49 protein-coding genes and 1 pseudogene are annotated in these 57,671 nt (G+C 42.5%); 19 read left to right on the forward strand and 31 right to left on the reverse strand.

Features of this window, described 5'->3' with window-relative positions:
* Nucleotides 1-618: 618 nt before the first annotated feature.
* The 9 genes from B5D06_RS05690 to B5D06_RS05730 form a co-directional block, all read right to left on the reverse strand.
* Nucleotides 619-1,878 (reverse strand): exo-beta-N-acetylmuramidase NamZ family protein, encoded by a 1,260-nt coding sequence (locus B5D06_RS05690; protein WP_078737048.1) that lies wholly within the window; start codon nt 1,876-1,878, stop codon nt 619-621.
* A 116-nt stretch (nt 1,879-1,994) separates the two neighbouring features.
* Nucleotides 1,995-2,171 carry a hypothetical protein gene (locus B5D06_RS08990; protein WP_184227924.1) on the reverse strand — a complete coding sequence of 59 codons (177 nt, stop codon included), beginning with the start codon at nt 2,169-2,171 and terminating at the stop codon, nt 1,995-1,997.
* A gap of 117 nt (nt 2,172-2,288) precedes the next feature.
* The gene (gene asnS, locus B5D06_RS05695) at nt 2,289-3,686 is read right to left on the reverse strand and encodes an asparagine--tRNA ligase (protein WP_078737049.1); all 1,398 of its coding nucleotides are present in this window, start codon (nt 3,684-3,686) and stop codon (nt 2,289-2,291) included.
* A gap of 25 nt (nt 3,687-3,711) precedes the next feature.
* Nucleotides 3,712-4,998, reverse strand: a complete 1,287-nt coding sequence (locus tag B5D06_RS05700) for a pseudouridine synthase (RefSeq protein WP_078737050.1) — start codon at nt 4,996-4,998, stop codon at nt 3,712-3,714.
* Nucleotides 4,999-5,133: 135 nt separating this feature from the next.
* Complete coding sequence (purB, locus tag B5D06_RS05705) at nt 5,134-6,474, reverse strand: adenylosuccinate lyase (protein ID WP_078737051.1); 1,341 nt, start codon at nt 6,472-6,474, stop codon at nt 5,134-5,136.
* Between the two features lie 65 nt (nt 6,475-6,539).
* On the reverse strand, nt 6,540-7,034 hold the full coding sequence (gene ispF / locus B5D06_RS05710) for a 2-C-methyl-D-erythritol 2,4-cyclodiphosphate synthase (protein ID WP_078737052.1): 495 nt from the start codon (nt 7,032-7,034) through the stop codon (nt 6,540-6,542).
* A gap of 6 nt (nt 7,035-7,040) precedes the next feature.
* Complete coding sequence (porV, locus tag B5D06_RS05715) at nt 7,041-8,219, reverse strand: type IX secretion system outer membrane channel protein PorV (RefSeq protein ID WP_078737053.1); 1,179 nt, start codon at nt 8,217-8,219, stop codon at nt 7,041-7,043.
* 101 nt (nt 8,220-8,320) lie between these two features.
* Nucleotides 8,321-11,809, reverse strand: coding sequence for a type IX secretion system sortase PorU (porU, locus tag B5D06_RS05720; RefSeq protein ID WP_159442697.1), 3,489 nt, complete (start codon nt 11,807-11,809; stop codon nt 8,321-8,323).
* Between the two features lie 1,009 nt (nt 11,810-12,818).
* Nucleotides 12,819-13,670, reverse strand: a complete 852-nt coding sequence (locus B5D06_RS05730) for a GIN domain-containing protein (RefSeq protein WP_078737056.1) — start codon at nt 13,668-13,670, stop codon at nt 12,819-12,821.
* A 468-nt stretch (nt 13,671-14,138) separates the two neighbouring features.
* Between B5D06_RS05730 and B5D06_RS05735 the strand changes: the two genes are divergently transcribed.
* The 15 genes from B5D06_RS05735 (at nt 14,139) to B5D06_RS05805 (ending at nt 30,562) form a co-directional block, all read left to right on the forward strand.
* Nucleotides 14,139-15,194, forward strand: coding sequence for an agmatine deiminase family protein (locus B5D06_RS05735; protein ID WP_078737057.1), 1,056 nt, complete (start codon nt 14,139-14,141; stop codon nt 15,192-15,194).
* A 5-nt stretch (nt 15,195-15,199) separates the two neighbouring features.
* A complete protein-coding gene (locus tag B5D06_RS05740) occupies nt 15,200-16,090 on the forward strand; it encodes a carbon-nitrogen hydrolase (RefSeq protein WP_078737058.1) in 891 nt (296 codons plus the stop codon).
* Between the two features lie 17 nt (nt 16,091-16,107).
* Complete coding sequence (gene zupT / locus B5D06_RS05745) at nt 16,108-16,935, forward strand: zinc transporter ZupT (protein ID WP_078737112.1); 828 nt, start codon at nt 16,108-16,110, stop codon at nt 16,933-16,935.
* A 183-nt stretch (nt 16,936-17,118) separates the two neighbouring features.
* Complete coding sequence (locus B5D06_RS05750) at nt 17,119-17,658, forward strand: phosphoribosyltransferase (RefSeq protein WP_078737059.1); 540 nt, start codon at nt 17,119-17,121, stop codon at nt 17,656-17,658.
* Complete coding sequence (locus B5D06_RS05755) at nt 17,655-18,224, forward strand: adenylate kinase (RefSeq protein ID WP_078737060.1); 570 nt, start codon at nt 17,655-17,657, stop codon at nt 18,222-18,224. Before B5D06_RS05750 ends, B5D06_RS05755 begins: the two co-directional genes overlap by 4 nt.
* Nucleotides 18,225-18,244: 20 nt before the next feature.
* A complete protein-coding gene (gene obgE / locus B5D06_RS05760) occupies nt 18,245-19,399 on the forward strand; it encodes a GTPase ObgE (protein ID WP_078737061.1) in 1,155 nt (384 codons plus the stop codon).
* A 5-nt stretch (nt 19,400-19,404) separates the two neighbouring features.
* Complete coding sequence (locus B5D06_RS05765; RefSeq protein ID WP_078737062.1) at nt 19,405-20,088, forward strand: B3/B4 domain-containing protein; 684 nt, start codon at nt 19,405-19,407, stop codon at nt 20,086-20,088.
* Nucleotides 20,089-20,127: 39 nt separating this feature from the next.
* The gene (locus B5D06_RS05770) at nt 20,128-20,991 is read left to right on the forward strand and encodes a glycosyltransferase family 2 protein (RefSeq protein WP_078737063.1); all 864 of its coding nucleotides are present in this window, start codon (nt 20,128-20,130) and stop codon (nt 20,989-20,991) included.
* A gap of 12 nt (nt 20,992-21,003) precedes the next feature.
* Nucleotides 21,004-22,053: a glycosyltransferase family 4 protein gene (locus B5D06_RS05775; protein WP_078737064.1), complete on the forward strand. Its 1,050-nt coding sequence runs from the start codon at nt 21,004-21,006 to the stop codon at nt 22,051-22,053.
* Nucleotides 22,020-23,027, forward strand: coding sequence for a glycosyltransferase family 2 protein (locus B5D06_RS05780; protein WP_078737065.1), 1,008 nt, complete (start codon nt 22,020-22,022; stop codon nt 23,025-23,027). The genes B5D06_RS05775 and B5D06_RS05780 overlap by 34 nt, the downstream gene beginning before the upstream one ends.
* A 5-nt stretch (nt 23,028-23,032) precedes the next feature.
* Nucleotides 23,033-24,001: a glycosyltransferase family 2 protein gene (locus tag B5D06_RS05785; RefSeq protein WP_078737066.1), complete on the forward strand. Its 969-nt coding sequence runs from the start codon at nt 23,033-23,035 to the stop codon at nt 23,999-24,001.
* Nucleotides 24,002-24,205: 204 nt separating this feature from the next.
* Entirely contained in the window at nt 24,206-25,528 is a 1,323-nt protein-coding gene (gene rseP, locus B5D06_RS05790; RefSeq protein ID WP_078737067.1) for an RIP metalloprotease RseP, read from the forward strand.
* Between the two features lie 14 nt (nt 25,529-25,542).
* Nucleotides 25,543-28,086, forward strand: a complete 2,544-nt coding sequence (locus tag B5D06_RS05795; RefSeq protein ID WP_078737068.1) for an endonuclease MutS2 — start codon at nt 25,543-25,545, stop codon at nt 28,084-28,086.
* 80 nt (nt 28,087-28,166) lie between these two features.
* Complete coding sequence (gene tyrS, locus B5D06_RS05800; RefSeq protein ID WP_078737113.1) at nt 28,167-29,462, forward strand: tyrosine--tRNA ligase; 1,296 nt, start codon at nt 28,167-28,169, stop codon at nt 29,460-29,462.
* Between the two features lie 26 nt (nt 29,463-29,488).
* A complete protein-coding gene (locus B5D06_RS05805) occupies nt 29,489-30,562 on the forward strand; it encodes a glycosyltransferase family 2 protein (protein ID WP_078737069.1) in 1,074 nt (357 codons plus the stop codon).
* A gap of 793 nt (nt 30,563-31,355) precedes the next feature.
* On the opposite strand, the gene B5D06_RS05810 is transcribed toward B5D06_RS05805, so the two are convergent.
* From B5D06_RS05810 to B5D06_RS05820, 3 genes are all read right to left on the reverse strand, one after another.
* Nucleotides 31,356-32,009, reverse strand: coding sequence for an O-methyltransferase (locus B5D06_RS05810; RefSeq protein ID WP_078737070.1), 654 nt, complete (start codon nt 32,007-32,009; stop codon nt 31,356-31,358).
* Between the two features lie 72 nt (nt 32,010-32,081).
* Complete coding sequence (gene pyk, locus B5D06_RS05815) at nt 32,082-33,506, reverse strand: pyruvate kinase (RefSeq protein WP_078737071.1); 1,425 nt, start codon at nt 33,504-33,506, stop codon at nt 32,082-32,084.
* Nucleotides 33,487-33,957 carry a type II 3-dehydroquinate dehydratase gene (locus B5D06_RS05820; RefSeq protein WP_078737072.1) on the reverse strand — a complete coding sequence of 157 codons (471 nt, stop codon included), beginning with the start codon at nt 33,955-33,957 and terminating at the stop codon, nt 33,487-33,489. The genes pyk and B5D06_RS05820 overlap by 20 nt, the downstream gene beginning before the upstream one ends.
* A gap of 60 nt (nt 33,958-34,017) precedes the next feature.
* Here B5D06_RS05820 and xerA point away from each other — a divergent pair, with 60 nt between their 5' ends.
* The gene (gene xerA, locus B5D06_RS05825) at nt 34,018-34,944 is read left to right on the forward strand and encodes a site-specific tyrosine recombinase/integron integrase (protein WP_078737073.1); all 927 of its coding nucleotides are present in this window, start codon (nt 34,018-34,020) and stop codon (nt 34,942-34,944) included.
* Nucleotides 34,945-35,061: 117 nt separating this feature from the next.
* Here xerA and B5D06_RS05830 read toward each other — a convergent pair whose 3' ends face one another.
* Both B5D06_RS05830 and B5D06_RS05835 read right to left on the reverse strand, forming a co-directional pair.
* Nucleotides 35,062-36,081, reverse strand: a complete 1,020-nt coding sequence (locus B5D06_RS05830) for an NAD-dependent epimerase/dehydratase family protein (protein ID WP_078737074.1) — start codon at nt 36,079-36,081, stop codon at nt 35,062-35,064.
* A gap of 211 nt (nt 36,082-36,292) precedes the next feature.
* Nucleotides 36,293-38,113 (reverse strand): DUF349 domain-containing protein, encoded by a 1,821-nt coding sequence (locus B5D06_RS05835; RefSeq protein ID WP_078737075.1) that lies wholly within the window; start codon nt 38,111-38,113, stop codon nt 36,293-36,295.
* A 385-nt stretch (nt 38,114-38,498) separates the two neighbouring features.
* On the opposite strand from B5D06_RS05835, the gene greA reads away from it, so the two are divergent.
* Nucleotides 38,499-38,969, forward strand: coding sequence for a transcription elongation factor GreA (gene greA, locus B5D06_RS05840; protein ID WP_078737076.1), 471 nt, complete (start codon nt 38,499-38,501; stop codon nt 38,967-38,969).
* A 27-nt stretch (nt 38,970-38,996) separates the two neighbouring features.
* Nucleotides 38,997-39,404, forward strand: a complete 408-nt coding sequence (locus B5D06_RS05845; protein WP_078737077.1) for an HIT family protein — start codon at nt 38,997-38,999, stop codon at nt 39,402-39,404.
* 117 nt (nt 39,405-39,521) lie between these two features.
* Here B5D06_RS05845 and B5D06_RS05850 read toward each other — a convergent pair whose 3' ends face one another.
* The 3 genes from B5D06_RS05850 to B5D06_RS05860 form a co-directional block, all read right to left on the reverse strand.
* Nucleotides 39,522-42,980 (reverse strand): T9SS type A sorting domain-containing protein, encoded by a 3,459-nt coding sequence (locus B5D06_RS05850; protein ID WP_078737078.1) that lies wholly within the window; start codon nt 42,978-42,980, stop codon nt 39,522-39,524.
* Nucleotides 42,981-43,068: 88 nt separating this feature from the next.
* Nucleotides 43,069-43,344: a hypothetical protein gene (locus B5D06_RS05855; RefSeq protein WP_078737079.1), complete on the reverse strand. Its 276-nt coding sequence runs from the start codon at nt 43,342-43,344 to the stop codon at nt 43,069-43,071.
* A 5-nt stretch (nt 43,345-43,349) separates the two neighbouring features.
* Nucleotides 43,350-44,351 (reverse strand): hypothetical protein, encoded by a 1,002-nt coding sequence (locus tag B5D06_RS05860; RefSeq protein ID WP_078737080.1) that lies wholly within the window; start codon nt 44,349-44,351, stop codon nt 43,350-43,352.
* 724 nt (nt 44,352-45,075) lie between these two features.
* On the opposite strand from B5D06_RS05860, the pseudogene B5D06_RS05870 reads away from it, so the two are divergent.
* Nucleotides 45,076-45,463, forward strand: a pseudogene (locus B5D06_RS05870) (transposase); the annotation flags it as partial.
* 129 nt (nt 45,464-45,592) lie between these two features.
* Here the strand turns inward: B5D06_RS05870 and rsxA are convergent.
* The 14 genes from rsxA to porX form a co-directional block, all read right to left on the reverse strand.
* Nucleotides 45,593-46,165 (reverse strand): electron transport complex subunit RsxA, encoded by a 573-nt coding sequence (gene rsxA, locus B5D06_RS05875; protein WP_078737082.1) that lies wholly within the window; start codon nt 46,163-46,165, stop codon nt 45,593-45,595.
* A gap of 27 nt (nt 46,166-46,192) precedes the next feature.
* Nucleotides 46,193-46,783, reverse strand: coding sequence for an RnfABCDGE type electron transport complex subunit E (locus tag B5D06_RS05880; RefSeq protein ID WP_078737083.1), 591 nt, complete (start codon nt 46,781-46,783; stop codon nt 46,193-46,195).
* A complete protein-coding gene (locus tag B5D06_RS05885) occupies nt 46,780-47,463 on the reverse strand; it encodes an RnfABCDGE type electron transport complex subunit G (RefSeq protein WP_078737084.1) in 684 nt (227 codons plus the stop codon). The genes B5D06_RS05880 and B5D06_RS05885 overlap by 4 nt, the downstream gene beginning before the upstream one ends.
* Nucleotides 47,460-48,464 carry an RnfABCDGE type electron transport complex subunit D gene (locus tag B5D06_RS05890; RefSeq protein ID WP_078737085.1) on the reverse strand — a complete coding sequence of 335 codons (1,005 nt, stop codon included), beginning with the start codon at nt 48,462-48,464 and terminating at the stop codon, nt 47,460-47,462. The genes B5D06_RS05885 and B5D06_RS05890 overlap by 4 nt, the downstream gene beginning before the upstream one ends.
* Nucleotides 48,465-48,491: 27 nt before the next feature.
* Entirely contained in the window at nt 48,492-49,823 is a 1,332-nt protein-coding gene (gene rsxC / locus B5D06_RS05895) for an electron transport complex subunit RsxC (RefSeq protein ID WP_078737086.1), read from the reverse strand.
* A 43-nt stretch (nt 49,824-49,866) separates the two neighbouring features.
* Entirely contained in the window at nt 49,867-50,778 is a 912-nt protein-coding gene (locus B5D06_RS05900) for a Fe-S cluster domain-containing protein (RefSeq protein WP_078737087.1), read from the reverse strand.
* The gene (locus B5D06_RS05905; protein WP_078737088.1) at nt 50,775-51,212 is read right to left on the reverse strand and encodes a SoxR reducing system RseC family protein; all 438 of its coding nucleotides are present in this window, start codon (nt 51,210-51,212) and stop codon (nt 50,775-50,777) included. The genes B5D06_RS05900 and B5D06_RS05905 overlap by 4 nt, the downstream gene beginning before the upstream one ends.
* 211 nt (nt 51,213-51,423) lie before the next feature.
* Nucleotides 51,424-52,350 carry a dTDP-4-dehydrorhamnose reductase gene (rfbD, locus tag B5D06_RS05910; RefSeq protein WP_078737089.1) on the reverse strand — a complete coding sequence of 309 codons (927 nt, stop codon included), beginning with the start codon at nt 52,348-52,350 and terminating at the stop codon, nt 51,424-51,426.
* Nucleotides 52,351-52,364: 14 nt separating this feature from the next.
* Nucleotides 52,365-52,916 (reverse strand): DUF4924 family protein, encoded by a 552-nt coding sequence (locus tag B5D06_RS05915; protein WP_078737090.1) that lies wholly within the window; start codon nt 52,914-52,916, stop codon nt 52,365-52,367.
* Between the two features lie 12 nt (nt 52,917-52,928).
* Entirely contained in the window at nt 52,929-54,131 is a 1,203-nt protein-coding gene (locus B5D06_RS05920; protein WP_078737091.1) for an ABC transporter permease, read from the reverse strand.
* Nucleotides 54,132-54,191: 60 nt separating this feature from the next.
* On the reverse strand, nt 54,192-54,527 hold the full coding sequence (locus B5D06_RS05925) for a ribosome-binding factor A (RefSeq protein WP_078737092.1): 336 nt from the start codon (nt 54,525-54,527) through the stop codon (nt 54,192-54,194).
* 4 nt (nt 54,528-54,531) lie between these two features.
* Nucleotides 54,532-55,155 (reverse strand): thymidine kinase, encoded by a 624-nt coding sequence (locus B5D06_RS05930; RefSeq protein WP_394364850.1) that lies wholly within the window; start codon nt 55,153-55,155, stop codon nt 54,532-54,534.
* Entirely contained in the window at nt 55,139-55,600 is a 462-nt protein-coding gene (gene tsaE / locus B5D06_RS05935; RefSeq protein ID WP_078737094.1) for a tRNA (adenosine(37)-N6)-threonylcarbamoyltransferase complex ATPase subunit type 1 TsaE, read from the reverse strand. Before tsaE ends, B5D06_RS05930 begins: the two co-directional genes overlap by 17 nt.
* Nucleotides 55,597-57,144, reverse strand: coding sequence for a T9SS response regulator signal transducer PorX (gene porX / locus B5D06_RS05940; protein ID WP_078737095.1), 1,548 nt, complete (start codon nt 57,142-57,144; stop codon nt 55,597-55,599). The genes tsaE and porX overlap by 4 nt, the downstream gene beginning before the upstream one ends.
* Nucleotides 57,145-57,671 lie beyond the last annotated feature (527 nt).

The following is a 57,671-nucleotide window of genomic DNA, read 5'->3' on the forward strand; positions in this document are numbered from 1 at the left end:
AATCGACTAATGATTTGGTAACGGAACTTCTGCATAAATCCACATCTTCTGCATTTTACTCCTCTGTGTAAAACATAGAAAAATACAGCAAATCCCTCTCACTCTCATTCACTTACCCTCCATCTTCCTCCCAATGCCCTTTCCTCGAATAGTTGTATATGGGAATTATGACTAAACCCTCCTAAAAATCGACTTTTACACACATAAAAACCTCACTGTATGATAGAATACAGTGAGGTTTATACGGTTTACGAGGGAGCTACGCTCGAAAAGCCTCTCAGCTTAGAGGATAGTAGAACATTCTCCGAGCCCTCCTCTTTTCGTTAGAGCGAAAATAGAGCATCCGTAGAGCATTATCCCATTCCTTCGGAGCGTTGTTCCGAGCAAATACTGCAAACATTACGAACACAAAAGGAAATAATACGGCTGCCATATCAATAATATTTTAATGCTATTTTTGCTTTTTGTTCGCGAAGGTAACACTTTTCTTGATGGGCGTTGCTCTTACTACTGGAAAATACATTTATACGAGTTTTCGGAGGGTCTTTATAGCATAGATCTATTAAGATTGTTGCAGGAAGACTTCATCGACAACGACCGAAACAGCAACGCCTGTCTTTATAGCATAGATCTATTAAGATTGTTGCAGGGCGGAGGACCGTATTTCCCATCGTAAATAAGGTACTGAGCGTGCAGAGTGCGATACTTTGCCAAATCTTTTTCCCAAGAAGCTCTTATTTGTTTTTCGCTCCAGCCTTTATCGAGTTGTTCTCTAAGGGAAGCAGTACCAGCAAGTAAATCAAAAGTTCTTTTGCGATTGATCAGAGTATATCCTAAACTTCTCGCCTTTTTGTAATACTTCAAAAGGGGGTAGAGGTTCAATCCCTCAATTTCGGAGTGGGTACTAAAATCCTCTCCATAGCAACGCTTTCCTTCATGTTTGGGGGTAGTGGCTCCCACTTGGCTACGGGGGGTAAAGGAGTAGTCTCCCATTTTCTTTTCGGGATATCCTATGCAGGTAAAGGGATTGTCTGTACCTCTTCCAACACTCATGATAGTAGCCTCAAAAAAGCAGAGAGAGGGGTACAAACGTAGGGCATCGTCACTTTTTAGATTGGGGCTCGGGGCTACGGGAAGAGAGTAGGAGTCTCCATGTTTCCATCCTTTCATTGGTATGATAGTTAAATCACATTGTAATCCTTTAGGAGAGAGCCACTGCTCCCCATTTATCATTAAGGCCAATTCTCCTACTGTTAAACCATGCAATAAGGGGATGGGGTGCATGCCTATAAAAGAGCGACAAGAGGAAGAGAGTAGGGGACCGTCTATAAAGTCATTGGGGTTAGGGCGATCCAGTACAACTACGGGGATTTTTTGCTCCGCAGCAGCTTCCATTACGTAGTGAAGTGTGCTGATATACGTGTAGAAACGAGTGCCCACGTCTTGGAGGTCAAAAAGCAGTATCTCAATGCCTTTCAGTTGTTCCTTATTGGGCTTCTTTTTATCGCCGTAAAGGGATACAACGGGAAGTCCCGTTCTATTGTCCAACATGCTTTTCACTTTAGCTCCTGCATCTGCAGTGCCACGAAATCCATGCTCTGGGGAAAATAAGCGTACGACCTTCTGACCAAGAGTTAAAAGCGTATCGGGAAGAAGAGTGCCCTCTTTTCCTACTCTCCCCGTATGATTGCTTACTATCCCAATAGATTTTTTTTCTATAATAGGAAGTAAGAGGTCCAATCGTTCTGCTCCTACCACGACTTCATCGACTTCTCTCGTAACAGAGTCTTGGGAAGAACAAGGTGCAGCTTGAAGCGATTGTGAAAGAGAGAACGAGAGAAGTAGTAGTGGAATAAATGGAAAAATAACTTTGAGCATAAATAAAGAATCTCCTTTTTGATTGATGTAATGCCATTACAGTCTCAAAAAGGAGAGTATAAATCTATGGTTAAAATCAGACGGATGTTTTTATAGATCTTTCTTGGTAAGGTAATTTAGTCCTCTCCCACGTGTCTATTAAAAACAATATGTCCGATAAATCCTAAAATGACAAGGAATAGTCCCACGCTTAAAGTAACATTGGTCGTTACCTTGAGAAATGCAGGTATAGCTATAACCAAAACCCCGATAAGGAGAATTATAGCACCTAAGTATTTGAGTAAATTGTTCATAACAAATAGATTTCTATCTAATTAGATTTAACTTTTTATGTGTGCAAATAAAGCAATAAATACTGATACTACGAAATAAAACAACGTTATACGCGAATTTTACCTCATTTACTTCGCTTAAAACTCAGCATTATTAGGAGTACGAGGAAATGGAATAACGTCTCGTATGTTGCTCATTCCCGTAACGAAAAGCAACAATCTCTCAAATCCGAGACCGAATCCAGCATGGGGTACAGAACCATAGCGACGTGTATCGAGATACCACCAAATATCCTTTTCTGGGATGCCCATTTGAGTAGCATGGCTTAGCAGCTTGTCATAGTCGGCTTCTCTTTCACTCCCTCCTATAATTTCTCCGATGAATGGGAAGAGGATATCCATTCCTCGTACTGTTTTGCCGTCCTCATTTTGTTTCATGTAGAAAGCTTTGATCTCTTTTGGATAATCTGTCATGATAACAGGTTTCTTGAAATGCTGCTCTACGAGATAACGTTCATGTTCGCTTGATAAATCGGCTCCCCAGTAAACAGGGAATTCAAACTTTTTCCCCTCTTTGATAGCTGCCTCTAAGATCTCGATACCCTGTGTGTAGGTTATGCGCTCATAGTTGTTGGCCAATACAAATTCCAAGCGACCTATAAGCTCTTTGTCGTAGTGCTCTGCGAGGAATTGAAGGTCGTCCTTACAGTGATCTAATGCCCATTGTACACAATATTTGGTAAACTCTTCGGCCAAGTCCATATTGTCATTGATGTCGAAGAAAGCGACCTCAGGCTCTATCATCCAAAATTCGGCCAAGTGACGTGGCGTATTTGAATTCTCGGCACGGAAAGTAGGTCCAAAAGTATAAATTCCTCCGAGTGCCAATGCTGCCAACTCTCCCTCTAACTGGCCAGATACAGTAAGAGAGGTAGGTTTGCCAAAGAAATCTTTCTTATAGTCTACATTACCCTCTTTTGTCTTAGGCAACTTCTCAAGGTCTAACGTGGTTACACGGAACATCTGACCAGCTCCCTCCGCATCACTTGATGTGATAATAGGGGTGTGAACATAGTAATAGCCTTTTTGATGGAAGAAGTTATGAATGGCAAAAGCCATATTGTGGCGAATACGTAAAATAGCCCCGAAAGTATTGGTGCGAGGACGGAGATAAGCAATCTCTCTTAAGAACTCAAGAGAGTGTCCCTTCTTTTGTAGAGGGTAGGTGTTGGGATCACAAGTACCGTAAACCTCTATGCTATCGGCCTGTACTTCTACAGATTGCCCTGCTCCCTGAGAAGCAACTAATAGCCCCGTTACCCCTATTGCTGATCCTGTGGTAATGGAACTGATTAAAGATGCTGGAAATTTTTCTGAATCTGCCACTACTTGTAGGTTGTGGATAGAGCTTCCATCATTTATTGCGATGAAGCTTACAGATTTATTCCCTCTTTTGGTACGCACCCAACCCTTTACGGTTACTACCTCGTTTATGGTTGGTGAGCTCATCAACTCTTTGATCATTGATCTTTTCATAACAATATATTTTTGTTAGAGTCTATTATTCGTAACTATCCATACGTAAATTACGCACTTCTACCTCTGTAAGATAACGCCAACGCCCTCTGGGCAAGTCTTTCTTTGTGAGGCCTGCAAAGTACACTCTGTCGAGTTTATTCACCTTGTAGCCTAAATGCTCAAATATACGACGTACGATGCGATTCCGCCCAGAGTGTATCTCTATACCTACCTGAGACAAGTCTTGGTCGTTAATGTAGCTAATAGCATCTGCGTGTATTTCGCCATCCTCCAGTTCTATACCCTCTGCAATCTGTTGCATATGCTCAACAGAAACAGGTTTGTCTAAGGTAACTTGATAGATTTTTTTCTTGCTGTAAGAGGGGTGCATCAGCTTAGACGCCAAATCTCCGTCATTGGTAAGGAGTAGTACTCCAGATGTGTTTCTATCCAATCGGCCTACAGGATAAATTCTCTCGGGGCAAGCATTTCTTACTATGTCCATTACTGTAAGCCTTTTTTCGGGGTCATCACTTGTAGTTACACAGTTCTTGGGCTTGTTTAGGAGGACGTATATCTTGCGTTCGATAGAAACAACCTTTCCTTCGCACGTTATTTCATCTTGTCGGGTTACATGTGCGCCAAGAGTGGTAACGATGGCTCCATTTACAGAGACCTTACCAGCGGCAATGAGTTCATCGGCCTTTCGGCGAGAGCATATACCCGAGTTGGCCAAAAATTTGTTCAAACGGATAAAGTCTGTGCTACCCTCATTTGCTTCGGGATAGGATATAACCTCTTTGGGAGCAGGCTGTATTTTTCTTTTTTTCTTCCCTTTTTTATTAGCATTATAACCCTCTTTTCTCTCTGAGGTAAGTTTTTTATTCCCAAATGGAGCCCTTTTTTCGGCATTATTAGAGGCACTTTTGGCAAAGGGATAGTTAGAGTTGAAAGTACGTTCCTTACGAGGGGAAGAAGAGAAAAAAGGCTTTTTAGTCTGTTGTAAGGGAGCTCTTTCTTCAAGATTGTGGTTCTCTTCCAGAGCTTCATAATCTTTCAAGATTCTTTCAAAAGAGGCGTCCCAATCCTTTTCGGTCTCGTTTGTCTCTGAGTGCAATGGATTGCTTTTATACTGCTCTTTTAAATTCCTTCTAATGATAGAAGCCTCTTTTTCTCCCTTTTGTTGTGTGCCAACCAAGATGCAAGACTCTTTGCTATTCTCTTTTTTAGTGATGCGTGTACGCACTCGTTTCTTAGAAGTCTCTGTTGACTCTTTTGGAGTACTGTCTTGCTCCATCTCGTGGAGTGGAAGGGGATTTTTTTCGTTCATCTTAAATAGGTTACGGGTCACAAAATAGCTTTCATGACAGGTTTAGTGTTATGTATTCTACCTAATCTCTCATCAGGCGGGGTAAATACTTATTTTTCAACGGAAATAATACCTATAGGTTTGAAGAAACAATTTTTAGAGACCAACATACGTCTCGGGGGTAATTTCTTTCATCTCTTGTTTAACTCTGTCAGATACATCTAACTTGTCGATAAACTCGATGATACGTTCCGCAGTCATTGCTTCTCCTGTACGGGTCAAATCCTTTAGTGCCTCGTAAGGATTGGGATATCCTTCTCTACGAAGAATCGTTTGAATTGCTTCTGCTACTACTTCGTAATTTTGTTCCAAATCTGTTTTTAAGGCCTCGGGGTTCAAGATGATTTTGTCGAATCCTTTACTTAAGCTTGTTAGCGCAATGAGAGAGTAGGCCAGAGGCATGCCTTCATTACGAATTACAGTCGAGTCTGTAAGGTCTCGTTGCAATCTTGAAATCGGGAGTTTAGTGGATAAGAAGTGGTATATGGCATTGGCCATGGCTAAGTTACCCTCAGCATTTTCAAAGTCTATAGGGTTTACTTTGTGGGGCATCGCCGAGGAACCTACTTCGCCTGCCTTTATCTTTTGTCGGAAGTAGCCCATGGAAATATAGGTCCATATATCGCGAGACAAGTCAATGAGTATCGTATTGATACGCGCCAAATTGTCAAACAGCGCAGCCAAATGATCGTAATTGGAGATTTGTGTCGTTACTTGTTCTCTGTGAAGTCCTAAGAATGAGACAAAGGCATTGGCAAAATCAATCCATTTATGTGTTGGATAGGCTACTTTGTGTGCATTAAAGTTACCTGTAGCACCTCCAAACTTTGCACCATGAGGCAATGCGTTGTAAAGATTGAGTTGCTCTTTTAGACGATAGCTATAGACTTTAAACTCTTTTCCCAATCGTGTTGGAGAGGCGGGCTGCCCATGAGTGCGTGCCAGCATGGGTACGTGCTCCCACTCTTCAGCACATTTTTCTATTTTTTCTATTACTTCTGTAAGAGCGGGGAGGAAGACATCGTCCAAAGCCTCCTTTAACATGAGAGGGAAAGCTGTATTGTTTATGTCTTGAGAAGTTAATCCAAAATGGACAAATTCTTTTGCCCACTCTAAACCGATAGAGTCGAATACTTTCTTTATAAAGTATTCTACGGCCTTGACGTCATGATTGGTAACGGCTTCTATTTCTTTCACCTCCTGTGCTTGATCAGAAGTAAAACTCTCGTAGACCTCACGAAGCTTTTTTATTTGTTCGTGCGATAGTCTTCCTGTTAATTGAGGGATTTCGTTACTTAGAGCTATAAAGTACTCTATTTCTATCCTTACTCGATAGCGGATAAGAGCCTCTTCTGAGAAATATGCTCTTAAAGATTTTGTTTTAGAGTAGTAACGCCCATCTATAGGAGAGAGAGCTTCAAGACTGTGTAATGTCATATGAGTCGTGAAAGAATCTTAGGTTTCTATTTTAAAGCCTATTGGCCTTTTGTATTGCTTTTGTTTTATTGCTGATTTAAATCTTTGTATAAGAGGACGGTTGCCAATGCTGCAATGCCCTCTTTTCTTCCTGTAAAGCCAAGGTGCTCTGTTGTAGTTGCCTTTACAGATACCTGTACTCCCTCTCCTAAAATACGAGATAAAATCTCTCGCATACTTGTGATATAGGGAGCCATTTTGGGGGCTTGTGCTATGATAACAATATCAACATTGCCTATTCCCCACTGCTCTTTGTGGAGCAAAGCTACAACCTTTTCGAGTAAAACCTTACTATCAATACCTTTATAAGTATTGTCACTGGGGGGAAAATGGTAGCCAATATCTCCCAATGCTGCAGCTCCGAGAAGGGCATCGGAAAGCGCATGCAAGCCCACATCGCCATCCGAATGAGCCTCTAACCCCATTTCGTAGTCAATTTCTACACCACAAATTTTAAGGGGGATACCCGATGCTAATCGGTGTACATCGTATCCTATCCCAACAGAAAAAGGAACGTTCATAGTTTATTATCGGAGCAGATTGCGAATGCCATCCATGTCAAACGAAAGAGTAAAGCGAAGTGTTTGATCTAACGGATTGCTCTGTACTGTTGAAAGGAGGTAAGAGGCATCGATGCTGAATACATTCATCTTGAAGCCTGCTCCTAAGGTAAAATACTGCAAATTACCCTTGTTTGGGCTTTGATAATGGTAGCCAGCTCGTAAGAAAAAGCGATTATTATAGCTGTACTCTCCGCCTATACCTAAACTTATTTCTTCCAATTCTTCTTTGAATCCCCCAGGAGCATCTCCAAAGGATTTGAATATTCCTGCAATGGAAGAGGTTTTTTGATATTCATCCCATCGTTTAGCCGATCCCTCAGGGTCTTTTTGATCCTTTTGTGGAGGTGTAGGAACCAAAAGTTTGTTCATCTCAAGGTTTAGAGAGAAAGCATTATAATCATCGAAAGGATATAGAATACCCGTTCCCAAAGAGAGATTTGTGGGGATGAACATTGAGTTGTTTGAGCCTCCGTATGAAATCTTAGTACCGATATTTTTCACATTGAAGCCTAATGTCCACAAGGGTTCGGAGTCCCCTAATACGAAGTATTTGGTTAGATATCCTGCAATGTCTGCTGCAAAGGCATTTCCCGCACTGGGTTCTCCTGCGGCCAAATTTTGGTCGCTTCGTATGTAACGGAGCGCAACAGCCATAGAGTAGTCTGGTGTAATTTGTAGAGAATACCCAAAGTCAATAGCAAATTCGTTGGGGTGTGCCTCTCCCAAAGAGCGAGCCAACTCATCAAATTGCTGTATGGCCCCCAAAGAAAAATATCTTAGAGAAGCACTGAGTGCTTGGTTCCCCTCTGACCCGAGTTTGTAATATCCCGAGAGTTCCATGAGTTTGATATCTCTAACAAGGTTGGCCAACCATGGAGTATAGGAGAATGTTACGCCTGCTTTGCTGCTAAGAAAAGCATATTTAGCAGGATTGTAGTATTGAGAGTTCACATCTGGAGTGGTGGAAACTCCCATGTCTGCCATACCTGCAGCACGCGCGCTTGGGGATATTTGAAGAGAGGGAACAGAGGCCGTAACTGCGTTAAACGTTTTTACAGTTGCTTCTTCCTGGGCATGTAAAGAGGTAAACGATACCGAAAGAAATACTCCGAAAAGAAGTTTTCTCAATATTTTCTTATTCATTGTCTTGAAACAGTTTTATAAGGCTTAGTTTTCATACCAACTTGGCCTCTGGTTTACAAAAGTAGTTATTTCCGTTTGTTTAGAGTAAGAAGGAGATAATATCAATCTACAATGAGCATTTTCCCTGTGTTGGTTGCACTTTTCCCATTAGTGCCGATTATAGTCCATCTGTATAGGTAATGCCCCGATGCAATCGTAGTACCATAAGAAGTGGTTGGTGTCCATGAAAGCTGTATGGGAGCATTTATTCCTGCTTGTACTTGTATCTCTTCACTTATAGAGACTCTTTTTCCTGTAAAGTCAAAAACTTCAATGTATGCCTGTAGATTTTCTCCAGGGTTATCTGTGTACAATTCAAAATTTATAGGTTCTCCTCTTTTTGAAGGGTTGGGATATAGTCTTGCCTCAGTAGCAGAGGGTGGAAGGTCTTTATTAACTCTAAACTTGAAAGAGTGTCGGGTAACATTGTTGAATACATCCCAAACAGTTAGGGTTGCTGTGTGGTCTCCCTCGTCAAGTTGGGGGAGCATGTAGATGATTTCTCCTTTTCCTGCTTCTGTTTCAGAGGCTGTGTAATAGTTGTTTAGGTTGTAAGAGAGGTCAAAGCGATTGTCTATAACCAAGCTGATATCATGCCCTACGCCTCCTCCTGTTATATTGATTCCATTTATATCAAATACTTTGGCTACCAGCAGAGGTGTTGTTCCTACAATAAAGTTATCCTTTAGGGAGGGGTTGTTGAGATAGCAATGTTCAATGAGCGGAGGGGTAGTATCGGTAATCTCTTGCGAGGGGGTACCCTCTACAATCCTGAGAGAACGATTCACTCCCATTGCTTCCAGAGCAGTATCTGGAGCATAGGCATACAAGTTAATTTTCCCTTTCAGTTTGCTGTAAGAGACATCTTTAGGGACTATAAAGGAGAATTCAAAATAGCCATTCTTTATGCTCGTGTTACCAGCATAAATAACCCCAGAATAGTCTCTGTAGGTAGTTACTTTTTCGGTATCTGGGGGTACGTTTGAGGGGTGTACCTGTTTATCCTCTCCTCCGTCGAATACGGTTATGTATAGTTGCCCCGAAAAGTTGCCATCTACACTCTCCTCAACATCTTGTATTGAGCCCTTTATTACGACTTGTTCAAGGGCTTTAATGGATATGTCTTTTGAGGGGTCCAGAGAGTTGTCGTTGATGGAGGAAATTACAGCTCTTCGAGTTGGGAGCTTGAGTCGGAGAGCAGGGTCTCCTATCAGCATGAAATTTAGCTTATTAATAGTATCGTTCCCTCCTCTTTCGTTTTTGGCGTTACGGAGTATGTTGCCCAGTTTTTGAGAGGTCCCCTTTTGCTTATTATCCAAAAGACTTTTTAGTATGAGTTCATTTAGCCTTTGATTGTCTATATCTAAAACAACTCGGGTTGTTGTGAAGAGAGCTATCGCACCGCTTTTCTCGTTGAGAAATGCCACTTCGCCTCCAGAGGTTTGGGTGTTGTCAAAGTTGCAGAAATCACAAGTGGCAGTAATCCAAACGGGTAGATGTTTGTACTTAAACTGTTGAATGTCTTTCAGAGTCATCAACTGCTCATCTGCCCAGGCGGTAGGGCTACCATGTCCAATGTAGTTGACAAAAAGAGACCCATTGTCAAAGGCGTCGTGTAGTTGACGTTTGGCTGTTGGAAATGTGGTAAGCCCATTTTCTGTTTTCTTGGCGTGGGCATCCATGTAAATTTTAGTGAGGATCAACTCTGGTTGTAGTCTCTCGGTTAAATTTGCCAATTGGTCGGCATGGTTTAAGTGAGAGTATATACCAGGGTAGTCAGAGTTGTCTGCAACAAAGGTTGCACGTGTTTTCCATACGCCAGGATCTCTATTTTCAGAGTAAGCGATGGTTTTGTCTACAGCTATTTTGGCTTCTGCGAGAGTACGCACGGGAAAACGACCTATTCCTATACAGAGTTCTCTTTTTCCATTAGACATGGCATCCTCTTCTGCTTTGAGTTTCCCAAAATAGTCATCATTGGTATAACTATAAATATTGAGAGAGTTGACGCTCTGGTACGAAAGCAAAAATTCAGTGTTGAGGAAAGCAGGTTGCTTCCAGTCGTCCGAAATTTTTCGGTTGTCAGAGGCTCCATCCCCAAATAACAGTAGTTGAATTGGGCAGTAGACTTCGTTGGGATGTTCCTTTTGCCACCGATCATAGAAATGTTTTGCCATTAATCTATAAGCTGTGGCATCTGGGGTGCCGCTGGAGAACTCGTTGAATACCTCCTCTTGTTCTACAACCAAAACTTTCATTTCATCTTTTTCACGGTGAAACAGGGCTAAGCGTTCGGCCTCTGGTTTTAGTTCTTTTGTGCTGATGATAATAAGAGATGGGGTTTCGGCTCCACGCACATTTTGATTTTTTATGGGAAAACTGTTTATCGGCTTGAGGGCATCTTGCGGGCGTAGGGCTATGAACTCCAAGGGCAATCCCTTAGAGGTAAGCGTGTTGGATATAAAGCTGTGCGTAGAACCGTTTTGTTGGGTTTTCACTAAAGAGGCTACTCCTTTTTCGTCAATGGCAAAAACTATCCCCTCGCTTCCTAACTCGGAAACCTTGAAGAGCATACTTTGATTTTTTTCTGTCCATCGACGGATGTGCATTTGCTCGCCTTGTTGATAGGTTAGTGCCCTCATGCTTTGCACTTCTATGTAATCTAAGTAGGCAGGATCTCCCGAGGGAAGATAGGTAACCTCCAAGTCAAAACGCCTCCCTTCGACCTGTGTGGTAGCTCCATTTCGTAGGTGGTAGATACCAGAGAGGTAAGTAGAGTAAGAGTAGTCTTCGCTCAAATGTATGGGGTCTTTGGCAAAGATGTTGCCATTGATGCCCAAGGAGAACTCCCCCTGAGATTTAGTTTTCGGCAGTGCAACATAGGCGTAGTTTACCTTAATCGTATTTTCTACTCTTGGTGTCGCTCCCAAATCAAATGGAATACGACGAGTTTGCCCGTTAAGAAGAGGCTCTCCCAAAAGCATTCTGCCAGATTGTTTCAATGTGCGGAGCTCTTGTTCGTATAGATGTAAGGCATCGTAATATTTAGCTTCAGATGGGGCTCCAGAGGAGGTAAGTTGTGCCTCTTCAATTTTTTTTACCCCAGGGCTGGTGATATCGCTAAGGAAAAGATACCCTTTGGTACTGTAGTGGTTGGTTACATGCCTGTAGGATGCTCTAAGAGTATCGTAGTACCACTGCGTTGGACCTCTTCCATAGAAATAAATAGCATTATTGTGATGGTAAGTAGGTGCTGCTGGAAGATCGGCAAGGGGGGCTTCTTTTAGTTGTTCACTAAGTAGTGTGCCTCCGTAACCATATACACCTACCTTTTCGGGATTGGAAAATCCCATTTTCTTTAGTTCATCATAGGTAAGGGTGTATATGCCCGTAGTTTCTAATGATATTTTTACCCACTTGCCCTCATTTAGCACAGAGTTTTCATGGGAAGATAGGGTTTGGGCTACAAGCAGAGAGGGCATAAAAAAATTAGAAGCCACTGCAAGTACCCACAGTATGGAAAGCAATAAGGGTGGTTTCGATAGGTTCATTTTCATATATGCAACTAACGTAGCGAAGATAGTGATTATTGCTTTACATTGGAGCTATTAGAGCTTCTCATAACTCGTTGTGTGCTCTCTGAAGTAGAGGTTAAAAATTATCGTCAAATGGAAGTTTGTAGAGTGTGGCAGTTGTAAGGTGCTAAAAGAGAGTGTGTAATATATACTTTAGGATATGGCCTACTTCCAATCACGAAATTAACGTAGCAAGTATGGTGTTATCGAATAGTTTCTATTCAATGGGTAAGAAATAACAGGGCTTCAAGAGAGGAATTAAACTTTTGGCCTTCTGCTGTAGAACACGTTGATTAAAGGAGCCAACGGAAACTTTCAAGGGGATTGTTTTTCTCGATGTAGTTACGTTTTTTCTTTTTACTACCTTGATTTTCTTTCTTTGAACATCTATTGTTTTCTATATTTAGATTGAATATATATATTTCCAATCTGAATATATGTATTTGCAAGCTCAATATATATATACGTAATCTTAATATAAAGAATTGCTCGGGAGGAAACAATCTTTTGTACGTGTACATTTCACTTTTTTAGTGGGTCCAAAAGATGTTCTGTATCGGAAAAGACAAGAAAGCGAAGATTGGGAGAGAAGTTATTGGCAGGTAAGCCCCCAGATAGAACTCTGGAGGTTTAGAGGGAAAGAAATTGTTTATATGCTTTCGGGAGGGGAATACTGAAGAGAGGAAAATGAGACCTAATACACTCAAGCCCTAACCCAAAGTAGGGGCTTTCTGTATAGGGATAGTTGGCAAAAATATAATGCTGCGAGACAAGGCGGAAACACCTATGCTACTGGCGATATTTGGGTTTTATATCTATTGCAGTACGCATCTTGCCTCCTCGGTTGGGAAACTTGCATTTGTGGGTATGTAGATGCCCCTAAAAGAGAGAGGCTGTCCCCAAACCGAAGTTCAGACACAGCCCCACCGTTTTTTGTGTTGATAAAATTTCCCCTTTATTGGGAAAGTTGTGCTTGTTTATTTACTTAGTTGTGCCGTGTAATAGTTGCAGAGCCAGATAGTTTGTGTCTCGTTTCCTCAGCTTGTCCATAAATATTGGCACTTGACGAACCTGATAGAGAGTAGGAAAGGTGCTTTTGTGCATAGGCTTCTATTGAAGAGGAACCACTCAATTTTATGTCTACACTCTCTGCATGAAACTTCTCGGCATCTATGTCTGAACTCCCCGATCCATTGACGGATAGAGTGCGACAATCTCCCCTGATAGATAAGTCGGAGGAGCCCGATAGGTGTAACGAGCAGTTTAGATTGTTATAGAGTTGTAGGTGAGCATCTGCCGCTCCTGAGGAGTTAAAGTACATCTCTTCACTCTTTAATAGAGCAGATAGTTCTGTCGCTCCAGAGAGATGAACAGAGGTTTGATTACTTTTTGCATTTAGTTTCTCCAATTCAGAGGCTCCGCTCATTCTGATAGAGAGGTTTTCACACTCCCAGTCTCCTGTAAAGGAGGCTTTAGAAGCACCCGATAAGCCTATCATTTGAATTTTAGATGTTGCTATTGTAACTAAAATATCGGCACGTTTGTACTGATAGTTTTCATCCATGTCAAGGAAAAGTTCTGATCCCTTTTGCTTTATTTCCACAAAAGGTAAAATGTTTTCGTTGGCAGAAATCTCGACAAACTCTTCTTCGCTTTGAATAACGTTTACCGCTATGATGGAACCCACTTCTATACCCGTAATTCTCTTGTATGTCTCGTGTCTTACAGTTGAAATCTTCGGGGATCCTACAATAGTTTTTTGGTTAATTAGGGTGCAGGATTGCAATGAATTAATGAGGAAGAAAAGGGCAATGAGAGAGAAATGCCCTATTCTCATGGTTTTTTTCTGGTTTGCATAACTATCTCTTTTTACTATTAGGTTGGTTTCGTTAATTATCTGATTTGTGTTAACAAAGGTAATATAAATATTTAGAAGTGTTACACTTTACCTCAGTTCAAATTGGAGGATTCCTAAAAAAGAAAATGTTTTCTCGTTTTATGAGAACGAAAAAGCGATATCCCCCCTTAGTTAATTGAGAGTTTAGAGGCAAAAGCGCACTCTTTTATCTACTCGAGAGTTTATTCTTTTGATTTACACTTTTAATTAATCGGTGAGGTATTTGGGGGAAGAGATAGTCGTTGTAACCTTTTTAGAAACCTATGCGAAGGAGATGCGGAGCTTTGCCTCTTATTTTAATTATGGGGTTTTCAGTGAAAGTATTATTATACTCCTAATGCGTTAAAATCTTCGCAAATACCTTATTCTTGTTAGGGCCATTCGTTGAAATATGAGTAATTTCGTGCGATGAAACATATTTTACAGAGAGAGGGGTTGCTCCCCGAATGGGTAGAGCAGGATGCCGTGATGATTGCTTGGCCTCACAAGAATAGTGATTGGGCTTTGATTTTGAATGAAATAGAGAAGACCTATGTCGAGCTTTCCTTAGCTATCCTGCATTATCAAAAACTGGTAATTTTATTACCCGAGGATAAAGATATCTCCTCTCTTCTACCACAGAACAATCCCAACTTACATATCGTACGCATGGAAACTAATGATACATGGGTGCGTGATTATGCTCCTCTTTCTTGTATAAAACAGGGAAGAAAGGTGCTTGTCGACTATCGTTTCAATGGTTGGGGGCAGAAGTTTGCTTCCAATTATGATAATCTGGTAAGCCGTAAGCTTTATAGACAAGGTTTTTTTGCTCTCGATGTAGAGTGGGTAGATAGGCAGGATTTTGTCTTTGAAGGAGGAGCTATAGAGAGTAATGGGGTAGGAGATTTACTCTCTACCGAGTACTGTTTGCTGGAGGAAAATCGTAATTCCACGTACAGTAGAGAGACTCTTTGTGCAGATTTGAAAAAAGAGTTAGGGGCAGAAACGGTATTGCTTTTAACCGAGGGGGCTATTGAGGGTGATGATACCGATGGGCATATTGATACGTTGGCTCGTTTTGTCGATGAGCAAACAATTGCCTATGTGGCTCCTACCGACAGGAATTCCTATAACTATACTTACTTGCAGGCGATGGAAAGAGAGTTGCAAGAGCTTCGTCAGTCTGATGGGATTACTCCGTATCGTCTGGTCGCTTTGCCTGATGCAGGTTCTTTCTTTGATGAAGAAGGAGAGCCAATGCCTGCGACCTACGCAAACTTTCTCTTTGTAAACGGAGCCCTTCTACTGCCCACCTATGGAGTGCCCCAAGATGAGGAGGCTATACAAATCTTGAAAGAGGCACTTCCTGATAGAGAGATTGTAGGAGTAAATTGTTATAATCTAATACGTCAACATGGGAGCTTGCACTGTGCTACTATGCAGTTCCCCAAGGGCTTTTTGAATCCAGAACTTTTAGGTTGAAATATATGAAGGTTGGTATAATACAACAAGCAAATACTTTAGACAGAGAAAATAATAAGAAACGTTTGGCCGAACGTATAGGAGAGTTAGCTCAGAACGGAGCAGAGCTTATTGTTTTGCAAGAGCTTCACAATTCTCTTTACTTTTGTCAAGAAGAGGATGTGACTGTGTTCGATCAAGCTGAAGAGATACCAGGTCCCTCTACGGAGTTTTTTGGCGCGTTGGCTCAAAAATATGGGGTTGTGTTGGTACTCTCTCTCTTTGAGCGTCGCATGGCAGGTCTTTACCATAATACAGCGGTTGTTTTAGAACGAGATGGTTCTATAGCAGGATTGTATAGAAAGATGCATATCCCCGATGACCCTGCATATTATGAAAAGTATTATTTCACTCCTGGTGATTTAGGCTTCAATCCTATTGAAACTTCCTTGGGACGCTTGGGCGTTTTAGTTTGCTGGGATCAGTGGTATCCCGAGGCGGCCAGGATTATGGCTCTTAGAGGAGCCGATATTTTGATATATCCTACCGCCATAGGTACTGAGAGTACAGATACCTTAGATGAGCAGCAGAGGCAGTTGGAGGCTTGGCGTACAGTACAGCGAGGGCATGCCGTGGCAAATAATTTGCCTGTGATAGCTGTAAACCGAGTGGGACATGAAAGCGATCCCTTGGGTCGTACTAACGGAATACAATTTTGGGGTAACAGTTTTATCGCAGGACAACAGGGAGAGCTGCTTTGTACGTTAGGTACAGAAGAGGCCGTAGCTTGTGTAGAAGTGGATCTTAAGAGGACAGAGCATGTGCGTCGTTGGTGGCCTTTCTTCCGTGATCGTCGTATTGATTATTTTGCTCCTCTGCTAAAAAGAGCAGACTGTAATTATCAAAAGGGAGAGTGAAAGGGGCGTTTGAGTTCATGGATCAACAGGTATTATTTGCTTTCCTATTGACCCTTTTTGCAGGGATCTCTACGGGGATTGGTAGTATTATTGCTTTCTTTTCAAAGAGGACTAACACCTCCTTTTTATGTGTTTCTTTGGGTTTTTCGGCGGGGGTGATGATTTATGTTTCTTTCGTAGAGATGTTTCCCGAGTCGTTAGCGTTGTTTAGTCGTTTGTATCCCGCTCGTTTGGCGGCAACTTATACCACCCTTTCTTTTTTTGGAGGTATTCTTCTTATTGCTCTAATTGACAAGTTTATTCCTCAGAGAGAGAATCCCCATGAGATTCATGGTGTGGAAGAGCTTGTGCAGCCAGAGGGCACAAAGAGTAATGGAGTAAGCTCTCTTAAGGAGCATAAACTCTTGCGTGTAGGCTTGTTTACAGCCCTTATTCTTGTTATACATAATTTCCCCGAGGGGATGGTGACTTTCCTCTCTGGAATGCAGGATATTCGTGTCGCTTTACCTATTGCTTTTGCTATAGCTATACATAATATACCCGAGGGGATATCTGTTTCGGTACCTATTTTTTATGCCACGGGTAATCGTAAAAAAGCATTTTGGCTCTCTTTTCTATCGGGATTGGCAGAGCCACTGGGAGCTTTGTTTGGTTATCTCATATTGGCTCCTTACCTCAACGATACTGTTTATGGGATTATATTTGCTGCTATTGCTGGGATTATGGTGTATATCTCTTTAGATGAGCTTTTGCCCGCGGCAGAGGAGTATGGTCTGCATCATCAAGCTATTTACGGATTGATTTCGGGGATGCTTGTGATGGCGGTAAGTCTTTTGATTCTTTAGTACAGGTATAGCTACTCCGAAACTTTTTTCTGTTTTGTGATAGGCAAAGGGTAATATGATTCTTTTCGAGTTCATGTTTTTCCTTTTTAGATAATGCCATAGCCAAAAAGTCGAGATCTTAGGTTTAGAATTTCTTTTTTTTGAGTAGGAATAATAGTACCTTTGCGGAATGAAGTAAGTCTTATGAAAACTATAGAATTAAACGGAAAAGTATTTGAGTTATATCTGACATATGAGCAAATAGATAAGGCTATAAAAGATATGGCTGCAAGAATAGCCAAAGATATGGAAGGGAAAGACCCTCTCTACGTTTGTATTATGAACGGGGCCTTTATGTTTGCTTCTGAGTTGTTGGGGTATATAGGTGGTGATTCCGAAGTAGCTTTTGCGCGCTATTCATCCTATCAAGGAACACAGTCTACCTATGACTTGCGTGAGATAATGCCTGTAACAACTCCATTAAAAGGGCGTACTGTGGTGATATTGGAAGATCTTATAGACACAGGGTACACCATGAGTTGTGTCAAGGAATTATATTACAATCAGGGTGCTTCGGAGGTTTTCATAGCAACGATGCTTTCAAAGCCAGCAGCCTTAAAGTGTGCTGTGCAGTCGGACTATGTGGGTATCGAAATAGCCAATGACTTTATTGTCGGGCACGGACTTGATTTTGATGAGCGAGGTCGTATGCTTCGTGATATATATAAGATAAGAGAGTTATGATTAACTTAATACTCTTTGGCCCTCCGGGCTCTGGTAAAGGAACGCAAAGTGCTGCTCTTGTAGAGCATTATGGTTTGAAACATATCTCGACGGGAGAGATTTTGCGTAAAGAGATACAGGAAGAAACAGAGTTGGGACAGCAGGCAAAAGCCCTTATGGATAAGGGGCAGCTCGTTCCCGACGAGATAATTGTAGCCATGATCGAGGAGATTGTAGCGAAACATAAAACTGTAAAAGGTTTTATTTTCGATGGTTTCCCTCGCACGGTATCGCAGGCAGAGGCTTTAGACGCCCTGTTAAGTCGTAATGGGCAGCAAGTGTCTCAACTGTTGGAATTGGTTGTGCCCGACAATATGCTTATGGAACGCCTTTTATTGCGCAAGCAACAAGAGGGGCGTGCCGATGACAATTTAGAAACAATTCAGCGTCGCCTGACTGTTTATCACACACAAACAGCTCCGATAGCAGCCTACTACAAAGATCGAGGACTGTCGAAATCGATTGATGGGGTGGGTGCGGTAGAGCAAGTTACCCAACGACTGTTTGAGGTAGTAGATACCTTGTAATTGAAGAGATATAAAACTCCATGGCCGAAACGAATTTTGTAGACTATGTAAAGATCTATTGTCGCTCTGGAAAAGGGGGGCGTGGATCTGCGCATTTTAGAAGAGAAAAATATATACCCAAGGGAGGTCCTGATGGGGGAGATGGAGGCAATGGAGGGAGTATTTACATTAAAGCCAATCGCAACTACTGGACGTTGCTCCATTTGCGCTTTAATCGACACATTTATGCCCCATCTGGAGAGGCTGGTTCTGGTGCTCTAAAGACGGGGACTTCGGGAGAAGATATTATTATAGAGGTGCCCATTGGGACTTCTGTATACGATGCAGAAACGGGAGAGTTTATTTTAGATGTTACCCAACATGAGGAGAAACGCCTCCTCTTAGCGGGAGGTCGTGGGGGAAAGGGAAACTCTTTCTTCAAGTCTGCAACCAATCAAGCTCCTCGTTTTGCTCAACCAGGAGAGCCAGCTCAAGAAAGAGAGATTATACTACAATTAAAGACACTTGCCGACGTTGGCTTGGTGGGTTTACCAAATGCTGGTAAGTCTACGCTACTAAGTGTCATAACTTCTGCCAAACCCAAAATAGCCGATTATCCTTTTACCACGTTAGTTCCTAATCTTGGGATTGTAGGTTACAGAGACAATCGCTCTTTTGTGATGGCAGATATACCAGGGATTATAGAGGGGGCCTCTGAAGGGAGGGGTTTGGGATTACGCTTTTTACGTCATATAGAGCGTAACTCGATACTTCTTTTTATGATTCCCATTGATACTGATCATATATATAAGGAGTATCAGGTATTACTTAACGAGCTCCTGAAGTATAATCCAGGTTTGGGAGATAAGCGTAGGATACTTGCCATTACTAAGATTGATTTGGCCGATGAGGAACTTATTAAATTGGTGGAAGAAGAGCTTCCAGAAGATTTACCTCACATATTTATCTCTGCTGTAACCACAAAGGGGATTACGGAGCTCAAAGATCTGCTTTGGGAAGAACTCAATCGAGAGATGCCCTATGATAATACCGAGTTGGTACGTCAAGCTATGACAGTAGAGACGCTGCACGATGATGATGTTCAATTTACTAAGGAGGTAGCAGAAGAGGATGAGGAAGACGAACTCCTCGAGATAGAGTGGGACGAAGATATTCAAGAGGATATTGGTTTCTAAAAAGTATGCATCGAGAGATTCTTATAGAGGCTTCCTTTTCTGAAGTCTTTCCCCATTTTACATTAGCTGTATTGGAGGCAGATGTTACCAATAAGCTTGTTAATATAGGGTTACAGAGAGAAGTAAATCGCACTATCGGAAGTATCGCACTATCGGGCAATCTTGATAAAATAAAGGAAATTGAAACAATAGCTTCTACACGAGAGGCTTATAAGCGTTTGGGAAAAGACCCTAACAGATATCGTCCAGCAGCAGAGCAGTTGAGACGTCGCATCTTAAAAGGATTGGGCTTGTATACCATCAATCAATTGGTAGACATAGGCAACTTGGTCTCTTTAGAGACAGGCTTTTCCATAGGAGTCTTTGATGCCGATAAGGTTGGGCAGCATATCTTGCTTCGTAAAGGAAAAGCAGAGGATTATTTCGAAGGTATAGGAAGAGGTGTATTAAATGTAGAAAACCTCCCTCTTTATGTAGATGAACAGGCTCCTTTTGCTACTCCAACAAGTGATTCTGAACGAACAAAGGTAGAACTCTCTACACGAAAAACATTGATCTTCATTAATAGTTATCTCCCTAAGAACGATAGTTCTCGTGCACTTCTGTTGGAGGCAGTTGATATGTTAAAAGGGTTATTGATAGATTATGTAGAGGCCCAAAATATAGAGCAAAGAATTATTTCCTCTTGATCTTTTTAGGGAAAATGCTCTTTCACAAATTTGCTTAGCATGGAGAGAACCCCAGACCAATTCACCTACCGCATAGCGGCCGTTACAATGGCTCGCAATGATCTTTTCTTTTTAGAAAGGTGGATTGCGTATTATGGAAGAGAGTTAGGAGAGGAGAATCTTTTTATTTATCTCGACGGAGAGGATCAACCTTTACCCTCTAACGCGGGAAAAACTCATATAACATCTCTGCTACACAAGGAGCTTACAAGAGCGGAGGGAGATAAGTATCGTATCGGATTACTGAATAATCTTAAGAACAATCTTTTGAGAGAGGGGTATGATATGGTTATAGGAACCGATGCCGATGAGTTTATTATTGTTGATCCGATTAGAAAACAGTCGCTTTGTGAGTTCTTGTATCAATACCGTTTTTGTAAAACTATATCAGCTTTGGGCTTGGATTTGGGACAGAAAATCGGCGAAGAAAACGATTTGCTTGCCGCCTCTTCTTTACTTTCTCAACGTAGTTATGCTGTTCTCTCTTCTCGTTATACAAAGGCTTCGGTCGTTACCCAACCTCTTCGTTGGGGGGCTGGTTTTCATAGAGTGAAGGGGTGTAATTACCATATTTTGCCCGACCTTTATTTGATTCATACGGGGTATTGTGATTGGAAGCGTATTCAGAAACGTTTTGCAGATACAACCCGAATAGAGGGGGGCTGGAATGCTCATCTCAGAAGAAGAGCTCGTACGATTTATCACACCACACATAGAAAGGCTATTCCAGCAGATCAAATCTTGAAAAGTGCACGCTTGTTACAGACCATTTTTAGACCGATTTATGCTCTTAATAAGCCATTGATGCCTACTTCTTCTCTTGTGGTTAAACTTCCTCGTCGATTTCAATCAATAGAGATATAAATCTCCTCTGTTATGTTAGGAAAGATCGTTTTTGTAACACGAGGGTTACATGATGGAGGAGGCATTGAGCGCGTAACAAGCTATATCAGCTCTCTTTTGACTCAAGAGGGCTGGGTGGTTTACGTACTCTGTTTGCAAAAGGAAGGGCAGCCTTATTTCCCTCTATCTAAGGAGGTAAAGGTGGTTTATCAGTCTGAGCTTAAGGGATGCTCTCGCATTCAACGGATAAGAAACTTTTATCAAAAAGTGCATCCTGATTTGATTATAGGGGTGGGAAGTAATAGAACTCTTACGCATTACTTTTCTGCCAAGGGGTTTAAATTCGCCACTTGGGAGCATTTCAATACAACTGTTCAAGCACATCCTCTACACTCTTTATCGCGTTTTTGGGCCACTCGCTTGGGGTGGATTATTACTCTTACACCTGCAGATGCAGAAGCTTATGTTAAGTTGTATAAAGCTAAAAAAGTATTGTCCATAGCCAACCCGATTACGATAGACGGGCTGCAACCTGCTGAGCTAATGAGCAAAAGGATCCTTTCGGCGGGGCGTTTGGTGGGTCAAAAAGGATTTGATCGTTTGCTTAAAGCCTGGTCTTTAATCGAGGCGAAGTATCCAGAGTGGCAGTTGCGTATCGTAGGCTCGGGGAAGAAACTCGCTTCTTTGAAAAAAGAGATGAAAACCCTACAACTTCAAAATCGTGTAGAGATGATCCCGCACTCTAAAAATATGGTAGAGCAGTACTCACAAGCCTCAATTTATGCTATGACTTCTCGTTACGAAGGTTTCCCTTTGGTACTTTTGGAGGCTATGGCTTCGGGGCTTCCTATTGTGAGTTTTGATTGTCCGAGAGGACCAAGCGATATCATTCTCCCCGAAGAAACGGGACTATTGGTCGCTAACAATGATATCAAAGCATTTGCTCTTGCATTAGAGCGTTTGATTTCCAACTCTTCTTTGCGTCTATCTATGGGGCAGAAAGCGTTGGAGCAATCTGCAAAATACACACCACAACATATAGTAAAACAATGGACAGCAGCATTACAAAAGATGAGTCGTTAGGGGGGCAAGAACGCCCAACAGTACAACTTATTGTGCCTGTTTACAATTCTGGAGCATATATTGATGAGTGTTTTTCCTCTCTTATTGCCCAGACTTATGGGGCTTGGGAGGCTCTTGTTATAGACGATGCTTCTAATGATGGCATTACGCCCCAACTCTGTGATGATTGGACTCAAAAAGATGGACGGATAAAGGTGTGGCACCTTGATGAGAATCGGGGAGTAGCCCACGCTCGTAATAAAGCCTTGCAGTTTGCTTCTGCTGAGTGGATAACCTTTCTTGACAGTGATGATATTTTGTTGCCGAACCACTTACAAAGTCTTGTAGATTCAGTCACTACGTTTAGTGCCACAATGGCTTTTACGGGGTACTATCCTTATCAAACTCCTAAGGGAACACGCTCGGCAAATGGAGTACTTGCAGCGAACAGGGTGTATACGACACGGGAGATTATAATACGCTCTTGTCTGGAGCAGCGAGGAATGGCCTCTTATTTGTGGCGCTGTCTTTTCCGTCGGGAAGTGTTTCAAGCTGTTTCTTTTCCAGAAGGACGTGTTTTTGAAGATTATGCAGTATTTATACCTCTCATTGCACAAGCCAAAAGGATTGTACACACTGGCCTTGCTACCTATAATTATCGCTGGAGGGCGGCAAGTCTTGTGAATAGTAATCAGTTGCGTAATTTGAGGGATTATTCATACGCACTTCTCGACCGTTACTATCAGATAGAAAACTGCTCGGTTCTTTCCGAAAAGGATAGAAAGCGTTTATTACTCTGGCCTACGAAACGTTTTCATCAACTCTTGCATGAAGCACAGGAATTATCCAAGGGGGAAGAACGAGAGTCTCTTATTCAAGAGATTTCATCGATTATCTCCTCCATTGGTTTGAGGACTCACTCTCTTTTTCCTTACTCTTTGCGTATGCTGTTTTTCTCTATCAAAAAAAGATTGTTTGAATTGATTCTTCTGTAATAATTATGGGGCAACCATTGATTAGTATTATCGTACCTGTTTTCAATACGGCTCCTTTTTTAGAGCAATGTCTCAGTAGTATAGTCCAGCAGACCTATGTTCATTGGGAGGCTCTTTTGATTGATGATGCCTCTACCGATGGATTATCGCTCTCTATTTGTAACGAGTGGGGGCGGCGAGATGAGCGATTCCGTGTGATACCTCTCCCAAAGAATGGCGGTCTTAGTTATGTGCGTAATGAGGGATTGGCTCTGGCACAAGGTCATTTGGTTACTTTCTTAGATAGTGATGATTTCTTGGCAGCCAATCATTTAGCTTCTCTATTTGAGGTTTTTGAGCAGAGTGGCTGTGATATTGCCACAACAGGTTTTTTACAATGCACAGCTGAGGGTAAGGTAAAGAAGCGTCTCTATCCCTCTGTTCGTAAGGGGTATAAATGGAAGCGAAAAGAGGCACTAAAGGCTTTGTTAATGGATCGAAAACTCACAAGCCACTCATGTAATAAGCTTTTTCAAAAGAGGCTTTTTGACGGCCTTGCCTTTCCCGTAGGACAAGTTTACGAAGACTTTTCAATAATGTTACCTCTTGTGGAGCGATCCAATGGTGTGGTACATACGGGAGAGAATACGTATTACTACCGTCGGCATGGTGCAAGTATAACTAAGGTTACTACTCCCAAGCATTTGCAGGACTTTTTTACGGCCAATGAGGGGCGTTATTACTATTTGTTGCAGGATAATGAATTTATCTCTTCAAAAGAACGAGCACTCTTGCTCCTATGGTACCGCAAAACACTCTTGCGTGTACATCATGAAACTCAGGGGTTACCTCCCTCTCCAGAGAGAGATAAAGTATTGGTCAACATCTCCTCTTCGCTTAAAAAGATGGGTATAAAGGAGATAAAGTGTTGTTATGGGTTGCGTATGCTGGGCTATTCGTTGCGTAAACGTTACTATGAGTGCTTGCTCAAATAACCTATATACTTAGCTCTTCTTTGCACTATACCTAACGCGCGTTAGGTATAGTGGTTTTGAGAGTTTCCATATATGTTTTTTTCTTTTTGCAAGAGTAGTTTGTTTGGGGGAGTTTCAAATCTATGTGGGATGCGTTAGATGGTTTACTAAGGGAAAAGCTATACTTTCGCTCCCGATATTAATACAGAACAGATTATAGATACTATGATATTGGTGTTTCTTTTGAAAGCGTTGCAACTGATGCTTTCTTTTACTTTACTCGTTTTTGTGCACGAATTGGGGCATTTCTTAATGGCTCGACTTTTTGGGGTACGTGTGGAGCGTTTCTTCCTTTTCTTCGATATGGGCAGACCTTTATTGCGCTACAAATCACGCAAGAGCGGTACGGTTTATGGTATCGGATGGTTACCCTTAGGGGGCTATTGCTCTATGTCGGGTATGGTCGATGAGCGTTTCTTGTTACACAATGAGAATACAGAGCCTCAAGAGTATGAATTCCGCTCCAAGGCTGCTTGGAAGCGTCTGATCATAATGATTGCAGGGATTGTTTTCAACCTTATTCTTGCCGTGATACTCTATACAGGTATTTCATACCATTGGGGCGATTATAGGCTTTGGAGCGACCAAGTAACCTCGGGAATGAGTTTCTCTCCTACTGCTCAAAAGGTGGGATTTCAGGATAATGATATTATTCTAAGCGCAGATGGCAAGCGTTTGGATGTCTTTTCCGACTCCTTTTATCGCTCTGTAATTACAGCAGAAAAGGTAAAAGTATTGCGCAATGGAGAGGCACTTACCATTGATATACCTGCCAATATGATGCAGAGAGTGATAAGTGATAAGGTCGGTTTTATGGGTATACAAGTACCCTTTGTGATAGATAGTGTATTGCCAGAGTCGCCTGCAGGAAGGGTAGGATTACTAAAAGGCGATCGTTTGTTGCAAATAGATACGACAGAGATAAAAGATGCAGTAGAGGCACAGTTGCTGTTTAAGAATGGTCCTCTGAGGGATAGAGAGCTTCTCGTGGTTCGAGGCAGTGAACAAGTGAGCCTCACGATACAGCCCGACTCAGCAGGGTATATTGGCGTGGTACTGGCTTCTGTTAATACTATTTACCCTGTTGAAAAGGTAAAGTATTCCATTATAGAGTCTGTTCCTGCAGGTATTCATAAGGCTTTGCGCACGTTGAAGAACTACGTTGGAGATATGAAGTATGTCTTTACTAAAGAAGGGGCATCTCAAATGGGGGGCTTCTTGTCTATTGGCAATCTGTTCCCTAAAATGTTTGATTGGTATAGCTTTTGGAACATTACAGCTTTGCTCTCTGTTATTTTAGCTTTTATGAATTTTCTACCTATTCCCATGCTGGATGGAGGGTATATCATGTTTACACTTTGGGAGATTATAACTGGTAAGAGAGTGAGTGATAAAACTATCCTAAAGGCGAATAGAATAGGCTTACTTTTCTTGCTGTTACTGCTCCTATATGCCAATGGAAATGATATTTTTCGAGCTCTTTTTTGATAGAGTAATCGTGTATGAGTAAACTAACCATATTTCCCCGTTCTTTTGAAGAGAAGATAGGTTTTGATGCCATACGATTTCTCTTAAAAGGAAAGTCTCGTAGTGCCATGGGGCAGGAGGTCTTGGAGCGTTGGGAAGCGACCGCAGATTATGCCGAGCTTTTCGAGCGACTTGAACGTATGCGAGAGTTATTTCTAATTTTGGAGGAACAGAGGGAATTACCCAATCTTGCATTGGAAGATTTACGGGCGAGTATAGAGTCTATCCGTCCAGAGGGAACCTACTTAACAGAAGAAAAGTTACCCCATTTGGCAACTCTTATCAATAGGGTAGCCTCTCTATACTCTTTTTTAGGCGACACAAAGAGAGGTACTGTCGGAGAGGACGAAGAGACGCCTGTTCGTTTCCCGCACCTAATAGCTCTCCTGCCCGAGGGATTATTGCTCCCTGAAATTAGTCGTCGTATTGAAGATCTGTTGGACCGTTTTGGGCGGATTAAAGACAGTGCTTCCCCCGAGTTGGCGAGTATAAGAGCCGATAGAACGCAGGTAGAGAGAAATATAAGCAGAGAGGTAAAACGCATTTTGGCCTATGCAATAGAGCAGGGATGGGCAGAGGAAGAGGCACGTCCTGCACTTAGAAATGGACACTCTGTAATACCTGTTACACCTGCTTATAAGCGTTATTTGAAAGGGATTGTACACGACGAGTCGAGCACGGGAAAGACCATTTTTATAGAGCCCATTGAAATCGTTGAGGCAAATAACCGTATACGAGAGCTCGACGTAGCTGAGCGTCGTGAGATTATACGCATCCTTGTCCAGTTGTCCAATACTATTCGCCCTCATATCCCCTCGATATTGGAAATGTATCGGCTGGTAGGGCTTTTCGATGCGTTATTTTCCATCGCTCTTTTTGCGCAAGAGGAACGGGCTGTAATCCCAGAGCTTTTAGCTTTCCCGCATCTTGATTGGAGGCAAGCACGTCATCCAATACTACGTAGAACTTTAGAGGCAGAAAAACGCTCTTTGGTGCCCGTTGACCTTTTGTTGAAAGCCCCAGAAGAACGTATTTTAATCATATCTGGTCCCAACGCAGGGGGGAAGTCTGTTTGTCTCAAAACCTGTGCAATGCTTCAATATATGCTACAGATGGGATTTCCTATACCAGTACATCCCGACTCTACGGTAGGAATTTTTACAACGATAGCTGTAAACATAGGAGACGATCAGTCTTTGGAGGATGATTTGAGTACCTATAGTTCCCACTTGGTTAATATGAGGCATTTTTGCTCTTTAGCTTCTCCCTCTTCTCTTTTGCTGATCGATGAGTTTGGAGGCGGAACCGAGCCTGAGTTAGGGGGAGCTATTGCAGAATCTCTCTTGGAAGAATTTAACGAAGCAAAAAGCTTTGGACTGATAACTACCCATTACCGCAACTTAAAACAATATGCCACTGAGCATGCGGGGGTGGTCAATGGGGCAATGCTTTACGATAGAGGGGCGATGCGTCCTCTTTTCAAACTATCAATAGGGCATCCTGGGAGCTCTTTTGCCATAGAGATCGCCAAGAAATCGGGCTTGCCCAAAGAGGTAATTGATAGAGCCTCCCTTTTAGTAGGCCGAGAGTTGATAGACTCAGACAAATATGTTCAGGAGATAGCGCGCGATAGACGTTATTGGGAGCGTAAGAGGGAGATGATCCGCAGGAGAGAGAGGGAGTTGGAAGAGAGTATTGATCGTTATCAAAAAGATCTCATTCAACTTAAAGCCTCGAAGCAACAAATCATGCAGGAGGCTAAGGAGAAGGCACAGCAACTACTGCAAGAAAGCAATGCACAGATAGAACGAACCATACGAGAGATTAAAGAGAGTGCCGCAGAACGCGAGCGTACCTTGAAGGCACGACGTGATTTGGAGCGTTTTTCGCAAAAAGTACACGAGACATCTCCCGAACAAGAAACCCTTTTCGCTTCTGAGCAAATTGAAAAAGAGCTTAAACGTATCGAAAAGAGGAATAAGCGTAAGGAGGAAAAGCGTCAGAATCCTCACCCAAATAACTCTTCTGCAAAAGCTGCTCCTGCCCCCAAAGAACGCCCCATAGAGGTAGGCTGCTGGGTCGCTACTCCCAATGGTATAGAGGGAGAGGTGTTGGAGATAAAAGGGACTTCTTTATTGCTCGCTTTAGGAGAGACTATGCAGACGATTATCCCTTTAAGTCAGGCAAAAAGAGTAGACAAAACAAAAGCCTCGTTTTCTTCGCTTACGGAGAAAAAAAGCGGCAACGTTGCGGAGCACTTGCACGAGAAGAAAGTGCACTTCAAGCAGGAGTTAGACCTCCGTGGTATGAGAGCTTTAGACGCTATGCAAGCGGTCGATTACTACTTAGACGAAGCGATACAGGTAGGATGCCATAGAGTGCGCATCCTACATGGTACAGGTACTGGAGCTTTGCGGCAGAGTATTCGAGAGTTGTTATCCACCCGCCCCCACGTATTACGCTTTTATGATGAAGATGTGCGTTTTGGAGGAGCAGGCATAACCATAGTAGAACTTTAATTGTGCCGAGAGGAAAGACTACGATTTTCCCTATAGAGGTTTTACCTTTGCACATAAAATATAAAGAGAAAATATACAGTATGAATTCATTTGTAGAAGAACTCAGGTGGCGTGGAATGCTACATAATATAATGCCTGGCACTGAAGAACAGTTGGCGAAAGAATTAACTTCTGCCTATGTGGGTATTGACCCTACGGCAGATTCTCTCCATATAGGACACTTGGTAGGGGTAATGATGCTCCGTCACTTGCAGCGTTTCGGTCATCGTCCTATTGCATTATTGGGAGGAGCAACAGGTATGATTGGCGACCCCTCTATGAAGAGTGCTGAACGTAAGTTGTTAGATATAGATACTTTACGCCACAACCAAGAGGCAATAGGACGGCAGTTAGCTCGTTTTTTGGACTTTGATAGCAATCTGCCTAATGCGGCAAAGTTGGTCAATAACTATGATTGGATGTCGGAGTGGCGTTTCCTCGACTTCATCAGAGAGATAGGAAAGCATATCACAGTTAACTACATGATGGCAAAAGATTCTGTAAAAAAGAGAATTGATGGTCAAGATGGTTCGGGATTGTCTTTCACGGAGTTTTCCTATCAATTGATTCAAGGCTACGATTTCCTCTATCTCTACCGCAATGAGGGTTGCCGTTTACAGATGGGAGGTTCCGACCAATGGGGTAATATCACTACGGGTACGGAGCTTATAAGACGTATAGATGGCGGAGAAGCTTTTGCAATTACGTGTCCTCTTATAACTAAAGCTGATGGAGGTAAGTTTGGAAAAACTGAGAAAGGAAATATCTGGTTAGATCGTCGCTACACTTCTCCCTACACTTTCTACCAGTTCTGGCTTAACGTTAGTGATGAAGATGCACTTCGTTACATCAAGATATTTACTTTCTTGTCTTTGGAGGAAATCAATCTGCTTGCCGAAGAGCACGCGACTGCACCTCACAAGCGCATTTTACAGCGCAAGTTGGCTGAAGAGATGACCGTATTAGTGCATAGCGAGGAGGATTATAAGGCGGCAGTCGAGGCTTCTGAAATACTTTTTGGAGGCGGTACGGCAGAGGCTTTGAAGCACTTGTCGGAAGATATGCTGCTCTCCGTGATGGAGGGAGTTCCCCAGTTCTCTATAAATAGAGAGCACTTTACTTCTTCCCCTAAAATGGTCGATGTTTGCACGGAATTGGCTCCAATTTTCCCCTCCAAAGGAGAGCTTAGAAAACTTATTAAAAGTGGTGGAGTTAGCTTAAATAAGGAGAAGGTGGAAGACACAGAACTTACTCTCTCTGTTGTGAACCTTATAGCTGGGCGTTATTTACTGGTGCAGAAAGGGAAAAAACAGTATTACCTCGTAATCGTAGAGTAATCTGTCGGCTACTCTTTGTATAGGTAATGGCAAAGGATCTGACGATTGTTATTGTTAATTATAAGGTGCCCCATTTTGTGGCACAGTGCTTAGATTCTGTTGCTAAGGCTATCACTTCTATAGATGCAGAGGTGTGGGTGGTGGACAACGCCTCGGGAGATGGTTCTGTCGACTTGCTAAGGGAGCGATTCCCTTGGTGTAACATAGTAGCCAATAGTGATAATATTGGCTTTGCAAGGGCTAATAATCAGGTCTTAAAAAAGACTTATTCTGAGTATGCACTGCTTCTTAATCCTGATACTTTAATCGGAGAGTCTACTCTTAAGGAGTGTATCTCTTTTATGGAAAATCACAGAGATGCGGGAGCTTTAGGAGTGCGTATGATGAATGCGCAAGGAAGTTTTTTACCAGAGAGCAAAAGAGGAGAGGTAACACCTTTTGTCGCTTTTTGTAAAATAACGGGGTTGGGAAACCTCTTCCCTAAAAGTTCTCTCTTCAATCGTTACTATTTAGGGCATCTCTCCAATGAGGTTGTTTGTGAGGCACCTATACTCTCGGGAGCCTTTATGTTTATGCGGAGAGAGGCTCTTCAAGAGGCGAATTATTTGGATGAACGCTATTTCATGTACGGAGAGGATATAGACCTCTCTTATAGCATCTTAAAAAGGGGCTATAAGAACTATTATTTGCCTATACCGATACTGCACTATAAAGGGGAGAGCGAAAGTGCTTCTGCCAATCCAGACCGCTATTTGGGAGCGTTTTATGGGGCGATGGAGCTTTTTTACAATAAGTATCACAAAGGCTCTTGGCTATCTCGTCGGTTGATGCGTTGGGCAGTTCTTTTGCAGAAGAAGAGGGGTAAGAAGACTTTAATAAAACGAAAGAAGGAGAACCTTACTCCTATCATCGCTACCCATTTGTCTCAAGAGGAGTTGGATTCTATTCCTGCAGGTTCTTTTCTGCAGATTGAGCGCGCCTTTTATTCGTATGACGAGTTGCTCGACCTTATTCGCTCTTTGGAGGGTAGGGGAGTTACTGTGCTAATTTATGATGAGAACAGATCGGTTACATTAGGTCCAGGGGGAGTGTACTCTTGATGAACTTACATCGTGTCCGACGAAACCATTCGTAGGTTAAGATAGAGGGGCTGCGCCAAAAATGAATTTTGACACAGCCCCCTTTGATTATTTCCTCCTTTCGGAAAACTTTTATCGAGGACCCATAGAAGTGTATAAGTTTCTATTACATAATCTCTTATACTTTGCCTTCTTTTGTATGAAAGCTTAAAACTTCCTTGCCTAAAGTTGTTTTGGCTTCGATAAGTTCTTTATACTAAGATTGAATATGTATATATGCAAGCTGAATATACATATATTCAGTCTGTAAATATATATATTCAATCTAAAAATAGAGATTCTCTCTGTATTTTTTGATTTTATAGACTATAGAAAACAACTTTTTCTATCTGTGCAATGCTTTTTGTCTCGAGAGCAGAGTACCCATAGCCTTAAAAAGAGAACCTCCCTCGATAATCAGAAAACGAGAGAGGCTCTTGACGAATAAGGAAATAAATTGAAAGAGAGAAGAAAATATCATAACAACAACACTGCCCAAAGATGCAGTTGATGCGTTTTTTACGACCTTTGGTTAGCAACTCAAGGTATAGGAAAAACTATCTTACCAAAGAGAGACTTAACCACAATCCATGCAACCGCTTGTTGCAAACCTTGATGGCAACCATCAGCCTGTTATTTTTTTCTACATTGCAAAGGTACGATGGAGTAAAAAAGACAACAATACCGTAAAATAGGCATTTTAATACCTTTACCCTAACAGATTATAGCGATAAAGAATGTTTTTTAAGAGAAATGCTCGTTTTTAAGGGCTCTTTTATCTCTTACGAATGAGGGTAAGCCCATCTCGCAGGGGTAGTAAAACTACTTCTACGCGTTCGTCGGAGGCAATATATGTATTGAAACTTACAATTCCCTGTGTCTGTGCATCTTTTGGGGTAGGGGTTTGTAGCACTTTTCCATCCCAAAGGGTATTGTCTGCTATGATCAATGCGCCCGATGGGAGCTGGTCTATAAGCAAATCGTAGTAGAGAGAGTATTGACGCTTATCGGCATCAATGTAAACGAGGTCGAAGGTTGTTTCTCTCAGTAGCGAGGGTAAGATTTCTTCTACTTTTCCTATATGTAGCGTTATACGTTGCGAAAGAGGAGATTGAGAGAGTGATTGGCGGATGAAGTCTTCCATCTCATCATTGCACTCTATTGTGTGTACCCGTGCCGAAGAATTTGCCGCTAACCCCTCTGCCAAACATAAAGTGGCATAAGCTGTATAGGTACCCAGCTCCAGTATATTCTTGGGTTGTAGCAAAGAGACCAACATTTTGAGAAAGCGTCCTTGTAAATGCCCCGAAAGCATACGCGGTTGGAGCAAATGTACCTGAGCTTCTCTTCTTAGATAGGAGAGTAGAGGGGGCTCTTGCGAGGAGTGTTGCTCTAAATAGAGCTCTAATTCTTCCGATTGTAAAGACATAGAGCGATAAAAAGAGGAGACATCAGAGGAGGTTTTACTCCTGAGTGTCTCCTTATTTATAGATGTTATTTTTTATTGGTGATCTATGAGATTCTGTACGGTATCTATTTCTAAAGAGTTGGTAGAGCCTTTTTTGCCGATGTTCCCACTCATGTGAGCGACTTTATCTTCCAAAGTCAAGTAGCCCAAGGTTACTAATTGCTCTAAGGCCTCTTTGAGATTTTGAGGTTTTCCCTTTTCGAGAGGAACGTAGGTGGTCTTTACTCCGTAGGAAAGGGATAACTGTCTTGATATCGGTTCTCTATAACAAACAGCGTAGATGGGTACTTTGCCGCGAAAGGCTGCTAAGTAGCGAGCCGTTCTACCCGTATAACTATCGGCTATAAGAGCCTTTACATTGAGCTTGGAGATACTTTTCACCGCTTGCTTGGCCAAGAAGGCTGTGGTGGTTAGGTCGTCTCCCTCTATGGGCACTCTTATATCGTTGGCTTCCAAACGTGTCTGCTCGGCTTCATATATTACCTTACTCATGGTGCGTACGGCCTCTACGGGATACTTCCCATAAGCTGTTTCTCCGCTTAGCATCACTGCATCGGTACGGTAATAGATTGCATTGGCAATATCTGTTACCTCTGCACGTGTAGGACGAGGATTCTCGATCATGGAGTGCAACATCTGGGTCGCAACGATTACAGGCTTCTTTCTTTCAATCGCTTTACGGATAAGGTGGCGTTGAATACCTGGTATTCTCTCAAAAGGGATCTCAATACCCAAGTCTCCTCTTGCTACCATGATGCCCGATGCTACCGAGAGAATGCTGTCGATGTTGTCTACTCCCTCTTGATTTTCAATCTTTGCAATAATCTCGATGGGGCTATTATGCTCATCTAAAATGTGCTGTATGTCGAGGACATCTTGTTGGGTGCGCACAAAGGAGTGTGCTATGAAATCAATGTCTTTGCGGATAGCATGCTCTATGAACAGCAAATCCTTTGCTGTAAGAGAGGGGAGGGGAATGTGTACATCGGGTATATTGACGCTTTTGCGACTCTTGAGCGTAGCCTCATTTTGGGCTACACACACCGCCTCTCTCTCCTTGATTTCTTCAACCTGAAACTCCAAGTCTCCATCGTCTATCAATATGCGCATCCCCACTTTCAGTACGTTGATAATATCGGGATAGCTTAGTGATATCTGTTGGCGAGTCGTAAACTCCTCAGGAGCACCCTTTAGGCAAACTCTGTCTCCTGCCTGAAAGCAAATAGGCTCTTCACATTTGGTAGTTCTTATTTCGGGCCCTTTGGTATCCATAAGAATACCGACATAAGGATTTACAGCGCGTACGTTGTCTATAACGCGCTCCATATCTTCGGGAGACATATGTGCCGTATTAAGGCGTACAACATTGACTCCCTCTTGAATAAGGGAGCGAAGAAACTCTGTGTCGCAACGCTCATCACTGATGGTTGCAACTATTTTAGTTAATTTGTTCGACATGTTTGTTTGATGATAATTTGTTGAGAAGGGCAAGCACTGCTAAATGGTAACCATACACTCCAAAGCCAGAAATAGTACCGACAACTACAGGAGAGAGGTAAGAGTGATGCCTATATTCTTCACGAGCAGCTACATTACTGATGTGTACCTCCACAACGGGTATCTGTATAGACCGAATAGCATCCGCCAAAGCTATTGATGTATGTGTATAGGCACCTGCATTGAGTACGATGCCCAGTACTTCCTTCTCATTTAGCTCATGTAACCAGTCGATAAGTACCCCCTCGTGATTGCTCTGGCGATAGTAAAAAAGAACATCGGGGAAAGTAGATTTTAGCACCTCAATCCTCTCTACAACAGGAGTAGTACCATATATATGAGGTTCGCGTACCCCTATTTTATTTAAGTTAGGACCATCTAAAATAGCAATTCGTTTGGGTCGCATTGTCATATTGCTCGTATCTTTGCGTACAAAGATAAAGCTTTACCTTGGAAATTCTTCCCTTTTACTATGACAGAGAGAGAGTTGATAGATGCTTACAAACGTTACCTTCGCTTAGAACTTAATCTTACTGAAAACAGCATTCAGGCCTATCTTGGAGATGTGGAGAAACTTTTCGCCTACATGAAAGGGGGCAATATCAAACTGGAAGATGTTACCTATACTACTTTACAGCATTTTGTAGCTCAACTCTATGATTTGGGTATCTCCCCTCGCTCTATAGCACGTGTGATTTCGGGTATCAAGAGTTTCTACCGCTTCTTGATACTTGAGGAGTATGTAGAGATTGACCCGAGTGAACTCTTAGAAACCCCCAAGATAGGACTTCATCTGCCTACCGTTCTTTCTGTTGAAGAGATAGACCTAATCATTGAGAGTATAGATATGACTAAGGATGAGGGTCTGCGCAATAAAGCTATTATAGAGGTGCTCTACAGTTGTGGCTTGCGAGTGAGCGAACTCTGTCACTTGAGGTTACGCGATGTACATCCAGAGGAGGGGTTTATTCAAGTGTGGGGAAAGGGACGTAAAGAGCGTTTAGTACCTATTAGTACCTCGGCATTGGAGGCCATTAACAAGTATCTTTCTTCCGACAAGCGACCTGTGCCCAAACCAGGAGAGACGGAGTATATTTTTCTTTCTCGACGAGGTAAGGCAATTTCGCGTATAACGGTCTTTTGTCTTATAAAGGATCTTGCAATCTTGGCAGGTATAACTAAAGACATTAGCCCTCATACATTCCGCCATAGTTTTGCTACACATTTGCTCGAGGGAGGGGCTAACCTACAGGCTATACGTATCATGTTGGGGCATGAAGATATTGGTACAACGGAGATTTATACCCATATTGATAAGACGCAATTAAGAAGAGATATTTTGAAATATCATCCCCGTAACAGTGCATACTACCGTTCTTTGCAAGAAGAAGAGGAGTGAAAAGTAGTACGTTCGTATTACCTGCGCAACCGCTGCACGGGAGTTAAAAGTTTATAGAGGAGCTCTTTTGGGATTTTGTGCAAGGAGACATTCGGGCAGAAAGACGGGAATATCTTCCTAATCCAACCAGCCAGCCTCATGAAAGGTATCTTTTAATCCCTCTTCTAAGCCATACTTTGGGCGGAAGCCTAAACTACGTAATGGGGTAATATCGCATCGCCAATTACGCTGTTTTATAATGGGGTATTTATCTCTGTTTAAGGCTATTGGTCTTTTTGTAACTTTCCCGTAAAAGTCCCCTATAAGGCAAGCAAAATAGATAATAGGAAGAGGGATGCGCAGAGTGCAAATCTTTCTTTTCAATAGCTTGCGGCAAATTATTGTGAACTCATCATCACTATAATCATTCCCGTCTGAAACGATGTAGCTCTTACCCTTTGTGTTACTATGTTTCATAAGAAAGAATACCGCCCTAACTAAATCCTTTACGTAGACATAGGAAAGTTGTTGAGGAGTTAAGCCTGCCAAGAAACTCCAGCCCTTCTGCATCGTATTTACCGTAATCCAGTAATCCTTGTCTCCATATCCATATACACCCGTCGGCTGTACTATTGTGGCAGGAATAGAGCTTAAAAGGGTATATTGCTCGGCAAGAAGTTTGCTTTTCCCATACTCGGTATGTGGGCTTTGAATCATTGAAGAGCTCATGGGATTGTTGCTTTTATTCAATCCATAACTTCCCATACTACTCATCAACAAAAACCTTTTTGGGGGTGCAAATGAAGCTAAAGCCTCCAGAAAATTTTGAGTTTGATCTGCATTGGCTATTTTAAAAAGTTCTGGACGGGTTGCTTTCGTTATACCCGCATTGTGTATAATGTAATGAAAAGGAGGTTCTTCCTCTTTTCGAGGTACAGAATTAAGGGCTTGCCTCATTCTTTCGGTAGAGGAGAAATCAAATTCCAATAGCTGAACAGACAAACCTTTATAGGTATTTCTATTAGTCTCGGCTCGCACGGCACACCAGACGTCATATCCCTCTTGTAGGGCTTCCTTTAACAGATAGTTCCCAATAAAACCTGTTGCGCCTGTCAATAATAGTCTCACACGCTCCGTTTCTTCTTGTCGTCTTTCCATTACCCTTCTGCTTAAAAACTTTTATTCTACAAGTGTTTGCTTCCCATAATTAGGGAGCGATTATTGTATCGTCTCAAAGAAAAAATCTTTGGAAATGCTTCTACACACACACCTCCAAAGATTTTCTAAAATATCAGGGAAAAGAACAGTTTTGAACTCTCTAAAAGGCACTATTATGCAAGACGTTAATCTTCAGAGAGCCTTGTTGTTCTTAGCTTTGCGCTTCTTTTATCTTATCTCTTAGCAAGGCGATTTTCTCCTTTATAACAACGAGATCTCTGTCCAACCGTTGTTTCTTATGTTCAATTTCTTTGATCATACTATCACCCCACTTAGATGTACTGAAGAAGAGATCCATACTGGATGTGGTTGTTTGCATCTCTTTCTCGATTTTTTCTTTCACTCGATAAAGGTGCTCTAATTGATCCTTAAGTTTGCGTACATCTCCACTTTGCACCAAAGCATCCAATGTCTCGCTGAAGTGTTCTATTTGCTGTTGATTGCGAGATATCTGTAGTCTTTCGTAGACCTTGTCCACAGCTTTGTGGAAGGCCTTATAAATCTTTTCTTTCTCTTTGAAAGGTACGTGACCTACCTCGTTGAATTCATTTATTAGGGCATTAAGACGCTCACGCTGTTCTTGAGCATTAGCCTCTTCTTCCCCTTCTGCAAAGGCTTCAATCTTTGCTATAATATCACGTTTCAGCTCTAAGTTTTTATTTTGTTCTTCCGAGCGGCCTGATGTTTGTGCCTTCTTTGCTTCGAAGAAAGTGTCGCAGGCAGTACGTAATTTAAGCCATAGCTCATCTCCTATTTTCTTTGGAGTAGGACCTATCTTCTTCCACTCTGCTTGCAGAGCCTTCAGTCTGTCGGCTGTTTTATTCCAATCTGTGCTGGAGGCTAGAGCTTCTGCTTCGCCAACAATCTTTTTCTTTGCTTCGATGTTTTCACTATACTCCTCTCTTGTTTGTTTAAAGAAGGAAGCTTTTGTTTCGAAGAAGAAATCACAAGCAGCACGGAAACGAGCATAAATAGAGGCGTTATCACTCTTGGGAGCTATACCGATAGTCTTCCATTCTGCCTGGGTGGCAAGAACTTTCTCTGTGGCCTCTTGCCAAGCACGCATAGTTTTTAGCTTTTCGATATTCAAAGATTCTACCCGCTCGCAAAGTGCCTTCTTTGCTTCAAGATTAGCTTCTTCCTGTGCTAAGCGATTATCAAAAAACTCTTGGCGTTTCTTGTGTATGGTGCGTGAATACTCATTGAATTCTTGCCAAATTTGTTCTCTAAGTTCCTTTTCTACTGGGCCTGTCTCTTTCCACAGACGGTGTAGCTCCTGCAATTCTTTAGAGGCCTCCACAACATCAGTGCTGTCGCAAAGCTCTTTGGCACGCTCTATTAAATCTCTTTTGGCTTGAAGGTTTTTCTTGAAATCGTAGGAACGAAACTCATCGTTAATCTGCTTCAAATCGTAGAATTTCTCCGTCCAAAGATTGAACTCCTGCTGCATATTGGCATATTTGCTCTCGGGAACCAAGCCGATGCTACGCCACGACTCCATCAGTTCATGGTAGCGGGTACGAATGGTTTGAAAGTCTGCATTGCTCTCCACAATCTCTCGAAGAGTAGCTATCAGAGACATCTTTTTCTCAAAATTATTCTCCTGCTCCTTTTGTGCATCTTCCAACTGCTGCTTATAGCGTTCTTTATAGGTCTGCAAAAGGTCTTTGAGACGGCTCTCTTGTATCTCTGCTTGCTCAAGAAGTGCTGCATGAGATTCGTCTGAGGATTCTGCATATTCCGCTTTTTTCTTGTCAAAAGCTCGCTTCAAAGTATCAATCTCTCGACGAGGAGGCAAGACATCTTGCTGAGACATTAATACAATAGCATCAACTATCTCAGGGCAAGTCATAGCCTCTATCTCCTCAGGAGTATAACTCTTAAATGCTGGGGTTTGCTCTTGGGCTCCCTCAGTTAGTTCGTTCTTCGTAGGAAGAATCTCTTCGTTAGATGTTTTGTTCGTCTGTTCCATATCTTCTCAAAAGGAAATAAGCCCGACCGTCATCGAATAATTTCGACACCTATCTTGCTTCCTGACTACAAAATAAGTAAATAAAATCGATATTCCCGCAGTATAAGACTCCTAAATAGGATAAAGAACCCTATTTTTAATAGAAAAAAGCCCATATAATGCAAATGGAGAACGTTAAAGTGTAACAAATGTAAAAACGATATATATCGTTAAACATAAAGAATAGTAGAGATTGCCACATTTTAACTACCTTTGCAGCCGAAAAGAGAGAACACTTCCCATGTTTAAAGAATGGAAAAAGAGGGGGAGGCTGTTCTTTCTCTGCTATGAAAAGGGAATGTAAGAGGCATAGCACTATTTATTTGTAGAAAGAAAAACAGAGTATATGGAATATAGTTACATGACCCAGGAAGGGTTTGATCAATTGATGGCAGAGATCAGTCGCCTTGAAAAAGAGGAACGCCCTGCAATAGCTCAACAAATAGCAGAGGCGCGCGACAAAGGAGATCTTTCCGAAAATGCAGAGTACGATGCTGCTAGAGAGGCACAAGGTATGCTTGAAGCAAAGATTTCTCAGTTGAAAACAAAAGCTGCCAACGCTCGCATCATAGATGAGTCTATGATTGACTCAAGTAAAGTACAAATTCTTACAAAGGTGCGCGTGCGTAATCTCGACGATAATACAGAGGTAACTTATGCTATTGTACCAGAGGCTGACGCAAACTTTAAGGAGAAAAAGCTCTCCATAACAGCTCCTATAGCACGTGGGCTTATGGGGAAAAGGGTAGGAGAAATTGCCGAAATCCAAATTCCTATTGGGCTTCTACGCTTGGAGATTCTCGAAATCACTCTATAAGTACACCACTAATAGCTCTGAAAGTTTATGCCTTCTATTTTTAGTCGTATTATCAAGGGAGAAATTCCTTCGTATAAGGTTGCAGAAGATGATTCTTTTTATGCGTTTTTAGATATAAACCCTACTACCAAAGGGCATACATTAGTTGTGCCCAAGCAAGAGGTGGATTATATATTTGATCTTAATGACGACACACTATCTGGGCTTACTCTTTTTGCAAAGAAAGTAGCAAAGGCCATAGAAAAGGTAGTTGCTTGTCATAGAGTGGGCGTAGCTGTTATTGGTCTGGAAGTACCTCATGCGCATATTCATCTTATCCCAATTAACGAAGAGAAAGATATGTGTTTAGGACGACCTCTTGTTCCTGCTCTCTCCCCAGAAGAGATGCAAGAGATTACTAATAGTATAGCCAAGGCTTTTAATGAAGGAGCTTGAGATTTGTAACATGTCGAAGTCTCAACAATAAAAGGCTTTTCAGAAAGTACAGATAGCCTTTTGAATGAAAAAACACAGCTCAATAGAGCTGTGTTTTTTTATACATAGTAGCAATTACTACTCCTTAATGAAGCTGTAGCTTCTATTCTTGATCCGTAGCCAATATACTCCAGAAGGCAAGTGGTTAACATCTATACTCGTTTCTGGAGCACTTAGTTTGTAGACGCCTACCTGATTACCCTGTGCATTGTACAGAATTGCTTCGCCAGCAAGATAAATCTCTTCTCCTCGAACGTGTAATATAGAATGCACGGGAGAGGGATATAAAGAGACAGCTCTATGCTCGATAGAAACTACAGGAATATCTTTTTGTGGATAGAATGTAGCTACCGTTTGGGTGCGATTGCCTCCTCGGTCTGTTACTTCTACCAAAACAGAGAGAGAGTCTGCCTTTAACTGTTCTGTCGACAGAGAGAGAACGAAGTTATTATTATCAATCTTTTCGAGAACAACTTCTTCGTCATTGATTGTACAATACCAACTTTCGTCTCTTAGAGCCACATTTTCTTCTACAGAGAGCCAAATCTTCTTCTCCTCTTGATTGAACGAAAGCGAGAGTTTAGGAGGCTCCGTGTCAAAAATCATCTTAGCACCTAAAGCATAAGTTCCTAACTTCGAGAGGGTAAAATCTTTACCAATGCTCCCCAGGTCTTGCCAAACGCCATCGTCTGTTGCGGTATAGTAGAGATGTACATCGGCATCCGAAGTAAACCCTACCAAAGCCAAGTCATCACGCCCCACTGTGCAACGAAGCGTAAAGGGCTCTCGTGTCTCTGCAATATCGTTTACGCCTTCTCGAGCTTTAAGGGTGAAGAAATCGCTTAGTATGAGTATTTGCTCCTTTTTGTCATCTACCCCCAACAAGTCGCCAGCAGGGTAGAAATAGGAGAAGTCTATCACGGCTCCTGAGGGGAGGGATTGCTCTGCAAGCGTAAATGTAAGGTGAGAAATATCCTCTTGGGGAGCAGAACGGAGTAGATCGTAACGACGTAAGGCAGGACCATAGCTACGTGAAGTATTGGTAAAAGTAGTTACCGAACCCGCCCCCACTACGACCTCTTTCCTGTCGGATAGCTCGCCAGCATAGCGATCCATAGTCTCCTTGCGTTCTGGGGTTATTATCTCGCTAAAGAGATTGAACATGGACTCTGTCCAACTACCCAATTCTTCGAGCGTTCGGGCCTCATCATCGTTTCGCATAGGATAGTAGTAGGAGGGGAAGAAGCATTGATCTTGAGTACTGAAAAATGATTCTTGACGAGGATACTCCAACTCCAATTCGGTACTACCCGTTACGCTAAGTGTCCAGAGGGCACCTTTGGCAATAGGTATCTCCAGCTCTCCTACCACCCCTATCGAACGTTTGTTTTCAAATGTAAGTTGCTCCCATGGGTAGTTGGTGGTACTGCCCTGTAAAGCTTCTTTGAGTCCCGAGACGAGAGTCGTCTCATCATTGAGTATATTATATATTCTCAACGCCTCAAAGGCAACCGTCGGATTGTAAATCTGCGGGAATATCTTCTCGGTAACTGCTTCGGGCTTTGAGGCGAGGAGTCGGGTCATAGCCTTCTTACTTTTGAGAGCCGAAGCGTACTTTATCGTTTTTTCGAGCGAAAGTTTTACTCCCGTCAGACTGGTTAGTTTGTCGAAAAAGGCTCCTTCTCCTACGATACCAAATTTGAAGGAAACGTTATCCTTTAGGGCAAGTTCTCGTAGAGTCTCTCCATCGGGTTCCAACGTTTTCTCCTGCGTCTGTTTGTATTTTACAGTACCCTCTACCCCTCCTTGCCATAGCGGAGAGGTGTTTTTCCCTGCAGCAAAGGTACTCCATTTACGGCGTGTTACCTTGTTCAAGAAATCGGCTTCGCCCTCCGCAGAGAGAGCCAGAGCGCTCGACATCGATTTGTAGGGTAATATCTGTCCCGATGGTAATAGCTTCTCTCCACTAAAGCTCCAATCGAAATCTGCTGCAAGAGAACCCGAGAAAGAGAGATCTACTTTCTTGCCGAGGCTAATACCCTTTAGCGAGACTCCAGCCCCGAAGCCCCACCCCACAGAGGGTGATGAGGTTGCCGATAGTTGTTGAGAGGGAGCGGGGTTGTCAAGCATTTTGCGCAAAGCATTCATCCCGACCAAAAGGGAGCGAGAGGCTACTGCAGAGTATTGAGAGGTGTATAGTATGCCCAAGGCTTCTAAGAGGTTCCAACCGCTTGCTTTGCCCTGCATACTTAGTTGGTACGATAGTTTCCCATTGGCACCTACATATCCTGAGAAAGAAGAAGATTTTGAAGAGCTTGCCCCTTTCTTTCCCCATTTCAGTTTACCTGCCACCGATGCAGAGACCTCTGTTGCAGCGCTGAACTTTGAGATGCGGAGGTCATCGCCTCTTTCGAAGCCAAAAGAAAAGCCCTTCTTTAGAGCAGCAGAAGCCTCTCCAGTACCTATCCCGATGTCTCCACCCACTTTGCCCTTAACGCCTAATTTCATCTCAAAAGAGAAAGAGCGGCTCAGAAGAGGCAAGCAACGCACCTTATGCTCCTTGAAGTCGTTATGAACGACCTCTATGGGTGTATCGTACCCCTCAAAGGTTACTTTCGAGAGCTGTACAGTAGCAATTTTGCCTACGGGTATGTATACTCGGTCGTTTGAGCCAATCGCCTTCCACTCATCCTTCCACCTTGCTGTGGGCACCTCTATCGTTACAATCCCCGTGCTATCGGAGGGAGAAGATCGGAAGAGGTATTTCTTGCCCTCTACATTCAAGGAGAAGAGTAGAGAAGCTCCCTCTACGGCACGTTTGAGCGTATCTACCACTCGGTAGTGGAAGAGTACTGCTCCTCCCTCCATCACTCCCTCGGGTACCAAAGCATTGGGGTCGGGAGTAAGGCGTTGCAGACGAACTGCCGAGGGCAAGCCATACATTACCTCTATACTATCGGTAGTAGGTTGCCCCAAGATACCACTCTCTGTTACCGATGCCAAACTGATTTTATGCTTCCCTTTGGGGATATGGCGGGTAGAGAGCTCTATCTCTTGCACAGCACCGGGAGCACAAGGCTTATCGAAAGTATACTCTCGAGCCGTGCGCATATCATTGTCAAACCAGTAACGCACCGCTTGGATGCGGTCTTTCTTGAGATCGATAGGCGCTTTGAGAAAATAGGCAGACTCCAAAGGCGACTGCCCCCCATCGGAACGTGTATAACGAACATAGAAACGATGTACTCCGGGGGTAAGAGAGAGTTGCGCCGTCTCTACCGAGAGGTCCAAAAGTAGTAGGTTTTGCCCCTCTTTGCGCTCTACTTCACGAGAGAAAAGAGGCTTACCCCCCACTCTATCGACCCATACTTCGACCCGTTCTGTACCACGGGGTAGGTGGATAAAGCGGGCAGAGGTAATGGGAGAGGCAACACCCTCCGAAGAAACGTACTGCAAGTAAAGCGTTTGTAACCCATAGGGTATCTGAAACCCTCCTATGAGAAAGGAGATATCTATCAACCCCTGCTCTTTGCCCACATCGTGTATAATAGGGAGTGTGCGGTTCGGGTCTCCTACCCAGGCATATACCCGTCCCGAACCATTCGCCCCTTGCTGATACTTTGGCTTAATAAAAAAGGCAGATACAACGGGGGTGCAAGTGCCATCGGCACGCTGCTTGGGTACTTACTCGGTGCAGTCCATGGCTTAGCCCATCGGTGTTGAGTACAATCTCTGCCTCATCGCCCTGCCAAAAACCAAAAGGATCTTGCCGCAATGTCGAGGGGTCGCCATCGAACCAGTAGCACAGCGTGCGTGTTTGGGCTTCAAGCGTCGCACTATAGGCTCCCAGGGTGAGGAGTAGTAGGAGCGTACAGTAGACTTTGTGAAAAGGCTGTTTCATCTCCCTTAGTTGGCTATCACCTCTATTTTTACTTTCAGTCTATCCTGTTCATCCGTTTGGGGAGCTATCTCGCGTATCTTTATCTTGGGGATAGGTGCACGCCCACTATCGTCAAAGCCGCTCCCCCCATAGAGCCCAATATCTTTGCCATCGGTACCCGCATTAGTGCCCGATACACCCTTTTTGAGTCGGTAGTTGTTTTTGCTCAGATTGAAGGGGTCAGAGGCATCGTACTTCTCAAAAAGTGCCTCCAAGCCCCCCGATGGGTAGGGTATCTGTGGTTGAGCCCCCACCATATTGCACTCCTCTTGGCAGTTAGAGATGCTCTTGCCGTTTGTCATACTTAATCCGATATTGTTACGTAATAGGGAGGAGTAGGACCAGTTGTAGTTGGAGTAGGAGTAGCCCCCTCCCCTTAAGATACAATTGGCTATTTCGCCTCCTTTTATACCTCCAATGTATCCTGCCAAGCAGTTTGTTACCTGTACGGGAGCTTTTCCATTTCCACTCACACTATATCGTATCACAGAAGAAGTTACCACGCAACCCGTATTGCTTTCAGAGGAAAAGCTGATATAATTCACATCCACATTCTTTATCAAGATGTTCTTTACATTAGCTTCCACATAAATATGACTCTCGCTACGTAGCCCCATAATGATAGAAGAGGAGGCGCCCTCTTTCAAGATAATATCTCCCGTTATACGGGTATAGTCGGTATCCTTACCATAGGGTCTACAGCCTGCTCCGTAAATAGCTACTTGGCACTTGACTTTGGTCTCCTCTTTACTACTCAAGGTGTACGAACCCGAAGGGATATAGACTACGCACCCTGCTTTGAGTGCCATAAACGCCTCGTCTAAGGTGTCGAAGTAAGAGACTTTGCCATCGGTGTACTGCACCGTAATGGGCGATGTGTAGAGCTGTTGCGCCCGCAAAGGCATCGAAAGCATCGAAAAGAAGAGGAGGCTAAGCGACAGAAGCCCCCATCGTAAAGAACGAATCATAATCAATAAGTCGACACTCCCCTCCAAAGGGTTTTCTTTGTATAGGGACTCTAACCATCTATTCAAGACAATTGCTCGCATGGTTATGAATGATGGATTACTACAGTTCGCTTCTAAAAGACTTTTAAGGGCTCGATAGATTATGCTACAAATAATAAGTCAATACCTTTTGTCAAAGCCTATAAGCAACCCAGCAAAGGTTACTAAGGAAGCATAAGAGCGATGCTCTTGCCCCCTCCCTTGCCCTTCTGTGCCAACTTTCAAAACCCTCCGTGCAAAATCTGCCGAGCATCCGTAGGAGTCTACCAAGCCTCCACAGCAACTTTCCTCTCCATTCGTACAAACTCTGCTGACATCCTACAAACTTCCCTACTCATCCGTACAAACTCTGCTGACATCCATACAAACTTCCCTACTCATCCGTACAAACTCTTGCAAATATTACTCCTTGGGCGAGAAACCTTCTGTGTAAACTCTCAAAAGGGTCTGTGTAAACTCTCGAAACTATCCGTGTAAACTCTCAAAAGGGTTATACCTTTTCGATACAATCATCTATACCATTGGATAATAGCTTTTTCCCTCATCATGCTCATACAACAGGCTTCGAATACAATCATCATAGAAAGAGGAAGTAATCTTCACATTCTTTGATACTGTCCTCAAAAAGTGTGTAAGCCCCGTAGCTCTTAACTTTGAGGTAAGAACAAAAAACAAACTAAGAACAATGGAGCTTACAACATCACAAAAGTCGGCATTTATTTCTGAAATGCTATCATCGGAGTCAGGTATTAACGAACTTATTCGTGTATTATTGAACACCTTCTCGGAGCAAGAACGTACTCTTTTTGTCGAAGAGTATGAGGGGGAACAGTACAATGGTTTCTATCCCCGTCGGAGGCAGGGCTATGGATGTGGCGTTGAGCTACGGATTCCCCGAATGCGTTCGGGAAATTTTCAGCCTCTAATTTTGGGTATCCTCTCCAACCAAGAGAGCGAACGTGCCCTTCTCTTCCATGAACTTTATACCCGCGGCCTTTCGTGCGAAGATATTGGAGCCGGTGTGCGAGTGCCTTCATAGTCATCACTATAGTAGACAGCAAATTAGTATTCTGTTTGGATTGGTTTTTGTTGATTTTCATCTCGAGGCATGGCGCAAACAAGAGTAATAAAAGAAAAAAGCGGTTCTCCATCGCAATTGGATGAAGAGCCGCTTCTGTGCTGTTATTTACTATGTAGAACCCTTATGCAACTCCGCTAAAGCCCATAAACGCCATAGCTAAGATACTTGCAGAAATCATTGCGATAGGTACATTCTTCATAGCTTTGGGAAGGTTGGCTGTGGAGAGTTGCTCACGCATCCCCGCAAAAACCACCATTGCCAGAAAGAACCCTAATCCTGTAGCAATTGAGTAAACAAGGCTCTCAACGAAGTTGTAATCCTTCTGGATAACCAATATTGCTACCCCCAATACACAACAGTTAGTCGTAATAAGAGGCAAGAAAACTCCTAACGCTTGGTACAAAGGAGGAGAGACCTTTTTCAATACCATCTCCAACATTTGCACGAGCGATGCGATAACCAAAATGAACGAAATAGTTTGAAGGAAACCTATATTGAAAGGAACCAATACGTAATTGTTAATCAAAAAGGTCACCATAGTGGCTATTGCCAAAACGAAAGTTACGGCAGCCCCCATACCAGCGGCGGTGTCTATCTTCTTAGAAACCCCAAAGAAAGGACAGATTCCCAAGAACTGAGACAATACAACGTTATTAACAAATATCGCTGCTATGACAATCATTATATAATGCATAATAGAATATCAATTAAAAGTCCAACATCAAGATTTCTTTGTTACCACATTGAAGAGAGCGATCAAACATCCCAATACCAAAAAAGCTCCTGGAGGAAGAATGAAAGTTAATGCTCCGTAAGAGTCTGGGAAAAGTGTAACATCAAAGATCTTACCAGAACCCAATAGCTCTCGGATAGCTCCCAAAACAGTAAGAGCAAGGGTAAAACCTAAGCCAATACTGATACCATCAAGTACAGAAATAACAGGGTTCTGCTTTGATGCTACTGATTCAGCACGACCCAAAACAATACAGTTTACCACGATCAGCGGGATAAAAAGTCCTAAACTGGCATCCAAAGCGGGTAAAAACGCCTTGATAAGTAGCTGGAGTACGGTCACAAAGCCTGCAATTACCACGATAAAAGCAGGAATACGTACTGCATCGGGAATAAGTTTTTTGAGTAGAGATATTACTAAGTTGGCAAAAATCAAAACAAAAGTAGTCGCCAATCCCATACTCATCCCATTAATTCCAGATGTTGTAGTTGCAAGGGTAGGGCACAAGCCAAGGAGAAGAACAAATGTAGGGTTCTCCTTGATAATCCCATTTGTAAGAGTAGTTATATACTTATTCATTGTTCAGCTCCTTTCTCTACGATTGTAGCACTTGTTGTTGCTTCGTTTGCCACCTCTTCAGAAGTAGCAGAATCAGTCGAGCCATTTACCTTTTGGAAAGTTCTATAAGCTCTGTTAATAGCATCCAGAAAAGCGCGGCTACTGATGGTAGATGCTGTAATTGCATCTACTTTACCACCATCTTTACTTACTACAAGGGGGGATTCTGTGTTCATATCCACACCAGACATCTTACGAATAGAAGTAGATGATAGGTTGTCTAAGTGGAACCACTCCTGCATTTTTGCCCCAAGTCCTGGAGTTTCTGAATGCTTAAGTACTGAAAAGTCTTTAATAACTCCAGTAGCTTCGAATCCAACCATTACATCAATACGTCCAGAAAACCCATTGTTTGAGTAAGATTGTACAGCGTAACCTACTAAAGAACCACCTTTTTTAGCTGGATAGACGGTAAGTTTTTCAGCTTCCCCCTCTAACTCCACCTCTATTTTTTCATCAAGAGGAGCATTGTCAAACTCGGGAACAACTTGCTTAATAGCTTCTGTTTTATTCTTGAGCTCTGTCTCTGCAATAGGATCTTTAGTTACCTGATTCATTACTCCCAGTATTGCTCCAACTACAAGACATATAATTGTGAGCGAAAGGAGCATATTAGGAAATGTAGATGCTAACTTTTTCATTTGGCTACCTCCTTTACTTTCTTTACTTTTTCACCAAAATGCTTGGGCTTGAAATACAAGTTAATAATAGGGGTAAATGCATTCATAATCAAAATGGCAAAAGACATCCCCTCTGGATAAGCACCCCAAGTACGAATAATTACAGTTAGAAGACCTATACTAACCCCATAAATGAGTTGTCCTCGGCTGGTTATGGGAGATGATACATAGTCTGTAGCCATGAAGATAGCCCCCAACATAAGTCCTCCTGTAAGTAAGTGAGTTATGGGAGAGGGATATATAGAAGGATTGACTAAGTAAAGAATACCACTAAAGACAAATACTGTGAGAAGGATAGATATAGGGGTGTGCCATGTTATGATCTTGCGAGCCAACATGTACACAAGTCCGATAAGAAGAGCAATGGCAGAGATTTCTCCCATAGACCCAGGATTAAGGCCCAAGAAAAGATCTAAAGAACTGGGGATTTGCTCCAAGGCTCCTTCCGTTCCCTTGATAGCCTCTTTCATAAAAGAGAGAGGGGTAGCCATAGTCTCACCATCTACTGCTTTTGCAAAGTGAGATACCACAGGCCAAGTAGTCATTTGAGCGGGGAATGCAATCAGAAGGAATACACGACCTACCAAGGCAGGGTTGAAGATATTGTTACCCAAACCACCGAAAGCCATCTTACCGATAGCGATAGCGATAATGGAACCTATTACCACAATCCACCAAGGCAAAGTGCTTGGGAGGTTAAATGCTAAAAGCACAGCTGTTAGAATAGCAGAACCATCGAAGATATAGTTCTTACGACGAAGCATAAAGGTTGTAATAAAATACTCCGTCAAACAGCAGGTAAGTACACAAATAGCGGTAACCAAAAGAGAGTGCCAACCGAATTGGTACACTGAAAACAAAAACGCTGGTATAAGTGCAATAAGCACTCCGTACATGTTTTTACTGATGCTATCACCACTATGAATATGCGGTGAAGGCGATACTATGATTCTATTTTCCATTGTGAGAAAATTTATTAGTAGAGTTGCTTATTGCTTACGAGTACGAATAATACCCATAACAGTCTGTTTCCCGATACGAATATAGTCCAAGAGAGGACGATCTGCAGGGCAAGTAAAACTACAAGACCCACACTCGATACAATCTACTACATTCATACTCTCACAGCTATCCCAGTTCTTAACAACAGTGTCACGCATGAGGAAAGCTGGGTTAAGTCCCATAGGACATACGCCCACACACTTACCACAACGGATACAGTCTCGCATTTCGTTACGAGCAGTAGCCTTGCGACTCAGAAGCAAAAGACCAGAAGAACCCTTAGTTACAGGTACGTCTGTATTGACTAAGGCACGTCCCATCATAGGTCCCCCACCGATCACCTTACCAGTATCTTCGGGCATTCCTCCCGCATGATTGATAAGGTCAATTATAGGAGTACCCATACGCACTAAAAGGTTAGAGGGATTAGATAACTTATCTCCTGTAACGGTTACAACACGTTCTATAAGAGGTTTATTCTTTTGCACCGCCTCGTAAACAGCATAAACTGTACCTACGTTTTGAACTACAGCACCTGTAGAGATGGGTAGAGCTCCGCTAGAAACCTGTCTACGAATAACGGCATCGATTAATTGCTTCTCTCCACCTTGAGGATATCTCTTTTTGAGAGGTATGATTTTGATGCCCGAATAATTAGCTGCTACACGCTCCATCTCTTTGATAGCTTCAGGCTTATTCACCTCGATACCAATGAGAGTTTCTTGGACATCTATAGCTTTCATTATAATAGAGCAACCTATCATAATCTCCTCTGCGTGCTCTCTCATTAGAGCATCGTCACTGGTAAGATAGGGCTCACACTCAACAGCGTTTATAATGAGCACTGTTGCTTTTTGTCCTGGAGGAGGTGACAACTTTACATGGGTGGGAAAAGTAGCTCCTCCCATACCAACGATGCCCATCTCTGCTATTTTATCGACAATTTCTTTAGGACTTAAGGCACATTCTTTCTTGATAGTTGTAGAGCGATCGATAGATTCTTCCCATTCATCACCCTCTACATTTATGAATATAGCAGGTCTCTTGTAGCCGCTTGAATCGAATATGGTATCCACTTTGGCAACTTTACCAGAAACAGGAGAGTGTATATTGGCAGAGACAAACCCTCCTGCCTTAGCGACAAGAGTACCCACCTTAACCTCATCTCCTTTTGCTACAACAGCTTGTGCAGGTGCTCCGATATGCTGTCCCAAAGGAATTACTGCCAATTTAGGGATAGGCAAAACTTCGATAGGCCGCCCTGCTGACATTTTACTTTCGGGAGGATGAATACCTCCTATACGAAAAGTCCTCTGCATAGTATTTATACTAATATGATCGTTTTTTGATTATTTACTGTTATCACGCATTTGCTACAGGAGCATTTGAAGGTTGGGTTGGGGGAGTTACAGGAGGTTGAGGGGCTTGAGCCTCAGTTTTTGGCTCAGCAGGAGCCTCTGGCTTGCGAGGAGGGAAATTTGTCTCATGAATTGCCCCCGTAGGACACACTGCAACACACTTGCGACACAAACGACACTTGTTAAAGTCGATGTAGGCCAAATTGTTTTCTACTGTGATTGCTTCGAATGGGCAAGTTTTCTGACACTTACCACAGCCTATACAAGCGTTCTTACAAGCTTTCATAGCAACGCCACCCTTATCCTTGTTAATACAAGAAACAAAGACACGACGGTTCTTAGGCCCTTTCTTACGGAGTTCTATAATCATCTTGGGGCAAGCTTTCACACATGCTCCACAAGAGGTACACTTTTCTTCATCGATTTCGGGGAGTCCTGTAACAGGGTTCATATGCAATGCGTCGAAGTCGCACGAAAGAGCACAGTCGCCTAAGCCTAAGCACCCAAAAGAACAGCCAGTCTCTCCTGAATAGAGTGCAGAAGCGATCTTACAGCTTTTGGCTCCTTGGTATTCATTTACTCTCGGACGCGCCTCGCAAGTACCATTACAGCGTACTACAGCTAGCATGGGTTCTGAAGTCCCTGCAGACATGCCTAAAATTTCTGCAACTTGCCCCATGACAGCAGACCCGCCTACAGGGCAAAAAAGACCATCTAAAGAAGATGCCCCAACACATGCAGCCGCAAAACCACTACATCCAGGATATCCACATCCCCCACAGTTAGCCTGAGGAAGAACTTCGGACACAGCTCCAATACGAGGATCTTCATACACTTCGAATTTCTTCGATACGAAATAAAGAAGTAGTGCACTGATAATGGCTATTACACCCAGTACAATCGCAGTTAGTATCATATATTGTCGTTTGAATGAATTTTCTCTATTGTAAAAACGAATTTACGTTTTAGTGCAGGCCTAAACATGGCTAAGACACCATAATAAACACCAACACTTGCAAGAGTTAGCAAAGCAGTGCTAATTTCAGAATAGTGAAAAAGATAATTTGCCATAAGGGCTACGATAAGAGTTATAACTAAAGGAACAACAAAGCTTAAAAAAACGGCCAACCGTCCCATAGCATATTGTCCTTTAAGAATAACAACTTCCCCTACCATAAAATCTCCGAGAGGGGCATAGACGGTAACTTCTCGCTCTTTACAGTCTGCCGAAGAACATGCACTCGCCGCATGGCAACCACTACAAGCACTCTTTTGCTCGATAGTAACGACTATGTAACTATCATGCACACGAGAGACGATAGCCCTCTGTTCTAAAACGTTTAGACTCATAGCTTATGATAAAGCGTCTTTAATAGTAACTCTTAAGCTCCACAAAAGTAGGTATAAATATCTATTTAGAATATATGCTTGTAAGAAAAAATCCCAACTTTAGAGCATACCCCTCTGAAAAACAGAATAAAAATACCTAAGGGTTATGACTGTAGAAAGGAAAAGGATATAAACATTAGTAGGTATTTGGTCCGTTCTTTGTTTGCTTTTTTCAGATATCTCTCATAGAGGAGATTTCTTGTATACATTTTTTTACCCCTGTCTGCCAAGGATACTTTGGGGAAATATCACTTCTTACAGCCAAAAGGGAGTGTGGTGGGCGGGAAGCCAATGTCGGGTAGTCTACGGTGGCAATAGGTATTACTTTACACTCCTTTTCCAGAGAGGCCTCAGAGATAATTTCTTTTGCAAAGTCATACCAAGAAGTCTTTCCTTGATCACAAAAATGTTCTATAGTAGAGTGAAATGAACCAAACTTCAGAAACTTATCGCAGGAAAGCATGATGTATTCGGCCAAGTGGGGCGCATACGTGGGAGCTCCGTATTGATCTGCTACAACTTTTATTTCCCTTTGAGTATGAGCTAGTCGTAGAATGGTTTTCAGAAAGTTTTTCCCATAGGGAGAGTAAAGCCATGAAGTCCTTATTATAAGAGCCTTCCCAAAAGAGGCATTAGATAACAGAGAGAGTTCTCCTTCATACTTGCTTTTTCCATAAACAGAGAGGGGGTGGGGCAAATCTTCGGGTTCGTATGGGAGACTTTTTTCCCCATCAAATACATAATCTGTACTGATGTGTATTAGCCCCCACTCTCGTTTACTTACCTCTTGAGCAAGTCTGCCCACGAGATGGGCATTTAACTGCATGGCTCGCTTTTCGTCAAGTTCTGCCTGATCAACCTGCGTATAGGCTACTGTATTAATAAGTATGCAAGCTGTATAACTTTTGCTTTGAATAGTTGCATCGAGTTGAGAGAATAATCGATCTACATCTTCCTTTTTCTCAAAGTCACACTCTTTTCTCGTAACAGAATAGAGGTCTATATTTTCGTCGGATTGCGTTAGAAAATATTGACGAAAGGAGCGACCTAACTGGCCATTTGCTCCCAATAGAACAAGAAGAGCTTTCTTAACTTGCATAAATAGCTATTTCTTTATTCATTCTCATTGTAGGTCATACGTTTTTCCCCCAATACTTTGAGGAGCAAGCTGAACTTTTTGAGCATTTCTAAGGTATCTGGATAGACTTCTTGTTGGGTACTTTGCAATCTATGCAGACCGTAAATAGCTTCCAGGCAGGTTTCTATTTCTCCCTTTGCTTGAGTTCCATTTTTTTTCTGGAGCATTATGATGGAAGGGAGAACCTGTAGATGCAGACCTTGATAGATTTCTTCTCGCTTATCCTCGACCAGTTTCAAATGCAACTCTTCCAGCTCTTTTAGTAAATCTCTGATGGATTGGGGGTGCATGCTCGCTTTGTCAAGTATATTTTCATTCTGCAACTCCTCATACACACCGCGAAGTAGTGCGGCAAGAGAGGCATTGCTTTCATCTGATAGTAAATCGTTGTAATATTTTTGGAAGGCGTCTTGAGAGGGGAATGCCCTTACGATCTCTTCCATCTTCCAGATATAGAGAATGTATTCGGTAGGATTTTCCTCTTTTAACTTTTGCATGACAGGTTGTGAAAAAAGTTCCTTTTCCATATGATAATCAGATTATTTTTTCCTAAGCAAACGATGTACGGGATAAAGAGAGGAGAGGTAGGCAACCGCAAGAATGGTAAGGAGTAAGACCAAAATATCCCAACTTTGTATCGCTACAGGATAGGGTTGCTTGTAGAGCCCTTCGCCGTAAGAAATCCATCCCCAACGATCTTGTAAGAAAACGAATAGTAGACCCAAAAAGAATCCTATAAAAGCTCCTAAAAGAGTAATCAATAGACCTTGGATGAGGAATACTCTATGGATGAAATTACTGCTCCCTCCTAAAAATCTAAGAATATCAATATCTCTTTTCTTCTCTATTATAAGCATTGAGGAAGAGCAGATTACATTAAACGTGGCGAGTAAGAGAACAAAGAAAAGAATAAAAAAACTCATCCACTTTTCGATTGCCACGAGGCGAATTAAATTGGGTTGTTGCTCTAAGCGATTCAGCACTCTCCACTCACTTCCCAAATGATTTTGGAGTTCTTGTTGCAGGGTGGAGAGCGTAATATCTTTCCGAGGAAGTAGGAGTACTCTATCTACTTCTGAGGAAGTATAATCTAAAAGGGAGCGCAAGGCTTTTATGTCTAAAAAAAGAGATTGGTCGTAGTGTTCATTCTGCACATTAATTACAGAGGTAGCCTCTCCCGAGAGCCGACGGAATGCGGTATTGGGTAGCATAGGATTGATAAATCCTTTTCGTTTGGGGATATAAATCTCCAAACTATCCTCCTGTATGGAAGAGGGGGGAAAGAGAGATCCATAAAGTTCAATCCCCAGTGAAAATTGATCTTTTGTTGCGATAAAATCTCCTATAAAAGCCAAGGGCTTCAGGTTATTAACTTGCGTAAAGATGCTGTCTACGCCATAGAGATGTGCCACACGTTGCCCAGAAGAGGAGCGTATTGCTCCCTGCGTTTGTAAGCAGAACGAGTAGTGCTCTAAGCTAGTCGTTTGAGACAATACTTTTTGGAGCTCGGGATGGTTGGAAGAGAAGACTTGCTCGTCTGAACGCTTTACGAGAAGAGGGGGATCTAAGAAGCTAACTTGATTCAATAAAATGCGTTCGTACCCATTGAATATAGAGAGGATACATACGGCTGCCATCACCACGATCCCCACCGTTATGGAGGAGATGGTAGAAATGATCTGTACAGAATGCAGTCTTTTAGTCGAAAAGAAGTAGCGAAAAGCCAAACGAAAGGAGAGCATCCTGCTAAATGATTTAGTAAGAACACAAAATTAGTAGGGGCTAAAAGAAGTCTGTAAAACTTATTTCTTGAGTAGCCTATCTATATTGTCGAGATAATCCAATGTATCGTCCAGATAAAAAATAAGCTCAGGAATAACTCGTAACTGTTGACCGACTTCAACTCCTAAATCATAGCGAAGTTGGGCTGCATTGCCCTGTATAACGGGTATGAGGGTAGAGGCTTTTACACTTGGAAAAACACTTAAATAGACCTTTGCTACTGCAAGATCGGGCGAGAGTACAACTTGAGTTACACTGATTATAACACCAGAAGTAGCAGCTGTCTGTTTACGTATAAGTTCGCCAAGCTCTTTCTGAATGAGGCGAGCTACTTTACTAATTCGTCTATTATCCATAGGTTTAGTTCTCTTCTTTATTTATTTCTTCTTTTGGTAGGTTAGCCTCTCGTTGTAAGTAGCAACTACGACAGAGAGGACGGTAACAATCCAACTCTCCCAAGAGGATCTGATCGTTGTGATTTGAAAGCCTGTACGAATAGTTGGCAGGAGCACCACAGTCTACACAAACGGCATGTACTTTAGAGACATAATCTGCCACTGCCATGAGGGAGGGCATAAAGCCAAAGGGATTTCTCTTGTAATCTAAATCAAGACCGGCAATGACCACTCTTTTGCCATCGTCGGCCAATTGTTTTGCTACATAGACAATGCTTTCATCGAAAAACTGGGCCTCATCAATCCCCACAACGTCTGCATCTGAAGCCAATAGGAGTATTAACTGAGCATTGTCTACGGCATTGGAATCAAAGCTCCGTGCATCGTGCGATACTATGTTCTTTTCATCGTAACGAGTATCAATAGCGGGTTTATAAACTTCTACTTTCAGTTGGGCAATAGAAGCTCTGCGGAGTCGGCGCATGAGTTCTTCTGTTTTTCCGCTAAACATAGAGCCACAGATCACCTCTATAGACCCTCTTCTCTGCGAGTGGGTATAGGCACGTTCTATTTCAGCTAACTCCATCATCTTCTGATGTATTATACTCTCTCTTATCTAAAAGGGTTATACTTCGTTTCCCCCCTTCGATTTCTTCCATTACCACATAAAGAGTATCCTCTGGTAAAATGGGTTCTATAACCTCAGGCCACTCAATGAAACAGTAATTTCCACTGTCGAGATAGTCAGAAAATCCTAAGTTCAGAGCATCTTCGAGGCGTTCGAAACGGTAGCAATCCATATGATAAACTACCTTTTCGGTATGGGGGAGAGCATATTCATTTACGATGGCAAAAGTAGGACTATTTATCACATCGTCCACACCCAAAGCACGGCAAAGGGCTGTAATAAACGTGGTCTTTCCCGTTCCCATAGGAGCGACAAAGGCAAAAACTTTATGTCCCTCTGTTTGTTCCAGAAAGGCTTGAACAGCTTGGGGTATAGCGGCTAAAGTTTCTATTATAAATGGGTTCATTTAGGCTGTAATTCAATTATTGGCACCATCATCTCTTCCATAGAAATACCTCCGTGCTGGAATGTGTCTCGGTAATAACCGACGTAATAGTTATAGTTATTGGGGTAAGCAAAGAAATCATCTTCGTAACAGAAAATGAACTTATCGGTGATATGTGTTGTGGGCAATCCGATATCCTGAGGCTTTGTTGCGGCATACACTTCCTTACTATTGTAGGTGAGATTACGTCCCAACTTGTAGCGCAGATTGGTGCTTGTATTACGATCTCCGACTACCCGCACAGGATTTTTTACACGCACGGTACCATGATCGGTTGTGAGTATGATGCGGTATTTCATCTCAGCCATTTTTTTGAAAAGGCGATAGGTCGTCGAGTGTTTGAACCAACTTCTGGTCAAAGAGCGATAGGCGGCTTCATCGTTGGCAAGTTCTCTAATCATTTTACTCTCTGTGCGAGCATGCGAAAGCATATCTACGAAGTTTAGAACGATTATATTCAGCGGATAGCGTCGCAGTTGTTCCATGGAGGAGAGGAGTTTTTCTCCGTAGCGAGTTTCATAAACTTTGTGGTACGAAAACTCATAGGGCTTTCGGTAACGCTCCAGTTGAGTTTGAATCATAGGAGCTTCATTAAGATTTTTGCCCTCTTCACTCTCTTCGTCTACCCATAGCTCTGGGAACTTTTGCGCTATTTGTGCAGGCATTAATCCCGAGAATATCGCATTGCGAGCATATTGCGTTGCTGTGGGGAGAATGGCCATATACAGTTCTTCTTCAAATAGGAAAAGGTCGCTCAACAAATCCTTAACCGAGAGCCATTGGTCATAACGGAAGTTGTCTATCAGTACGAAAAAGACTTTCTCTCCTGCATCTAAGAGCGGGAACACTCGTTTTGAAAAAAGATCGGGGCTCATAAGGGGGCGGGTAGAAGGATTCTTTATCCAACCTTCATACTCTTTATTTATGAAACGTCCGAACTGTTGCTGTGCCTCTTTGCGTTGCATCTCGAGCATTCCCAGCATGTCGGGATACTCTTCTTCCAACTGTATACTTCTCTTCATCAGCTTCTTGTAGAGTTCTTTCCATTCAGAGAGAGAGAGTTGCCCCATTAGTTGTAGACTTATATCTCGGAATTCTTGCTGATAATCGAGCACTGCAGCCTCACTAATCAAGTGCTCTTTTTGAAGAATTTTTTTTAGCGTTAGGAGCAATTGGCTCGGATTGACGGGCTTGATCAAGAAGTCTGCCACCTTGCCTGCAATAGCTTTGTTCATCAAAAATTCTTCATCATTCTTGGTTACCATTACAATGGGTAAGTAGGGATGAAGTAGACGTATTTGCTCCAAGGTCTCAAGGCCTGATATTCCAGGCATATTCTCGTCTAAGAATACCAAATCAAAAGGCTCCTTTTTGAGCAGTTCTAAAGCATCGTTTCCACTTAATGCAGGCACCACGGAGTATCCCTTTTTCTCCAAAAAGAGTATGTGAGGCTTTAGATATTCAATTTCGTCGTCAGCCCAGAGTATTTTGTACTGTGTTGCCATACTTATAGATAATTTATTGCTCACGTGCAAAGGTAGTTGTATTTTCCAGTAGTAAGAGCAACGCCCATCAAGAAAAGTGTTACCTTCGCGGACAAGAAGCAAAAAATAGCATTAAAATATCATTGATATGGCAGCCGTATTATTTCCTTTTGTATTCGTAATGTTTGCAGTATTTGCTCGGAACAATGCTCCGAAGAAATAGGATAAGGCTCTACGGATGCTCTATTTTTGCTCTAATAAGAAGAGGAGGGCTCGGAGAATGTTCTACTATTTTCTAAGCTGAGAGGCTTTTCGAGCGTAGCTCTCTCGTAAACCGTATAAACCCCACTGTATGATAGGATACAGTGAGGTTTTTATGTATGTAAAAGTCGATTTTTAGGAGGGTTTAGTCATAATTCCGTATATACAGCATGTTCTATTCGCAGATAGAGAGAATTCACGCCCTACATAGAGCATTTTCTATTCGTATATAGAGAAAATCTGCGCTGTATATAGAACGATCTCTATACTTATATCGTTGTTGTGTA

It is taken from the genome of Porphyromonas circumdentaria (assembly GCF_900167105.1).
Taxonomy (GTDB): Bacteria; Bacteroidota; Bacteroidia; order Bacteroidales; family Porphyromonadaceae; genus Porphyromonas; species Porphyromonas circumdentaria.

What these genes read in the sequence shown, in the direction of transcription:
- pyk (WP_078737071.1), bottom strand. Translation starts at nt 33,506, where the DNA reads ATGTCGAACAAATTAACTAAAATAGTTGCAACCATCAGTGATGAGCGT.
- rsxC (WP_078737086.1), bottom strand. Translation starts at nt 49,823, where the DNA reads ATGCAGAGGACTTTTCGTATAGGAGGTATTCATCCTCCCGAAAGTAAA.
- B5D06_RS05810 (WP_078737070.1), bottom strand. Translation starts at nt 32,009, where the DNA reads ATGTCTTTACAATCGGAAGAATTAGAGCTCTATTTAGAGCAACACTCC.
- B5D06_RS05805 (WP_078737069.1), top strand. Translation starts at nt 29,489, where the DNA reads ATGGCAAAGGATCTGACGATTGTTATTGTTAATTATAAGGTGCCCCAT.
- B5D06_RS05775 (WP_078737064.1), top strand. Translation starts at nt 21,004, where the DNA reads ATGTTAGGAAAGATCGTTTTTGTAACACGAGGGTTACATGATGGAGGA.
- B5D06_RS05830 (WP_078737074.1), bottom strand. Translation starts at nt 36,081, where the DNA reads ATGGAAAGACGACAAGAAGAAACGGAGCGTGTGAGACTATTATTGACA.
- B5D06_RS05735 (WP_078737057.1), top strand. Translation starts at nt 14,139, where the DNA reads ATGAAACATATTTTACAGAGAGAGGGGTTGCTCCCCGAATGGGTAGAG.
- tsaE (WP_078737094.1), bottom strand. Translation starts at nt 55,600, where the DNA reads ATGAACCCATTTATAATAGAAACTTTAGCCGCTATACCCCAAGCTGTT.
- purB (WP_078737051.1), bottom strand. Translation starts at nt 6,474, where the DNA reads ATGACATTACACAGTCTTGAAGCTCTCTCTCCTATAGATGGGCGTTAC.
- B5D06_RS05900 (WP_078737087.1), bottom strand. Translation starts at nt 50,778, where the DNA reads ATGATACTAACTGCGATTGTACTGGGTGTAATAGCCATTATCAGTGCA.
- B5D06_RS05835 (WP_078737075.1), bottom strand. Translation starts at nt 38,113, where the DNA reads ATGGAACAGACGAACAAAACATCTAACGAAGAGATTCTTCCTACGAAG.
- B5D06_RS05920 (WP_078737091.1), bottom strand. Translation starts at nt 54,131, where the DNA reads ATGCTCTCCTTTCGTTTGGCTTTTCGCTACTTCTTTTCGACTAAAAGA.
- porU (WP_159442697.1), bottom strand. Translation starts at nt 11,809, where the DNA reads ATGAACCTATCGAAACCACCCTTATTGCTTTCCATACTGTGGGTACTT.
- B5D06_RS05740 (WP_078737058.1), top strand. Translation starts at nt 15,200, where the DNA reads ATGAAGGTTGGTATAATACAACAAGCAAATACTTTAGACAGAGAAAAT.
- B5D06_RS05820 (WP_078737072.1), bottom strand. Translation starts at nt 33,957, where the DNA reads ATGACAATGCGACCCAAACGAATTGCTATTTTAGATGGTCCTAACTTA.
- B5D06_RS05730 (WP_078737056.1), bottom strand. Translation starts at nt 13,670, where the DNA reads ATGAGAATAGGGCATTTCTCTCTCATTGCCCTTTTCTTCCTCATTAAT.
- B5D06_RS05880 (WP_078737083.1), bottom strand. Translation starts at nt 46,783, where the DNA reads ATGAATAAGTATATAACTACTCTTACAAATGGGATTATCAAGGAGAAC.
- tyrS (WP_078737113.1), top strand. Translation starts at nt 28,167, where the DNA reads ATGAATTCATTTGTAGAAGAACTCAGGTGGCGTGGAATGCTACATAAT.
- obgE (WP_078737061.1), top strand. Translation starts at nt 18,245, where the DNA reads ATGGCCGAAACGAATTTTGTAGACTATGTAAAGATCTATTGTCGCTCT.
- porV (WP_078737053.1), bottom strand. Translation starts at nt 8,219, where the DNA reads ATGAATAAGAAAATATTGAGAAAACTTCTTTTCGGAGTATTTCTTTCG.
- asnS (WP_078737049.1), bottom strand. Translation starts at nt 3,686, where the DNA reads ATGAAAAGATCAATGATCAAAGAGTTGATGAGCTCACCAACCATAAAC.
- B5D06_RS05750 (WP_078737059.1), top strand. Translation starts at nt 17,119, where the DNA reads ATGAAAACTATAGAATTAAACGGAAAAGTATTTGAGTTATATCTGACA.
- B5D06_RS08990 (WP_184227924.1), bottom strand. Translation starts at nt 2,171, where the DNA reads ATGAACAATTTACTCAAATACTTAGGTGCTATAATTCTCCTTATCGGG.
- B5D06_RS05700 (WP_078737050.1), bottom strand. Translation starts at nt 4,998, where the DNA reads ATGAACGAAAAAAATCCCCTTCCACTCCACGAGATGGAGCAAGACAGT.
- greA (WP_078737076.1), top strand. Translation starts at nt 38,499, where the DNA reads ATGGAATATAGTTACATGACCCAGGAAGGGTTTGATCAATTGATGGCA.
- B5D06_RS05915 (WP_078737090.1), bottom strand. Translation starts at nt 52,916, where the DNA reads ATGGAAAAGGAACTTTTTTCACAACCTGTCATGCAAAAGTTAAAAGAG.
- rsxA (WP_078737082.1), bottom strand. Translation starts at nt 46,165, where the DNA reads ATGCATTATATAATGATTGTCATAGCAGCGATATTTGTTAATAACGTT.
- B5D06_RS05845 (WP_078737077.1), top strand. Translation starts at nt 38,997, where the DNA reads ATGCCTTCTATTTTTAGTCGTATTATCAAGGGAGAAATTCCTTCGTAT.
- B5D06_RS05890 (WP_078737085.1), bottom strand. Translation starts at nt 48,464, where the DNA reads ATGGAAAATAGAATCATAGTATCGCCTTCACCGCATATTCATAGTGGT.
- B5D06_RS05930 (WP_394364850.1), bottom strand. Translation starts at nt 55,155, where the DNA reads ATGATGGAGTTAGCTGAAATAGAACGTGCCTATACCCACTCGCAGAGA.
- ispF (WP_078737052.1), bottom strand. Translation starts at nt 7,034, where the DNA reads ATGAACGTTCCTTTTTCTGTTGGGATAGGATACGATGTACACCGATTA.
- xerA (WP_078737073.1), top strand. Translation starts at nt 34,018, where the DNA reads ATGACAGAGAGAGAGTTGATAGATGCTTACAAACGTTACCTTCGCTTA.
- B5D06_RS05780 (WP_078737065.1), top strand. Translation starts at nt 22,020, where the DNA reads ATGGACAGCAGCATTACAAAAGATGAGTCGTTAGGGGGGCAAGAACGC.
- rfbD (WP_078737089.1), bottom strand. Translation starts at nt 52,350, where the DNA reads ATGCAAGTTAAGAAAGCTCTTCTTGTTCTATTGGGAGCAAATGGCCAG.
- B5D06_RS05785 (WP_078737066.1), top strand. Translation starts at nt 23,033, where the DNA reads ATGGGGCAACCATTGATTAGTATTATCGTACCTGTTTTCAATACGGCT.
- B5D06_RS05905 (WP_078737088.1), bottom strand. Translation starts at nt 51,212, where the DNA reads ATGAGTCTAAACGTTTTAGAACAGAGGGCTATCGTCTCTCGTGTGCAT.
- B5D06_RS05770 (WP_078737063.1), top strand. Translation starts at nt 20,128, where the DNA reads ATGGAGAGAACCCCAGACCAATTCACCTACCGCATAGCGGCCGTTACA.
- B5D06_RS05765 (WP_078737062.1), top strand. Translation starts at nt 19,405, where the DNA reads ATGCATCGAGAGATTCTTATAGAGGCTTCCTTTTCTGAAGTCTTTCCC.
- B5D06_RS05855 (WP_078737079.1), bottom strand. Translation starts at nt 43,344, where the DNA reads ATGAAACAGCCTTTTCACAAAGTCTACTGTACGCTCCTACTACTCCTC.
- B5D06_RS05860 (WP_078737080.1), bottom strand. Translation starts at nt 44,351, where the DNA reads ATGATTCGTTCTTTACGATGGGGGCTTCTGTCGCTTAGCCTCCTCTTC.
- zupT (WP_078737112.1), top strand. Translation starts at nt 16,108, where the DNA reads ATGGATCAACAGGTATTATTTGCTTTCCTATTGACCCTTTTTGCAGGG.
- B5D06_RS05795 (WP_078737068.1), top strand. Translation starts at nt 25,543, where the DNA reads ATGAGTAAACTAACCATATTTCCCCGTTCTTTTGAAGAGAAGATAGGT.
- B5D06_RS05690 (WP_078737048.1), bottom strand. Translation starts at nt 1,878, where the DNA reads ATGCTCAAAGTTATTTTTCCATTTATTCCACTACTACTTCTCTCGTTC.
- rseP (WP_078737067.1), top strand. Translation starts at nt 24,206, where the DNA reads ATGATATTGGTGTTTCTTTTGAAAGCGTTGCAACTGATGCTTTCTTTT.
- porX (WP_078737095.1), bottom strand. Translation starts at nt 57,144, where the DNA reads ATGGCAACACAGTACAAAATACTCTGGGCTGACGACGAAATTGAATAT.
- B5D06_RS05885 (WP_078737084.1), bottom strand. Translation starts at nt 47,463, where the DNA reads ATGAAAAAGTTAGCATCTACATTTCCTAATATGCTCCTTTCGCTCACA.
- B5D06_RS05755 (WP_078737060.1), top strand. Translation starts at nt 17,655, where the DNA reads ATGATTAACTTAATACTCTTTGGCCCTCCGGGCTCTGGTAAAGGAACG.
- B5D06_RS05925 (WP_078737092.1), bottom strand. Translation starts at nt 54,527, where the DNA reads ATGGATAATAGACGAATTAGTAAAGTAGCTCGCCTCATTCAGAAAGAG.